This window comes from Pseudomonas sp. A-RE-19 (genome assembly GCF_019956555.1).
Lineage (GTDB): Bacteria > Pseudomonadota > Gammaproteobacteria > Pseudomonadales > Pseudomonadaceae > Aquipseudomonas.
The window spans coordinates 57,111-114,037 of record NZ_JAHBDQ010000001.1 but is presented as its reverse complement, the minus strand read 5'-3'; the positions used below and the strand labels follow the sequence as shown (position 1 = coordinate 114,037).

The 56,927-nt window shown below is 59.2% G+C and carries 49 protein-coding genes and 6 pseudogenes (2 of these 55 cut by a window edge); 28 read left to right on the top strand and 27 right to left on the bottom strand.

Features of this window, described 5'->3' with window-relative positions; genetic code table 11:
• The 3 genes in view from KGB14_RS00535 to KGB14_RS00525 are tightly spaced (at most 56 nt apart) and all read left to right on the top strand, a layout consistent with a single transcriptional unit that may run on beyond the window.
• Window positions 1–963, top strand: partial view of a phage late control D family protein gene (locus KGB14_RS00535; RefSeq protein WP_223483628.1) — the 3' portion only. 87 nt of this gene lie to the left of the window's left edge; the window shows 963 of its 1,050 coding nt (coding positions 88–1,050); its start codon lies off the left edge, out of view; the stop codon is at window positions 961–963.
• A gap of 56 nt (window positions 964–1,019) precedes the next feature.
• Window positions 1,020–1,553 carry a glycoside hydrolase family 19 protein gene (locus KGB14_RS00530; RefSeq protein ID WP_223483627.1) on the top strand — a complete coding sequence of 178 codons (534 nt, stop codon included), beginning with the start codon at window positions 1,020–1,022 and terminating at the stop codon, window positions 1,551–1,553.
• Between the two features lie 29 nt (window positions 1,554–1,582).
• Complete coding sequence (locus KGB14_RS00525; RefSeq protein WP_263294481.1) at window positions 1,583–2,056, top strand: lysis protein; 474 nt, start codon at window positions 1,583–1,585, stop codon at window positions 2,054–2,056.
• An 88-nt stretch (window positions 2,057–2,144) separates the two neighbouring features.
• Here KGB14_RS00525 and KGB14_RS00520 read toward each other — a convergent pair whose 3' ends face one another.
• The 7 genes and pseudogenes from KGB14_RS00520 to KGB14_RS00490 form a co-directional block, all read right to left on the bottom strand.
• Entirely contained in the window at window positions 2,145–2,531 is a 387-nt protein-coding gene (locus KGB14_RS00520; RefSeq protein WP_223483626.1) for a hypothetical protein, read from the bottom strand.
• 100 nt (window positions 2,532–2,631) lie between these two features.
• Window positions 2,632–2,976: a hypothetical protein gene (locus KGB14_RS00515; RefSeq protein WP_223483625.1), complete on the bottom strand. Its 345-nt coding sequence runs from the start codon at window positions 2,974–2,976 to the stop codon at window positions 2,632–2,634.
• Window positions 2,973–3,596: a hypothetical protein gene (locus tag KGB14_RS00510; RefSeq protein WP_223483624.1), complete on the bottom strand. Its 624-nt coding sequence runs from the start codon at window positions 3,594–3,596 to the stop codon at window positions 2,973–2,975. The genes KGB14_RS00515 and KGB14_RS00510 overlap by 4 nt, the downstream gene beginning before the upstream one ends.
• Window positions 3,597–3,729: 133 nt before the next feature.
• Window positions 3,730–4,227 carry a PAAR domain-containing protein gene (locus KGB14_RS00505; protein WP_223483623.1) on the bottom strand — a complete coding sequence of 166 codons (498 nt, stop codon included), beginning with the start codon at window positions 4,225–4,227 and terminating at the stop codon, window positions 3,730–3,732.
• A gap of 21 nt (window positions 4,228–4,248) precedes the next feature.
• The gene (locus tag KGB14_RS00500; RefSeq protein ID WP_223483622.1) at window positions 4,249–4,935 is read right to left on the bottom strand and encodes a hypothetical protein; all 687 of its coding nucleotides are present in this window, start codon (window positions 4,933–4,935) and stop codon (window positions 4,249–4,251) included.
• A gap of 475 nt (window positions 4,936–5,410) precedes the next feature.
• Window positions 5,411–5,952: pseudogene (locus KGB14_RS00495) on the bottom strand (tyrosine-type recombinase/integrase); the annotation flags it as partial.
• A gap of 134 nt (window positions 5,953–6,086) precedes the next feature.
• Window positions 6,087–6,300, bottom strand: a pseudogene (locus KGB14_RS00490) (hypothetical protein).
• A gap of 180 nt (window positions 6,301–6,480) precedes the next feature.
• Here KGB14_RS00490 and KGB14_RS00485 point away from each other — a divergent pair.
• Window positions 6,481–6,762 carry an excalibur calcium-binding domain-containing protein gene (locus tag KGB14_RS00485; protein WP_223483621.1) on the top strand — a complete coding sequence of 94 codons (282 nt, stop codon included), beginning with the start codon at window positions 6,481–6,483 and terminating at the stop codon, window positions 6,760–6,762.
• A 185-nt stretch (window positions 6,763–6,947) separates the two neighbouring features.
• Here KGB14_RS00485 and KGB14_RS00480 read toward each other — a convergent pair whose 3' ends face one another.
• Both KGB14_RS00480 and KGB14_RS00475 read right to left on the bottom strand, forming a co-directional pair.
• The gene (locus KGB14_RS00480) at window positions 6,948–7,148 is read right to left on the bottom strand and encodes a hypothetical protein (protein WP_223483620.1); all 201 of its coding nucleotides are present in this window, start codon (window positions 7,146–7,148) and stop codon (window positions 6,948–6,950) included.
• A gap of 157 nt (window positions 7,149–7,305) precedes the next feature.
• A complete protein-coding gene (locus KGB14_RS00475; protein ID WP_223483619.1) occupies window positions 7,306–7,539 on the bottom strand; it encodes a hypothetical protein in 234 nt (77 codons plus the stop codon).
• Window positions 7,540–7,558: 19 nt separating this feature from the next.
• On the opposite strand from KGB14_RS00475, the pseudogene KGB14_RS00470 reads away from it, so the two are divergent.
• Window positions 7,559–7,870 (top strand): annotated as a pseudogene (locus KGB14_RS00470) (lysis protein); the annotation flags it as partial.
• A 39-nt stretch (window positions 7,871–7,909) separates the two neighbouring features.
• Here the strand turns inward: KGB14_RS00470 and KGB14_RS00465 are convergent.
• Window positions 7,910–8,173, bottom strand: coding sequence for a hypothetical protein (locus KGB14_RS00465; protein ID WP_223483618.1), 264 nt, complete (start codon window positions 8,171–8,173; stop codon window positions 7,910–7,912).
• Window positions 8,174–8,454: 281 nt separating this feature from the next.
• Here KGB14_RS00465 and KGB14_RS00460 point away from each other — a divergent pair, with 281 nt between their 5' ends.
• The gene (locus KGB14_RS00460; RefSeq protein ID WP_223483617.1) at window positions 8,455–8,754 is read left to right on the top strand and encodes a hypothetical protein; all 300 of its coding nucleotides are present in this window, start codon (window positions 8,455–8,457) and stop codon (window positions 8,752–8,754) included.
• A 78-nt stretch (window positions 8,755–8,832) separates the two neighbouring features.
• On the opposite strand, the pseudogene KGB14_RS00455 reads toward KGB14_RS00460, so the two are convergent.
• Window positions 8,833–9,196 (bottom strand): annotated as a pseudogene (locus tag KGB14_RS00455) (LysR substrate-binding domain-containing protein); the annotation flags it as partial.
• Window positions 9,197–9,198: 2 nt separating this feature from the next.
• Here KGB14_RS00455 and KGB14_RS00450 point away from each other — a divergent pair.
• Together KGB14_RS00450 and KGB14_RS28590 are read left to right on the top strand one after the other, a co-directional pair.
• Window positions 9,199–9,366 (top strand): annotated as a pseudogene (locus KGB14_RS00450) (glycine betaine ABC transporter substrate-binding protein); the annotation flags it as partial.
• Window positions 9,367–9,426: 60 nt separating this feature from the next.
• Window positions 9,427–9,681: a transcriptional regulator gene (locus KGB14_RS28590; RefSeq protein ID WP_411740765.1), complete on the top strand. Its 255-nt coding sequence runs from the start codon at window positions 9,427–9,429 to the stop codon at window positions 9,679–9,681.
• 1,192 nt (window positions 9,682–10,873) lie between these two features.
• Here the strand turns inward: KGB14_RS28590 and KGB14_RS00445 are convergent.
• The 4 genes and pseudogenes from KGB14_RS00445 to KGB14_RS00430 all read right to left on the bottom strand — a co-directional run.
• Window positions 10,874–11,275: pseudogene (locus tag KGB14_RS00445) on the bottom strand (c-type cytochrome); the annotation flags it as partial.
• Window positions 11,276–11,409: 134 nt separating this feature from the next.
• On the bottom strand, window positions 11,410–12,675 hold the full coding sequence (locus KGB14_RS00440) for an MFS transporter (protein WP_223483616.1): 1,266 nt from the start codon (window positions 12,673–12,675) through the stop codon (window positions 11,410–11,412).
• Between the two features lie 47 nt (window positions 12,676–12,722).
• A complete protein-coding gene (locus tag KGB14_RS00435) occupies window positions 12,723–13,793 on the bottom strand; it encodes a sugar phosphate isomerase/epimerase family protein (protein ID WP_223483615.1) in 1,071 nt (356 codons plus the stop codon).
• Window positions 13,794–13,905: 112 nt separating this feature from the next.
• A complete protein-coding gene (locus KGB14_RS00430; RefSeq protein ID WP_223483614.1) occupies window positions 13,906–15,411 on the bottom strand; it encodes a PLP-dependent aminotransferase family protein in 1,506 nt (501 codons plus the stop codon).
• A 236-nt stretch (window positions 15,412–15,647) separates the two neighbouring features.
• On the opposite strand from KGB14_RS00430, the gene KGB14_RS00425 reads away from it, so the two are divergent.
• The 7 genes from KGB14_RS00425 (at window position 15,648) to KGB14_RS00395 (ending at window position 22,044) form a co-directional block, all read left to right on the top strand.
• A complete protein-coding gene (locus KGB14_RS00425) occupies window positions 15,648–16,628 on the top strand; it encodes a quinone oxidoreductase family protein (RefSeq protein ID WP_223483613.1) in 981 nt (326 codons plus the stop codon).
• Between the two features lie 14 nt (window positions 16,629–16,642).
• A complete protein-coding gene (locus KGB14_RS00420) occupies window positions 16,643–17,491 on the top strand; it encodes a TauD/TfdA dioxygenase family protein (RefSeq protein ID WP_223483612.1) in 849 nt (282 codons plus the stop codon).
• 87 nt (window positions 17,492–17,578) lie between these two features.
• The gene (locus KGB14_RS00415) at window positions 17,579–18,631 is read left to right on the top strand and encodes a 3-keto-5-aminohexanoate cleavage protein (RefSeq protein WP_223483611.1); all 1,053 of its coding nucleotides are present in this window, start codon (window positions 17,579–17,581) and stop codon (window positions 18,629–18,631) included.
• A gap of 92 nt (window positions 18,632–18,723) precedes the next feature.
• Window positions 18,724–20,055, top strand: a complete 1,332-nt coding sequence (locus tag KGB14_RS00410; protein ID WP_223483610.1) for an MFS transporter — start codon at window positions 18,724–18,726, stop codon at window positions 20,053–20,055.
• Window positions 20,052–20,714: a DsbA family oxidoreductase gene (locus tag KGB14_RS00405; protein ID WP_223483609.1), complete on the top strand. Its 663-nt coding sequence runs from the start codon at window positions 20,052–20,054 to the stop codon at window positions 20,712–20,714. Before KGB14_RS00410 ends, KGB14_RS00405 begins: the two co-directional genes overlap by 4 nt.
• Window positions 20,711–21,037, top strand: coding sequence for a Rieske (2Fe-2S) protein (locus KGB14_RS00400; protein WP_223483608.1), 327 nt, complete (start codon window positions 20,711–20,713; stop codon window positions 21,035–21,037). The genes KGB14_RS00405 and KGB14_RS00400 overlap by 4 nt, the downstream gene beginning before the upstream one ends.
• Complete coding sequence (locus tag KGB14_RS00395; RefSeq protein WP_223483607.1) at window positions 21,034–22,044, top strand: YeiH family protein; 1,011 nt, start codon at window positions 21,034–21,036, stop codon at window positions 22,042–22,044. The genes KGB14_RS00400 and KGB14_RS00395 overlap by 4 nt, the downstream gene beginning before the upstream one ends.
• Window positions 22,045–22,174: 130 nt before the next feature.
• Here the strand turns inward: KGB14_RS00395 and KGB14_RS00390 are convergent, their stop codons facing one another.
• The 3 genes from KGB14_RS00390 to KGB14_RS00380 all read right to left on the bottom strand — a co-directional run bounded on the left by KGB14_RS00390 (window position 22,175) and on the right by KGB14_RS00380 (window position 25,754).
• Window positions 22,175–22,828 (bottom strand): DUF2931 family protein, encoded by a 654-nt coding sequence (locus KGB14_RS00390; protein WP_223483606.1) that lies wholly within the window; start codon window positions 22,826–22,828, stop codon window positions 22,175–22,177.
• Window positions 22,829–22,830: 2 nt separating this feature from the next.
• Window positions 22,831–24,444, bottom strand: coding sequence for a phospholipase effector Tle1 domain-containing protein (locus KGB14_RS00385; RefSeq protein WP_411740764.1), 1,614 nt, complete (start codon window positions 24,442–24,444; stop codon window positions 22,831–22,833).
• Window positions 24,445–24,716: 272 nt separating this feature from the next.
• Window positions 24,717–25,754, bottom strand: coding sequence for an AraC family transcriptional regulator (locus KGB14_RS00380; RefSeq protein ID WP_223483604.1), 1,038 nt, complete (start codon window positions 25,752–25,754; stop codon window positions 24,717–24,719).
• Window positions 25,755–26,109: 355 nt separating this feature from the next.
• Here KGB14_RS00380 and KGB14_RS00375 point away from each other — a divergent pair, with 355 nt between their 5' ends.
• The 7 genes from KGB14_RS00375 to KGB14_RS00345 all read left to right on the top strand — a co-directional run bounded on the left by KGB14_RS00375 (window position 26,110) and on the right by KGB14_RS00345 (window position 37,450).
• Window positions 26,110–26,676: an RBBP9/YdeN family alpha/beta hydrolase gene (locus KGB14_RS00375; protein WP_223483603.1), complete on the top strand. Its 567-nt coding sequence runs from the start codon at window positions 26,110–26,112 to the stop codon at window positions 26,674–26,676.
• A 128-nt stretch (window positions 26,677–26,804) separates the two neighbouring features.
• Window positions 26,805–28,817, top strand: a complete 2,013-nt coding sequence (locus tag KGB14_RS00370; protein ID WP_223483602.1) for a DUF1302 domain-containing protein — start codon at window positions 26,805–26,807, stop codon at window positions 28,815–28,817.
• 41 nt (window positions 28,818–28,858) lie between these two features.
• Window positions 28,859–30,217 (top strand): DUF1329 domain-containing protein, encoded by a 1,359-nt coding sequence (locus KGB14_RS00365; protein WP_223483601.1) that lies wholly within the window; start codon window positions 28,859–28,861, stop codon window positions 30,215–30,217.
• 150 nt (window positions 30,218–30,367) lie between these two features.
• The gene (locus KGB14_RS00360) at window positions 30,368–31,441 is read left to right on the top strand and encodes a WD40/YVTN/BNR-like repeat-containing protein (RefSeq protein ID WP_223483600.1); all 1,074 of its coding nucleotides are present in this window, start codon (window positions 30,368–30,370) and stop codon (window positions 31,439–31,441) included.
• 31 nt (window positions 31,442–31,472) lie between these two features.
• A complete protein-coding gene (locus KGB14_RS00355) occupies window positions 31,473–33,989 on the top strand; it encodes an efflux RND transporter permease subunit (RefSeq protein WP_223483599.1) in 2,517 nt (838 codons plus the stop codon).
• 7 nt (window positions 33,990–33,996) lie between these two features.
• Window positions 33,997–35,775: an acyl-CoA dehydrogenase C-terminal domain-containing protein gene (locus KGB14_RS00350; RefSeq protein ID WP_223483598.1), complete on the top strand. Its 1,779-nt coding sequence runs from the start codon at window positions 33,997–33,999 to the stop codon at window positions 35,773–35,775.
• 31 nt (window positions 35,776–35,806) lie between these two features.
• Window positions 35,807–37,450: a fatty acid--CoA ligase gene (locus tag KGB14_RS00345; protein WP_223483597.1), complete on the top strand. Its 1,644-nt coding sequence runs from the start codon at window positions 35,807–35,809 to the stop codon at window positions 37,448–37,450.
• A gap of 101 nt (window positions 37,451–37,551) precedes the next feature.
• Here KGB14_RS00345 and bamA read toward each other — a convergent pair whose 3' ends face one another.
• Window positions 37,552–39,918 (bottom strand): outer membrane protein assembly factor BamA, encoded by a 2,367-nt coding sequence (gene bamA / locus KGB14_RS00340; protein ID WP_223483596.1) that lies wholly within the window; start codon window positions 39,916–39,918, stop codon window positions 37,552–37,554.
• A 223-nt stretch (window positions 39,919–40,141) separates the two neighbouring features.
• Here bamA and KGB14_RS00335 point away from each other — a divergent pair, with 223 nt between their 5' ends.
• From KGB14_RS00335 to KGB14_RS00325, 3 genes are all read left to right on the top strand, one after another.
• A complete protein-coding gene (locus KGB14_RS00335; RefSeq protein WP_223483595.1) occupies window positions 40,142–40,825 on the top strand; it encodes a response regulator transcription factor in 684 nt (227 codons plus the stop codon).
• Window positions 40,822–42,084 carry an ATP-binding protein gene (locus KGB14_RS00330; RefSeq protein ID WP_223483594.1) on the top strand — a complete coding sequence of 421 codons (1,263 nt, stop codon included), beginning with the start codon at window positions 40,822–40,824 and terminating at the stop codon, window positions 42,082–42,084. The genes KGB14_RS00335 and KGB14_RS00330 overlap by 4 nt, the downstream gene beginning before the upstream one ends.
• Window positions 42,085–42,191: 107 nt before the next feature.
• Window positions 42,192–42,641, top strand: coding sequence for a hypothetical protein (locus KGB14_RS00325; RefSeq protein ID WP_052965319.1), 450 nt, complete (start codon window positions 42,192–42,194; stop codon window positions 42,639–42,641).
• 18 nt (window positions 42,642–42,659) lie between these two features.
• Here KGB14_RS00325 and KGB14_RS00320 read toward each other — a convergent pair whose 3' ends face one another.
• Window positions 42,660–43,343: a response regulator gene (locus KGB14_RS00320; protein WP_223483593.1), complete on the bottom strand. Its 684-nt coding sequence runs from the start codon at window positions 43,341–43,343 to the stop codon at window positions 42,660–42,662.
• Window positions 43,344–43,346: 3 nt separating this feature from the next.
• Entirely contained in the window at window positions 43,347–44,765 is a 1,419-nt protein-coding gene (gene baeS, locus KGB14_RS00315) for a sensor histidine kinase efflux regulator BaeS (RefSeq protein WP_223483592.1), read from the bottom strand.
• Between the two features lie 113 nt (window positions 44,766–44,878).
• On the opposite strand from baeS, the gene KGB14_RS00310 reads away from it, so the two are divergent.
• Genes KGB14_RS00310 through KGB14_RS00300 form a run of 3 tightly spaced genes read left to right on the top strand, consistent with a single transcriptional unit; the run spans window position 44,879 to window position 50,618 of the window.
• Complete coding sequence (locus KGB14_RS00310; protein WP_223483591.1) at window positions 44,879–46,075, top strand: efflux RND transporter periplasmic adaptor subunit; 1,197 nt, start codon at window positions 44,879–44,881, stop codon at window positions 46,073–46,075.
• A gap of 2 nt (window positions 46,076–46,077) precedes the next feature.
• On the top strand, window positions 46,078–49,224 hold the full coding sequence (locus KGB14_RS00305) for an efflux RND transporter permease subunit (protein WP_223483590.1): 3,147 nt from the start codon (window positions 46,078–46,080) through the stop codon (window positions 49,222–49,224).
• The gene (locus KGB14_RS00300; protein WP_223483589.1) at window positions 49,221–50,618 is read left to right on the top strand and encodes an efflux transporter outer membrane subunit; all 1,398 of its coding nucleotides are present in this window, start codon (window positions 49,221–49,223) and stop codon (window positions 50,616–50,618) included. The genes KGB14_RS00305 and KGB14_RS00300 overlap by 4 nt, the downstream gene beginning before the upstream one ends.
• On the opposite strand, the gene KGB14_RS00295 is transcribed toward KGB14_RS00300, so the two are convergent.
• From KGB14_RS00295 to KGB14_RS00270, 6 genes are all read right to left on the bottom strand, one after another.
• Window positions 50,619–51,617, bottom strand: coding sequence for a helix-turn-helix domain-containing protein (locus KGB14_RS00295; RefSeq protein ID WP_223483588.1), 999 nt, complete (start codon window positions 51,615–51,617; stop codon window positions 50,619–50,621).
• An 86-nt stretch (window positions 51,618–51,703) separates the two neighbouring features.
• Window positions 51,704–53,182: an aldehyde dehydrogenase family protein gene (locus KGB14_RS00290; RefSeq protein WP_223483587.1), complete on the bottom strand. Its 1,479-nt coding sequence runs from the start codon at window positions 53,180–53,182 to the stop codon at window positions 51,704–51,706.
• 74 nt (window positions 53,183–53,256) lie between these two features.
• The gene (locus tag KGB14_RS00285) at window positions 53,257–54,105 is read right to left on the bottom strand and encodes a VOC family protein (RefSeq protein ID WP_223483586.1); all 849 of its coding nucleotides are present in this window, start codon (window positions 54,103–54,105) and stop codon (window positions 53,257–53,259) included.
• A 20-nt stretch (window positions 54,106–54,125) separates the two neighbouring features.
• Window positions 54,126–55,772: a bifunctional 3-(3-hydroxy-phenyl)propionate/3-hydroxycinnamic acid hydroxylase gene (locus KGB14_RS00280; RefSeq protein WP_223483585.1), complete on the bottom strand. Its 1,647-nt coding sequence runs from the start codon at window positions 55,770–55,772 to the stop codon at window positions 54,126–54,128.
• Window positions 55,773–55,793: 21 nt separating this feature from the next.
• The gene (locus KGB14_RS00275) at window positions 55,794–56,615 is read right to left on the bottom strand and encodes an IclR family transcriptional regulator (protein WP_223483584.1); all 822 of its coding nucleotides are present in this window, start codon (window positions 56,613–56,615) and stop codon (window positions 55,794–55,796) included.
• A gap of 3 nt (window positions 56,616–56,618) precedes the next feature.
• On the bottom strand, window positions 56,619–56,927 hold the final stretch of the coding sequence (locus tag KGB14_RS00270; protein ID WP_223483583.1) for a fumarylacetoacetate hydrolase family protein. Its footprint extends 543 nt past the window's final position; 309 of the gene's 852 nt are visible here — the last part of the coding sequence; its start codon lies off the right edge, out of view — the gene reads right to left on this strand; its stop codon occupies window positions 56,619–56,621.

Below are 56,927 nucleotides of genomic sequence, written 5' to 3'. Positions count from 1 at the left end.
AAGACCGGCATGGAGTCCGACGAATTCGAACTGCGCATTGACGATCGCGATGGGCTGGTGACGTTGCCGCGCAAGGGCGTGGGGATTGAGGTCTATCTGGGCTACCTTGAGACGTCGCTGGCGCGGCTGGGCCGCTACGTGGTCGACGAAGTCACGGTGTCCGGCCCGCCGGATACCATCGTGATCAAGGGCAAGGCCAGCGACATGCGCGGTAGTGGCAAGACCACCCGTAGCGGGAGCTGGGAAGACGTGCCGCTGTCGAAGATTGTGGCCGACGTCGCTGCGCGCAATGGCTGGGCGCCAGTGTGCCCGGTCAGCACGAAGGTGGCGCGGGCCGATCAGCTCAATGAATCCGACTTCAATTTCATCACGCGCCTGGCCAAACAGTACGACTGTACGGCGAAGGTCGCCGACGGCAAGTTGCTGGTGATGCCGCGTCAGGGCGGGCAGAGCGCAAGCGGCAAGGCCTTCGCACCGATCGTTATCACGCGCCGCGACGTCAGCCGCTGGCAGTTCCACCTGGGCGATCGCGACTCGCACAAGGCGGTCGGGGCCAAGCATCAGGACAAGAAGACCGGCAAGCTCGCCGTGGTGTCGCTGGAGAACGACGACGCTCCGGCCGGCCTGCCGGCGGTGCATACCGATCGGCACATTCACCCGAACAAGACGGCGGCGGAAGCAGCGGCCAAGGCACGCTTGGCGGCGTTCAACCGTTCCACCGCCGGCGTGCGAATGGAAATGCCCGGCCGTACAGACCTGTTTGCCGAGCGGCCAATCATTGCCCAGGGTTTCAAGGTCGGACTCGATGGCGACTATCTGGCCGAATCGGTGGAGCAGACCTACACCCAAGCCGGCTGGTCGACCACCGTTGAATGCAACGGTGGCAAGAACGGCAAGGCCAACGCCAAGGGCAAGAAGAAGAAAAAGGAGGCCAAGCCGGTCAAGGTCGTCAACCTCAAATAGCGCCCAAGCGCATCCCATCCGCCGCCTTGTGCGGCTTTTTTATGCATGGAGTTTTTATGTCTCTTACACAACAACAGTTATTGCAGATCCTTCCGAAGGCCGGCGCCAAAGCCTGCGTTTTTGTACCCGTCCTAAATACGGCCATGCAGCGCTACCAGATCGTCGGTAGCAAGCGCATCGCCGCATTCATTGCCCAGATCGGCCACGAGTCTGGTCAACTGCGCAACGTTCGCGAAATCTGGGGGCCAACCCCAGCCCAGTCTGGTTACGAAGGCCGGAAAGACTTGGGCAACACCAAGCCCGGTGACGGCTCAAAATACCGAGGGCGTGGCCTGATTCAGGTTACTGGTCGAGCGAATTACGCGGCATGCGGTGAGGCGCTGGGTTTGGACTTGATTGCGCAGCCCGAACTGCTGGAAATGCCACAGAACGCTGCGATGTCCGCGGCGTGGTTCTGGAAACAGAACGGATTGAACGACTTAGCCGACCGGGACCAATTCAACAGCATCACCCGACGCATCAACGGCGGATTGAACGGTTTGCAGGATCGGCTGGAAATCTGGTCGCGGGCTCAGGCGGTGCTGTTGTGATTGCGGTCCCGTGGAAGGCGGTCGGCGCGCTGGTGCTGGTTCTGATTGGAGCCGGAAGTACTTGGCATTTACAAGACTGGCGCTATGGGAAGCAACTGGCCGAGCAGGCGCGGTTGCAAGCCGAAACCCTCAATCAACTGACCCTGATGGCCGCCACCGCGCAGCAGGCCGAGCAGGACAAGCGTCTGGCTCTCGAGGAGCGCCTGTCGGTCAGCGAACAAACCCACTACAGGAAATTGAGCGATGCACAAAAAGACCAGAACCGCCTGCGCGATCGTCTTGCCACTTCTGATCTGCGGCTGTCAGTCCTCCTCGACGCGGATTCAGCCGCTGGCTGTGACGTGCCAAAAGCCACCGGCGCCGGCGGCGTGGATCATGCAACCGTACGAGCCCAACTTGACCCAGCGCATGCTCAAAGAATTATCGCCATCACCGATGAAGGCGACCGGGGAATGATTGCCCTGGCTGCGTGCCAAGCGTATGTGAGGGGGGTATCACACTGAGGTTGAATGACTGCAATTTTCGGCGCGGGGCCAGGTACTGGCAAATGTCGCCCCATTCAAAATGGTCGGTTGCTATCCCGCGCCGCGCTTACTTGGCGTCAGGACACTCATCGGCCCATCGCGTAACCGCCATGTCATTGAATTGCTCCCCAATGGTGTCGACGCGCAGGCAAGTGCCGTTCTTTGAGTAGAACAAGATGCAACGCGAGCTATCAAAAGAGCAGACATCGAGCTCGAAGAACTTGCGTGCAGCCAGCTCCCGCTCCACGCCACTATATTCATAGCCATCGGTGGTATGCATCCGCGTCGGCTTCCATCCTTGTTTGACGAGCTTGGCCCTGGCCGTGACTAGGGGCTCACCGACGGCAATGCCTGCTGGCCCGCGCCTGTCGTTTGTCGTCTGCGAGTCATCCGCAAACGCTACGCTGGTGCCAATGCAATAAAGTGCGACGAGCGCGGGGATCGAAGCCTTCATTTGACAATCCCTCCAGCCGATTTGTAGCTCGCCAAAAACTCTGAATACACAGACTCCACCCTTAGCAAGGCCCGAAAGTGGCGGACTGATATTGATGCCCCTAATCTGTCTCGGGACACTTGAAACCCCAGCCATCAATTATCATGTCTTTTACTTCTTCACCAGTAGTGCTGACGACTAGACAAACTTTGTTTTTTTTGTAATTGAACTCGCAGTATTGAACTCCCTCGGTGCATCTTTCGACTTCACTAACACCCATATTTCTAAGTGTTTTCATAGCTCCGCCAGGCTCCATTTCATTTGTTAAATTTGGTTTCCAGCCATGTTTAATCAATTCTTTTCGTGCACTTAAAAATGACATTCCTTTTTTAATTGGCACATCTGTTGCGTTCGCAAAAAAGCTAACGCAACAAAGCAGAATGCAAGCAATCGAGTGTAGTTTCATTTTGTAGTACCGCCAAATTTCTTGTAGGTGGTTATGACATCGTCATATGGCATATACGGTTGACCGGACGGATGTCCACCCAATGGGCGATTAGCTTGACCGGGGCCCATCGGTAAAGATTCCCATTGTCTAGATGCTTTTTGTACTGCATCTTTAACGTCGCCATTTACGAGTGAATCAATTGCACGCACTCTGCGAAGAATTTCGATTGCGGTCAAATCCTGCGTATGTGGTGTGAAGTCAGATAGCCCCATTGCTGCAATGCAATAGTCTCTCCATGAGCCGATCGTAATTTGATACCTGCCTGATGCCGTAGTTGATCCGCCGTAACCTGCCCCCGGATGGGTGGACTCATCACTGAAAGTCCATTTCCCAGTTTTAAAACCCGGTGCCCAGCCATAACCAAATTTCGCGTGGTAGTTACCGCCTTCGGATTCGGCAATGGTATCCAAAAATGCCTTCACATTCTTATTCTTCAAATACTCCTCATTCTCGGCCCGTCTTACCTGCTGCTTGGCGTCCAGCGATACAGTTTTTGGGGTGGAGTCTTTGACGGGCGTCACCGTTCTTGTGGCTACGGGAGACATTTTTCTGCCATTTTTGCTAACCACTTCAGCCATGATGGAAGTCACCAATATAGATTTTGACGCGCTCTGTCTGCCCCTCTGGGAAAACGGAAATAATGAAATTTGTTCTTTGGCCTTGGGAGTATTGTGTGCGGTCGGTTGTATGAAGGGTATCTGCTGCCATGCCTTAGTCCTCCAGAAACAGTTTGATTGTTTCGGGCAGGTGCGAGCTCACGACATGCGTATACCCCATCGGATCACTTACGCCGTGTTCCATGCTGCCGTCAGCGCGCTGGATGGCGTAATCAAGATTGGGTAGAGGCTCGCCCGAGTCTTGGTCAACTAGTCTGAACTTGTCGCTGAAGTGCACTGGCATTGGCAGCAGGCCGCTGAAGGGGGCTGGTACGAAGGTATCGCCAATAATGACCGTGCCGGATCCAGCCATAACCACGTTGCCGTGGCCACCTGTACTGCCTTGAGTAGCGGCATTTAGCCCATTGATGAGAACCGTAGCGCTAACGGCACCGGTGATCGGGCTACCACATGCGGATTTATCGGTCATACGAGCTGCGGCAAGGCCATCGAAGTTCACATTGGGAGAGCCGCTGGCAATCGGATTCGTACCATGTCCTGGAAGCGGACAATTGGTGGGGTCTGTCACTCGGGCAGCAGGTTTGCCACTCATGGGAAGTTCCTTTTCAAGGTTTCAAATGGAGTAATAGGGGTCGATGGGCGAGTCGGAAAATCGCCAGCACTCATCCATAGGGTTGAACAGTGCTCGGTGGTTTTCGCGCATGGGACGGCAGGCCAACAACGCCTGCCAGGCGATTTCGATGTAGTCGTCCATAGCCTGCGTGGAATAGCCATCAAGCTGGTTGAGCCAGGCGTTGTAATTGGGCATGCCGACGCTGCGGTAGGCACTGAGCAATATCTCGGCGACTTCTTCGCCCCAATGGATAAAGCGCCCCGGACTCCAGGGACCTGTCTGGGCATAAATAAACCAGCCCAAGCTTGGCAAGTCACCATCTGCAAGTCGTAACGTGTCGCGCTGCGAGGAAAAACCACAGGTGATATGGACGGTCAGCCAACCCTGGTGTTGCTGGATAAATCCAGTGGGGTCGAATTGTGCCAGCGGTACGACACGATAGCCTGAGTCAGGCATTGACCTGGCAACCAACTCAGCGTCCAGCCTTGAAACGAAGGCCCTAATCGCCTTGCCTTCGCCGGACGCCGTGCAAAGAATTTCAACCGGCGTGCTCGCAGGTATGTCGCTGAAACCGACGATGCGAACTAGCCCATAAAGGCGTAATGAGGTTTTCAGGCCGCTGGGATGAAGCGAGGTATCAAGTATGCAGGCGCAGGGGATGGGCACATCCATAGGTGCAGGGCGCATCAAATATTACCGTCCATGTAAATGTGCGTCGCGAAGCATGCCCCAGGCGGAAGTTGCGTACAACAATATTTACAATGTTTAGGTTGACAGTTGATTGCGTGGACCGTGCCGCCTTGGTTTTCGCGCCTCGTGCGGAGCGTCTGGTGTGGTTGCCCCATTCGTGACGCAGGTTCATCCGCGGGTGGTGCGGGGAGGTGTGATTGTGTTCGGTCGGCAGGACGCCGGGGGAGGGGTGCGCGCAAAACCACCGCTGGAGGCCACGGTTTCTCGTTTGCATAAGCACAAAACTACGGATATTTTGCCCGACTGAATAAGGCATGTATCCCTTTAAAAACAATAGGTTAGGTGTTTTATGCCCCCAACATGGGGTGCTAGGGGTCGAGTGTTCGAATCACTCCGTCCCGACCATATTTACTGAGTAAAATCAGGCAGTTAAGCCGATCAGATAGATCGGCTTTTTTGTGCCTGCGCAAAACTACCCGGTGATTTCACTAATATTCAGGTCGGGAATTGCCTCCGACCAGACGATTTCTGCGTGGTCTTTCTGGTAGTTTTTGGTCATGCTCTCGCTCGAATGGCCAGCGATTTTCTGTCCGTCCTTTCCGGCTTTTTTTGGTACAGGTGCAGCGATAGCGCTCGCATTTCGTGGAAGCCCGGCATTTCCTCTTCCTTCCATCCGTTGTAACAACCCGCCAACTCCCGAGCCTCCTTGAAGGCCCGCGTCAAATACCGCTCTTCAACCTGCGTCCAGTGATCCTTCGTCTGCGCCTGTTTCTGTTTCAGGCGATCGGGACGGCAATGGACCAGGTAAGGGGAGGCGATATCATCCCGGCATCGGCTGATCACGGCCTGAAGTTCTTCGGTCACTTTGAACCGGATCCACGCCGCGTCACTGGCCTTGGCCGTCTTCTGTTGCATCACATACAAATATCCTTCCCGAACACCATCGAATCGCATGTTGAGGATGTCGGTGTGGCGTTGAGCGGTGATCAGTGCAAGGTCGATTGCGTTCTGCAGTCAGACCGACGATTTCTCCCACTGAAACTACTTACCGTCGGTAGGCCGCCGGTAGCGATAGGTCGAGCGCCGCGAATCGAAGTACAGGTTCTGCGGGAGGCTCTTGTTCGCCTTGTTGCGCGTCCGTGGGACCATCATGCAGCTCCTTTGAATACCATCGCTACTAGATCATTTCCGTCCGAGCGGTTGAATGCAGTCCAGTCAACGTACCAGAGTTTGCCGATCTGCTCGCCGGGTACCACGCCGTTGCGGATGTGATTGCGGATCGCCTGGGGGCATTGCGGGGTGCCGTTTTCGCCCCAGCGCCCGACGCTGGAACTCACTGATCTTGATCAGCTCTCGTTTCATTGGATGCTCCATGCCGCTCGTGGCAGTGAACCAGAGGGCTGATTTGGTCGTACACATTTTCTTTGGTCATGGGGATTCCTCGCCCGCCGTTCACCGGCACGCTGTGTGTGGATTTATGGGTTACGCTGGAATGCAAGCAACGTGAGAACGCAAACGGTCTCTCATCACGGATGGATCAAAATGAAACTGATTTTGGTTGTGCTTGTTGTTGGTCTGTTGGTTTGGAAGCTTTTTCCTGAATTACATCCTTGGGCTGAGGTTCAGCTCTCGAATCCACAAGGAATTTCTGCAGTCGCGACTGCGCCAAAGCCTGTTTCGGCTCCTTTCAAATGTGATGGACGCAAATATTGTTCGCAGATGACCTCGTGCGCAGAGGCCAAAAACTTTCTGCAAAATTGTCCAGGAATGGCAATGGACGGCGACAACGACGGAATACCCTGTGAGGCGCAGTGGTGCCGGTGACTATCCGCCGTTCACCGGCAGGCTGGTGCGGTTATCAAATTCATATAAGCGGGAGGTATCTTTGCACGCACAATCTTTGGAGGTGCGATGTGGTCGTACACGGAGTTGAATATCGATTTTGCTGTTCTTCAAGCGTTGTCGAAGGTCAGATGGTGCCGTATCCATGACCAAGTGAAGATACAGGGTTAGCGCCAGTTGACTTCGAACTCTGAGATTTCGTACTCCAACTGTTCTAGGGTTTCAAACCAAGCATCGAAGCCGTGAAGTTGGTCACGTATCAAGTAAAGGAAATATCCCCCTGTTTCACCCGAGCGATCATCCCTTATTCTGATTGTCCAGCCAGCATGGTCACCAGTTAAAATTGTTCCTGTGCGAATAACTGTCATGTGCGGGCTCGTATCGAAGGTCGGCACATCTTATACCGACTGCATCTTCTGTTGGGACGGTTGGGTGTCTAGTAGTGGAGGTCCTGCTGCGGCGTACGGCTCTACTTCGCTCATTCTGCAATCTCCATCGAGACCAGATCATGGGCATTTACCACCGTCATGTCGGCGCCTGTTCGGGCTGACGGAAAACTGGAAGGGTGCCAGCCTGTTCGCGTACAGCCTGCATCCCTGCTTGGTCGTAACCCCAGATGTTGCTTTTGTCGAACGACCGCTCAGGGCCCAAATAGAAAGGGCTCAATGGCGTGCCGGTGCGGATGTAATCACGGAACTCCTCGACCAGACGGCGCAGCGTCCCGCCATGAGTGAAGCCGCGCCACCGATGATGATGCACACCGAGCCGTCTTCGAGGGCGGCGCCTGTCTGCCAGCGATCAAACCCATTACAAGGAGCTGAGCGATGCTCAAACCAATCAGGCTCGCCTGCGCGATCGCCTTGCCACTTCTGATTTGCGGCTGTCAGTCCTCCTTGCCGAGGATCCAGCCAGTGGCTGCTCAGTGTCAGCCGGTACCGAAACCGGCGGCGTGGTTCATGGAGGAGCGCGTGCCCGATTTGACCCGGCGCATGTTCAACGAATTGTCGCCATCACCGACACCGGTGACCAAGGATTGATTGCGCTGGCTGCTTGTCAGGCGTACGTCCGGGAGGTCACCGCTGGAAGATAAGTTGATAGTTCTGCGATTGAGCAGAAATCGGATGGCGGGTCAATGAACTGCCGAGGATCTAGGAACTGGAACGTGATCAAATTTGGAAATCTCTTTGATCCAGAAGCGACGATATTTAGTTTGGTCTGGCGGCAGCGGTTTGTGATTTGACCAAGGGTGCTCAGTTTTCAAGCTGGCGCGGTATACCTCCCACTCCTTCTCCTCAGCCACTTCCTTGGCCCTTTTCTCATCATCGAACCAGCCAAGCACATAAACTTCGCCCTGATCCGTACCATGTTCGATCAGTAGATAGATATCTTTCATAAGCTTGAGCCCGCTACTCCACGTTCTAAAATCCCCTAATGCTGGGGCATCATTTTGACTATCGGCAGACACTTTCGATTATTGAGTTTTATTGTTCAAAGGAGAGATTAGCTTCTGCCCCTTGATTGCGCACGTTATCCAGGGTCAGGTCCTCCCTACCGTGCTTTCAGCGTAGAGCAGCCTCCACTGCATCAAGGCGAAACGTTACCGATCGTCAGCGACCAATTGAGCAATCAGCATATCGCTTGGATGCTGTATCTTTGTCCAGTATTGGGTAAGCAATGCAGTTCCTGATCGTACCCATGAGAGAGCGCGGCGTCGCCAGATCCAAAAGGGATATCGCCAGCGCTGAGCCAGTGAAGGGCGATATCATTTTCTCCAGCGCGCCGTCTGACATCCTCAAAAGAACGTCCAGCACCGCATCTCTGCGGTACGGTGCGTGGCCGGGTGATGCGCTACTGCTTCGCCCTCTTCTTGATGCTCGCCTGACCAGCATGGCAACGCTCGGCTTCACGCTGAGTGGTCTGGAAGAAGTCGACGGTGTTCTGTACGCGCAGTCTTGGTATTGCAGGGAGGTTTGAGTTTTTTTGGTCGACAGGACGCCGGAGGAGGGAAATGCTTTGACGCAGCTAATCAGAGCATCTACTCAAGACTGTTACTCAGGTGTAGATCGTCTTGGCCAGATGCGCCATCAGCCACTGGCGGAAGCGGTTGACGCTTTGTCTGTTCGGGGCCCGGCCTTGGGGTTCCAGCAGGCAGAACTGCACGTCGGCGCGCAGGATGGTTTGCGTCGGCCGCACCAGATTGCCGGTTTGCAAATGATTGCTGAGCAGGCCCGACCAGGCCAGGGCGTTGGAACCATGCCCTCCAGCCAATCCAGTCCCGGTGCTGGTCTTCCAGACACAACCAGGTGCATCCACCCAACAGCTCCAGCGTCTCAATCCCTGGGGGCTGCGCCAGATAGGCGGGGCTGCATACCGGGAAAATCTCTTCGTTGAACAACGGTGTGACCTTCATGTTTTTCGAAGCAGCCGGTCAAATTGGTGCTCGCCGATATTGGCATTCAGTTCCAGGCCTTGGCTAACGGCAATATCGACCTGATCCCGATGGTCTGGCTGTCGAGCACTCACAAGTCGTTCTATGACAAACACAAAGACAAAGACAAACTCGAAGACCTCGGTGTGCTGTATGAGCTGACCAGGACAGCGCCTTCGTGGAGCGGCATCGCCGACGCACGCTCCACTTCTTGCGTTATGGGGCTTGATTCATTCGGAGGCAGCGATATGTCGGTAACAACACTGGGTATCAAATTGGATGAGGAAACGCGCGCCAGGCTGAAGGCTGTGTCGGCAAAGTTGGATCGCACCGCACACTGGTTCATGAAAAAGGCAATTTTGAATTTCATTGAAAAAGTAGAAGCAGGGGCCGGTGTTGAAGCGCTTGTGGCGGTCGAGGCGCTGGAAAGAGATACGTTGCGCCATAGCATCGCACGACGGCGCCAAAGATAACGGCCCGTTTTAAGATACAGCCCCGATGGCATGCCAAGGTTGATGACTATCCGCCGTTCAGGCTGGTAGGTGGGAGAGGGGTTATGCGCGCTTGAACGGGACGACGTTTTCGAGTGCTTGCTTGGGCATTTTAGGGTTCGAAAGGTTGGTCGCCTGAAGCGATGCAGTTCCTGATTGTGTCCATATGGTTGGCCCGATGGTTTTCCATTGATTGGCCGATTCGCCAAGCCCAGGGTGCCTAAGCACCCTGGATCCAGTCGATTCCGGAAATGGTGCAGGCTGCGGCACCGCTCTCGAGTTTGGCCTGCGACGCCTTTGTTTTGCCTGCATTGATCTTTGAGTTGCCCACAACGTTGGAGATGGCACAACTCTTACACGGTAGACAGCAGCAGGCTCTGATCTTCTTGCCAGTATCGGCTAAATGGTCAGTTGATTTGATCCGGACGCTGAGGGGGAACAGATAATCGCACGGCTTGAACCTTCTCAGTTGAGGCGCTATCAAACGAATACAGCGTCAGGTTTTGCCTGTCTGGAGATAATCAAATGAAACGCACATCTGCATTAATTCTGGTGGTAATAGCAACCCTGCTGCTCGGTGGCTGCTGGCCGTATTGGCATGACCGTGATGGTCGACATGATTATGGTCGCCACCATGGTGACCGCGGAGGTCAGGAATATCACCGGTATTAGCGTGCAGTAAAGAAAGTGGATTCGATCGAGGTGAAGGGCTACTACGGAGGGTGGCGACGCGTTACCGGGGACTCATCCAGGAAATAAAAAGCCCGGGCGTCACCGGGCTCCTCGATCGAGACATTCAACACGCAGGTGTATCAGTCGCAGATTCGCTTGCTCTGTATGAACGACTGCGAGATTGATCACGCATGCCCTTTTGGCGGTATTGCCAGTGAGTATGAACAACATGAGCGATCACAATTAAAGCGATCAATGCCATGACGATGTAAAGGGTAATCAGGCCAGCACCTTCGTGTGAGAACATTGTGGGTTACTCCTGTATTCACTATGTCGGAAACTTGAGGGTAGACATCTGCGGCTGCGCTTGTATGAAGGTATGTTCATCTTTCCAGGCTTGTATTGCTCTAGGTCAGCTGTTAGCCCACAACTCGTTGCCAAGTGTGGAGCAAGCAATCGCGCCGTAGATTTCAGGCTCTGCCCGGTCGAGCCGGGAGCGGGCTTACTGGTCCAGTATGAATGTCGTCAGGGTGTGCAGATCGTCGGGGTTTAACTGCGCGAAAGGCGGCATTGGGATATCCCCCCATTTGCCGGTACCGCCATGCTGAATGCTGGCCGTCACCTTGGCCTGTGCCTGCGGGTCATTGGCGTACCGAGTGGCCACATCGTGATAGGCCGGGCCTACGACTTTATGATCGATCGCGTGGCAGGACAGGCAAGAGTTGCTCTGGAGCAACGCCATGACGTCGACTTTTGCGACAGGTGTCGCCGAGGGCTGGCCCGCCGACGGGTTCGAGGCCGCCTGCACATCGGCATCGCTCGCCTGGGCACTGCCGTAGGTCACCGCAAGGTAGGCGCCGATGATGCTCACATCCTGATCGCTGATTGGAGCGCCCGCAACGTGATCGATAGGGGTGCTGCGCTAGCCATGGCCGTCAATGAAAAAGGCCAATGCTCACCGCATTGGCCTTTTTCATGAGCGTGACTTTTCCAGAAAGAAAGCACTACGCAGTGCTGCTCCTGATTGCAGGACAATGCTCAGGCGTTCGCAGCGCTGATCCCGCTGGTTGCCGTGGATTTATTCCGAACAGTCTTGTACAGCAGGCTGGACACCATGAAGCCAAGCATGGCCAACACGCTCATCAGGCTGAAGACGTAGTTGTAGCCTTGCTGACCCGGGAAATGGTCGAGGATTGCGCCGTAGATGACGTAAGCGAACATGCCCGGTGCGTAGCCGATCAGGCAGCCGATACCGAAGGCTGAACCGGTGATGTGTTGAGGGATGCCGACTTCACCCATGGGCGCCCAGAACACGCCGCGCATGGAAAACACAATCAGGGCGAAGGACAGCGTGGCTGCCATGCCCGCATAGATAAAACCCGGGCTTTTCGGGATCAGCAGAATGACGCCCATCAGCGGCAGCAAGGCCAGGAATGCCCACTTCAAATAGCGGCTGGTGCTCTTGAACTGCTTGTCGGCAATGAAGCCACCGGCAGGGCCGCCCAGGATCTTGAGGAAGTACTGATTGATGATGCCGTAGGCGCCCACCAATGCCACGGGCAGCCCGTACATTTCCTTGAGGTAGGGAATGAAATAGGTCAGACCACAGTAGACGATGTAGACCATGAATACGTTGAGGCTGACCAGCCAGATCCCCGGCACCTTGATGGCTTCGAGCAGATTCGCCAAACCGTTCTTCGGCTTGGCGATCGACTGTGTGGTGCCGCCCTTGAGCAGGAACCAGGTCAGGGTTCCGGCAAGAATGTCGATCACCGAGTAGAAGAGGATTGCCGACTTCAGCCCGGCCTCGCCGGAGCCCATGGCCACGAAGACGCCCAGCGCCGAAAAGGCGACCAGGGTGTCAATGACGCCACGCCCACCTTCCAACAGTCCAAACAACCGCCCCTGTTCCTGATCGTCACCCAGATTGCGGATGGCTTTGAGCAGCGAGGGCCAGAAGATGCAATCGGCGCAGACGGCCAGCAGGCTGAACACGATCAGCAGATTGCTGAACGGTGGAAAGGTCGCCAGATACAGCCCCAGGCCACCGGTACCGATCAGGCCGACGGGGATCAGTTTGCGCGTGTCGTAGCGGTCCGCCAGAAGACCGCCGACGACAAACAGTGCGGTGGCGATGATGGCGTTGGCGCTCAGCAGCATGCCGATTTCAGTGTGGCTCAAGCCCATGAATTCTTGCATGGGGATATAGAAGGCGTCCTTGAGGTTCGCCAGCTTGTAGATGGTGCCACCGCCGAGGATGAGAATCAGGAATCTGAGCCATTTGGCCTTGTCACGAGTTGTCATTATTGTTCTCCAGGCTTGGATAAGCAGTGCCGGTTGTCACGTCAGGTTCAGTCGTTTTCGCGGTTGTCCAGGGTCAACTCGGCCAGGGTTCGGAACTCGGCCAGCAGGCCTCGCACATACGCGACCTGGTTGTTCGCCCAGCGGTGTTCGTCGGCGAGCATTCGTTCGAGCGAGTAGCCGTGCGGGAGTGGCGTGTCACTCATTTCCCGGTACGCAATGAACGGATCGGCAGCCTCAAAGGTCTGGCGGAACGCCGGGGCCACGTAGTGATTTTCCTGCTCAAGGATGAAGGCGATTACTTGCGCGGTTGAGTCGCCGAGCATCAACAGTTCGAACAGCATGCGGGCGCTTGGCAGGTCATCATCGTCGCTGCCCTGCAGCACGCCGTAATGGCCGAATCCGTTTTGCTCGGGGACGATGCGCACACCTTTGAGATGGGTTTGGCGTATGTGCGGCGCCAGAGTGCGCAGCGCCTGCAGAGGTTGTTCGCAGGCGTTGATCATGTTGCCAAAGTCGAACAAGGCGTGCAGGCGAGGGTGATTCAGCCGGTTCAGCAGTTGCGCGATCTCGGCGCTCTTGAGTTCTTCATGCTGCTCGAAGTCGAAGTACAGGTCGTGCTCGTCTGCCTGCTGCGCGAGGTAATGCAGGTCGGATTCGATGACGTCCATGACCTGTGACAGTGTTCCCTCGTAGCGTGAGTAAACGCGAATGTTGCGAACCCTAAGCGCCTTGGCGATGGCAATCACGTGATCGACATCTTTTTTCAGCGTGCTGCTGATTTCCAGGTGCACATCCAGTTCGAGCGCAGTGGCCTTGTCGGCAAACGCTTGCAACTGCGCGGGCGTCATTTGGCTCAGGCTGTTTTCTTCGCCATCGAGCAAGTGCAGGCTCAGACCCTGCAGCTCGTGGCGATAGGCGAAATCCAGCAGGTCGGCAGGCGTGACACGGCCATGGGTGAGGTTGGTCAGCAAGGGATAAGCGTGGGCAAACAAGCGCATCTGCCCAAGACGGTCGAGCAGCTGGCGGGCCAGTGCTTCAGTCAGCAGGGGAGGTGTTCCGGCCTCGGCCGCCTTGCGGTTGAGCAAGGCATTGAATCGCTCTTGGATCTTATTGTTCATTCGAGTCGTTCCTGGTTCAGACGCCGGGTCTACCGGCGCAGCCTTTATCGCGCCAGTCAGGAACTCTCGATAGATCCACTTTCAGTTAAATCATAAGACCACTTGTCTTGCTTCAAGTGGCCGGCTGCAGGTACCCCATTTTGCTCAAGGCCCGGGCCAGTGCTTCGACGCGCTCCTGCGCCAGGCCCTCAGGCGTACCGGCGAAACCGATGAGCAGGGCAGGTGGCAGGACATGCTCAAGGCAGTAGTCGCTCAGGGCATAGGTGTGGATGTTGTGCCGGGCCAGTTCCCTGGCGATGGCATCGTCATCAAGCGTGGGCGGCAGCCACGCGATCAGGTGCATGCCGGCTTCCACCGGGGTGATGTTGAAGAAGCCGCCCAGCTGTTGCTGAAGTTGCTCAACCAGTGCTTGCTGGCGAGCCTGGTACAGCGCACGCATGCGACGAATATGGCCGAGGAAGTGGCCTTCGCGCATGAAGTCCGCCGTCGTCGCCTGGAGAAGCGTGGGTGGGCTGCGATCCATCACCGCGCGCAGGGTGCAGAAGGGTTCGACCAACGCTTGCGGCAATATCACATAGCCCAGTCTTAGCGAAGGGAAGAGGACTTTGCTGAAGGTGCCGACGTAGATCACACGTGCCATCTGGTCCATGGCATAGAGCGCGGGGAGGAGGCGGCCGCTGTAGCGAAATTCACTGTCGCAATCGTCCTCGATGATCCAGCTCTGATACTGTGCAGCCCAGTCGATGAGTGCCTGGCGCCGCGCATAACTCATGGTCACGCCCAAGGGGTGCTGGCGAGAAGGTGTGGTAAACACCAGGCGGGCGTCCGGGCACTCGGCCAGGCCTTGCTGAATATCAATCCCTTGTTCGTCGATCCGCAACGGCACCACCTGAGCCCCCTGGGCCTGCAACGCAATGCGCGCCGCGATGTGTCCCGGGTCCTCCATCCATACGCTGTCCTGCGGATTGAGCAACAGCATGCCCAACAGGTTGAAGGCTTGCTGGGCGCCGGACACGATCACTACCTGTTCGGCACTGCAGTCGATGCCACGGGCATCAAAGACGTACTCGGCAATCGCCGCGCGCAAGGCCTGTAACCCTTGCAGTTCGCCATAGCCGAGCATGGCCTTGGTCGGCTTGAGCAGGTGGCGGTTCATCAAGCGCCGCCACACCGCGAGCGGAAATGCGTCGTAGGTACTGTGGCTGGGCAGGAATGAGGTGGGGGTCGCGGGGTCCCAATCGGTATAGGAAACCCCGCGAAAGTGACTGCTGCGCAACGACAGCATGGACTGGCTCAGGTCGGACAGGCGCGGTGGCTGGCGCTGTTCTTCGTCGGCCGTCCCTCGACCCTCCCACTCATCGCCGACATAGGTGCCCGCCCCGGTGCGCGAGGCCAGGAAACCCTCGGCAATCAGCTGATCGAATGCGTTGAGGATGGTGATCCGCGACAGCGCCAATTCTTTGCTCAGAGTCCGCGTCGACGGCAGGCGCACGCCTCCTTGCATTTTTCCGCTGAGAATCTGTTTGCGAATCTGCAAATAGAGTTGGCGGTACAGGGGGATGGCGCTGGCACGGTCCAGCTCAATAGCCGACAGCAGCAAACCTGCAGGGGATTTCATTACATGCTCGTCTGGAGAAGGTGGTTTGACCTGGAACACCATCAGGTACCGAGGTGCGCAGGGTATCGAGAGGCACTGGATAAGTCATCCACCGCCGGCGTTGAGGCAAAGCGCACTGTCATGAAATGAAAAGCCATTGTCGTCTGATGAGAAGCGACTCGCCAGACGGCGTCCTACAGTCCAATCAGCGCAATTCGACGCAGCACGTCCAACTTGAGACTGGAGAATAAGAAAAAATGGCCAAAGCCGTACGCTTCTACGAAACCGGTGGTCCCGAAGTCCTTCGTTATGAAGAGGTCGAAGTCGGCGATCCCGGTCCAGGCCAGGTTCGTCTTCGTCATGTGGCGGTGGGTCTGAATTATGCCGACACCTACTTTCGCAATGGCACTTACCCGATCCCGATGCCCAACGGCATGGGGGTTGAAGCCTCCGGTGTGGTCCAGGCCATCGGCGAAGGGGTGACCAACGTACACGTCGGTGATCGCGTCACCTACACCGGTTTTCTCAATACCCTGGGTGCCTACAGCACCGAGCGTCTGATCCCGGCTGCACCGCTGATCAAACTGCCGGAAACCATCAGTTTCGAGACCGCCGCGGCCATGACCATGCGCGGCTTGACGTCCTCTTACCTGATGCGGCGCATTTACGACTTCAAGGCCGGCGACAGTATTCTGCTGCATGCCGCTGCCGGTGGTGTGGGCCTGATCGTTTCGCAGTGGGCCAAGTTGCTTGGTCTGAACGTCATTGGCACCGTGTCCACCGAGGCAAAGGGTGAAATTGCCCGGGCCCATGGTTGCGAACATGTCATCAACTACAGCCATGAAGACGTCGCCCAACGCGTTCGCGAGCTGACGGACGGCGTGGGGGTCAACGTGGTGTTCGACAGTGTTGGCAAGAATACTTTCATGGGCTCCCTGGATTCGCTCAAGCGCCGCGGCCTGATGGTGTGCGTGGGCACGGCATCCGGTCCGATCCCGGCCTTCGATCCGGTATTGCTGGCGATGAAAGGCTCGCTGTTCCTGACCCGTCCGGCCCTGGCCGATTACATCGCCGACCCGGCGGAAAAAGCCGCGTTGGCGGGCGAGTTGTTCGATCATGTTGGCAGCGGTCGGATCAAGATCGAGATCAACCAGCACTATGCCTTGCAGGATGCCGTCCAGGCCCATCGCGACCTGGAATCACGCAAGACCACGGGCTCATCGATTTTCGTCATTTAAGGGAGTCGTCTGCCATGAAAGTCGAACAATTGACCTGCAGCATTGGCGCGGAGCTGGTGGGCGTCAACCTCGCCGACGCGGTGCATGACGACGGTCTTTTTGCCGAGATTCGTGCTCAGTTGCTCAAGCACCGGGTGGTGTTCCTGCGTGATCAGGACATCACACGCGCCGAGCATGTGGCCTTCGCCCGGCGCTTTGGCGAACTGGAGGATCATCCGGTGGCCGACAGTGATCCGGATCATCCTGGGCTGGTGCGCATCTACAAGCGGCCGGACCAGCCGGCTGACCGCTATGAAAACTCCTGGCACAGCGACGCGACCTGGCGCGAGGCGCCGCCGATGGGCTGCGTGCTGCGCTGCGTAGAGTGCCCGCCGGTGGGCGGTGACACCATGTGGGGCAACATGGTCGAGGCCTATGCACGCTTGCCGGAAGACGTGAAAGTGAAGATCGCCGACCTGCGCGCGCGCCACAGCATCGAAGCGAGTTTCGGCGCCGCCATGCCGATCGAAAAGCGTCTGGCGCTCAGGGCGATGTACCCGGATGCCGAGCACCCGGTGGTGCGCACCCACCCGGAAACCGGCGAAAAGGTGCTGTTCGTCAACGCCTTCACCACGCACTTGAGCAACTACCACACCCCCGAGCGGGTGCGCTTCGGCCAGGACGCCAACCCGGGCGCGAGTGAGCTGCTGCGCTACCTGATCAGCCAGGCGTACATCCCCGAGTATCAAGTGCGCTGGCGCTGGAAACCCAACAGCATCGCCATCTGGGACAACCGCAGTACCCAGCACTACGCCGTCATGGATTACCCGCCGTGTCATCGCAAGATGGAACGTGCCGGCATCATCGGCGACAAGACGTACTGATCGACCCTTTTTGCATTCGCACTCGTAAACACGTCTGCCCGGCACGATCCCGGGTGGGCGGGACAATCATAAAAACAGGAGTAACTCATGCAATTCTTCGACGATTCCCTGCACCCGGAAAACATGGATAAGGTGGTCATCACCGTGGCCCCGTATGGCCCCGAGTGGATGCCGGAAGACTTTCCCGAGGACATCCCGCTGACCATGGCCGAGCAGGTGCAGAAGGCGGTGGATTGTTATGAGGCGGGTGCAACGGTATTGCACCTGCACGTGCGTGAGTTGGACGGCAAGGGTTCCAAGCGTCTGTCCAAGTTCAACGAACTGATCGCCGGTGTGCGTGAAGCCGTGCCGGACATGATCATCCAGGTCGGTGGTTCGATTTCCTTCGCCCCCGAAAGCGATGGTGAAGCCGCCAAGTGGCTGTCTGACGATACTCGCCACATGTTGGCCGAGCTGACGCCAAAACCGGATCAGGTCACGGTGGCCATCAACACCACCCAGATGAACATCATGGAACTGCTGTATCCGGAATACCTGGAGGGCACGTCCCTGGCCAATCCTGCCTATCAGGCAGCCTACAGCGAAATGACCGTGCCGGCCGGTCCGGCCTGGGTCGCCGAGCACCTCAAGCGTCTGATGGACAACGGCATCCAGCCGCACTTCCAGCTGACCGGCATGCATGCCATGGAAACCCTTGAGCGGCTGGTGCGCAAGGGCGTCTACAAGGGTCCGTTGAACCTGACCTGGATCGGTATCGGTGGCGGTTTCGATGGCCCCAATCCATTCAACTTCTTCAACTTCATCCACCGCGCGCCGGACGGGTGCACCCTGACCTCCGAGTCGCTGCTCAAGAACGTCATGCCGTTCAACACCATGTCGATGGCCATGGGTATGCACCCGCGTGTGGGCAATGAAGACACTATCATTGATCACAAGGGCGATCGTTTCGGTTCAGTTGCGCAGATCAAGCAGACCGTGCGCATCGCTCATGAACTGGGTCGCGAAATCGCCACGGGCAAAGAAGCCCGCGAGATCTATCGCATCGGTGTGCAGTACCCAAGCATCGAAGAAACCCTGTTGGCCAACGGCATGGCCCCCAACCGCAAGGCTGGGCAGAAAGGTGTGCCGCAACGCGGCTGATCGGCAGACGATGCGGGCGGTCAATGGCCACCCGCTCGCTACACTGCAACACGCTTGATAACAACAATAAAACAAAGCTTTGAGGAGGCTGCATGGCCTTTCACCCAATCGCCGCAGACGATGATGACTGCAGTGGCGTCGGCGTTGCGCGCAAGTATGCCTGGATCGTCTTTGCACTGACGTTCGGCCTGTTGATTTCCGATTACATGTCGCGTCAGGTATTGAACGCGGTGTTCCCGATGCTCAAGGGCGAATGGGCCCTGAGCGACGGCCAGCTCGGCCTGCTCAGTGGCATTGTCGCCCTGATGGTGGGGCTGCTGACCTTTCCCCTGTCGTTGCTGGCGGATCGCTTCGGCCGGGTCAAGAGCCTGGCGCTGATGGCTTTGCTGTGGAGCCTGGCAACGCTGGGTTGTGCGTTGGCGCAGGACTATCAGCAGATGTTCATTGCACGGTTCATGGTCGGCGTCGGCGAAGCGGCGTACGGCAGCGTCGGCATCGCGGTGGTAATTTCGGTGTTTCCCAAACACATGCGTGCAACCCTGACCAGTGCGTTCATGGCGGGCGGCATGTTCGGTTCGGTATTGGGTATGGCGTTGGGCGGAGCAATCGCCGCCAAACTGGGCTGGCGCTGGTCGTTCGCCGGCATGTCGCTGTTCGGCCTGCTGCTGGCGGTGCTTTACCCGATCATCGTCAAGGAAGCACGCATTGCGCCGCAACGTGCCGCCCAGGTGGCGAACAAGACGGCTGCCGCGGTCAAGCGCCCCTTGCGTACGCTGTTTTCCAGCCGCTCGGTGATCGCTGCCTACATCGGCAGTGGCTTGCAACTGTTCGTCGGCGGCACCGTCATTGTGTGGATGCCCAGTTACCTCAATCGCTATTACGACATGGCCACGGACAAGGCGGGCGGCGTCGCGGCGATCATCGTGCTGTGCAGCGGTGCGGGGATGATCCTGTGCGGCATGCTCAGCGATCGACTGTGTCGCCATTCGCCGGAGCGCAAAGTCGCTTTGGCTATCGCCTATTGCCTGGGCAGTTGCCTGCTGTTGTCGGCGGCGTTCGCCCTGCCGGCAGGGCCTGTGCAACTGGTGCTGATCTGCCTGGGCATGTTGATTGCCGCCGGCACGACCGGCCCTTGCGGAGCCATGGTTGCCAACCTGACCCATTACTCGGTCCACGGCACGGCGTTCGCCACGCTGACCCTGGCCAACAACATGCTGGGGCTGGCGCCTGGGCCGTTCATCACCGGCAGGGTGTCCGACCTCATCGGCTTGCATGCAGCTTTTCAAATGGTGCCACTGGTCAGCATCGCGGCAGCGGCCGTGTTGTTTTATGCCAAGTGTCATTACCACAAGGACATTGCCCGTCTTCGAGGCGAGCACGTTCACGATTCGATTAGCAAAGCGGTGTTAGAGGTGAAGGTGTGAGTGGTCGTTTACGTATTGATGTGTTCTTCGATTTCATCTGCCCGTGGTGCCTGATCGGCAAGCGTCAACTGGAGCGCGCGCAAGCGCTGCTGCGTGTCCGGCAACCCGGCGTGGAAATCACTACGGTGTGGCACGGGGTGCAATTGCTGCCGCAGCTGCCGGCACAGGGTGAACCCTTCGCCGAGTTTTATCGCAAGCGTCTGGGCAGCCCTGAAGTTGTAGCGATGCGTCAGGCCCAGGTGCAGCAGGCTGCGATGGACGTCGGGCTGGCCATCGACTTGAGCCGCATCACGACGATGCCCAACACTGCGGACGCCCATCGTCTGCTGGAGCGTGTCAGCGTGTTGGGCAATGTTGAACTGCGTGATGACGTGCTTGAGCGTTTGTTCGCGGCGTATTTCCAGAACGGCGAAGACCTGGGTTGCCGTGAGACCTTGATCGCCATCGCCCGGTCGTGCGGCGTTGAGGCGGACACCGTGTCTGACTGCTTGCTGGGCGACGCCAGTCCCTTTGATGGATTCCCCGGGGCCACCAACGGCGTGCCCAGTTTTCGGTTCGACAATCGCCTGACGGTGGTGGGCGCAGAGCCTGCCGAAGCGTTGCTTGACGCCATGTGCGAAGCCTTGCTCAAAAGTGCTCATGAGCGGCAGCCAGTATGAGTCTACGTATCCCCGTGCCTGCCGGAAAACTCCCGCAGGCGGGTGGTCGTGCGCTGTTCGAATTCGATGGCAAAAGCCTGGCGTTATTCAACGTCGGAGGTGACCTGTTCGCCATCGACGACAGTTGCCCGCACCAGGGCGCGTCGCTGTGTGGCGGGCGCCTTGATGGGCGGGTGATTCAGTGCTGCGCCCATGGTCTGCGCTTCGATCTGCAAAGCGGCTACTTGCTCAACTCAACCCAGCTCAAAGTCGCCAACTACCCGGTCGAGATCATTGACGGCCAGGCATTCATCGTCATCGTTCCCGAGGAGTCCGTGCCATGAGCACTATCGCTCTTACCCGTATCCACAGCCGAACGCGCGAACTGGCGCCAGGTTTTGTCGTCAGTCTGATCGTCGCGGCCGCCGCGTCCTTTTTATCCGAGCACTACAGTGCACCGGTGATGTTGTTTGCCTTGCTGTTGGGCATGGCGCTCAACTTTCTGGCCGGTGACAGCGCCTGCAAGGCCGGCATCGAGTTCACGGCGCGCACGGTGTTACGCATTGGCGTGGCCTTGCTGGGCATGCGCATCACCCTCGAACAGATAGCCGCGCTGGGCTGGAAGCCTGTGGCCCTGGTGGTGATTCTGGTGGTGGTGACGATCGGCGTTTCGGTGATCGCGGCCAAGGCCATGGGGTTTCAGCGCTTGTTTGGCATGCTCACCGGCGGAGCCACCGCGATTTGTGGCGCGTCCGCCGCGCTGGCGCTGGCGGCGGCGTTGCCGAACCATCCGCAGAAAGAACGTGCGACGTTATTCACGGTGATCGGGGTGTCGGCGCTGTCGACCCTGGCGATGATCGTGTACCCGATGATCGCCAACTGGTTGTCATTGTCGCCGCAAGTGGCGGGCGTGTTTCTCGGCGCCACCATCCACGATGTGGCCCAGGTGGTCGGTGCCGGTTACAGCATGTCGACCGAGACCGGCGATACGGCCACGGTGATCAAGTTGATGCGGGTTGCCATGCTGCTGCCGGTGATCGTCACCGCGGCCATGATCACTCGGATGCAGGGTGCCGACCCGACCGGCAAACGACCGCCGCTGCTGCCATGGTTCGCCGTCGGGTTTCTGATTCTGGCCTGTATCAACAGCACCGGCTGGGTGGCCCCGGTGGTGCAGGGATCGGTCAACGAGCTATCGCGCTGGTGCCTGGTGGTTTCCATCAGTGCCCTGGGTATGAAGACCCAGCTCAAGGAGTTGGCTGCTGTCGGCATCAAGCCCATTTTGCTGATGGTGGGGGAGACGGTGTTCCTTGTCGTGCTGGTGTTGTTGTTGCTGCGCTGGGGACTGTAGGCGCACAAAACAGTGGCGAGGGAGCAAGCTCCCTCGCCACAGGACTCCTCGGCCGGTGTCATAGACACCGGTTTTTTTGCGGCGACTGTACCAGCAGTCGCCGCTTTTTTATTAGCTCGAAGCTGCATCATCACCAACTGCCATAGGGAATGCCAAAACGTTCGATGTAGCGCTTTGAAGAGTCTTTGATCTTGCCGTAGAAACCGTTGTACTTGCCTTGATCGGGGCCTAACGGCTCGATGCCGACTTGCCCTCGGTCGACTTTGTGGGCGCGGAAACAGTCGTCGCGGGTCCATACCTGGATGATCCCTCCCGGTGCCAACCCCAGGTTGAGTGAAGCAGCGGAATTGGCGGAGTACTCAGGTGTTTTATAGCAACGTCGGGCTGTCGAATTGCGCATGATGTCGCGGGTGGATTCGGAAATATCAATCCAGCCCGCGTAGGTCTTGCGCTCGACAATCGATTGCCAGCGCACAAAGAGGCGTTTCGGTAAGTCGGCACCGGTGACTGGCATGCCTTCACCACCGATGCCCACCCAGCCCCGTGCGTTTTCAGTTCCATTCTCATAATCGCTACGGGCTGCTGCTCCTGCTGCGACATGGTGAATTATCCGCCCCTTTACATCCTCGACGGCGGAGGTCTCGACCCAAACCGTCATGTGAGCGGGTTCGGTAAAACCGATGTACCACCAGCGTGTTTTAAAATCATTTTTGGCGGAAAGCGGATCGACGGCCTGACACGCGCTTATCGAAAATATGGCTAAAAGTGCGATCAGGTTTTTCATGGTTACAGCATCCATTCCGGTACATGTGGGTGATGTACCCGTACGGCATCCGCCGTCGGGACATGGGCATAGGCCAGTTCGAATCGGGTGGTACGAGGGCCCGAAAGAAAGGTCGGGTTCCAGTGTGCTGACTGGTGGATGTAGTGCAGCTTCAGCAGTTGGTCTTCAGCCGGTGAAATGCTGTAGTCGCCTGCGACAAACCGCTCGCACATTGGCTGAAGATCGGTAGGTGGTGCAAATGCGGCGCGTTGCTGAATATCGTCAAACTCAACCCCATGCTTCTTGGCTGCCTCATACATCACCCGCAGATACACTCGCGACAGCCCGGCACCGATCTTACGTCGTAGCTGCAAGCCGACAAATACCCGCTTTTGTTTCGGCGCATTTTGCTCCCTGGGTTCAGGCCGCAGCTTTATCGGGTCAGGGGTGACCAGTTCCAGCATCTCCAGTGGCCAGCCCTTGGCGTGCCATTTCGCCCGTTCCCGTTGGGCGTCGCGGTAGATCGAGGTGGTTTTTACGTCGGTGAGCTCGCCAACATCCAAGGCTTGCAGGGGGCTGAGTATTACGCGCTCTTCGATTTCATCGCGGTAACCGCCGCCGATATCCGAGTGAGCCCCCGGCAGACTGATTTCCGGATGATCCGGGCCGACGCGATTGAGAGCGAAATTGGCCCGGTATTCGTCCCGTGCCACCAGTTGCAAAACATTGGGGAAGAAGCGCGGCATCAAATACAACTTGACCCCAGGGGTTGCCGGACTGCGCACATACCCCAGGTTACTCAGGCCGCCCACGGAAGCAACGGTGTCGAGCAGGCCGATAAACCCAATGTTGACCCCTTCACCAAACACCTTGCTGAAGTCCCGGGTGAATAGTCTATCCGGCAGGGCCAGGGTTTCCCGGAGCGGGCTGTTGGTTCTGTTCAGGCACAAGCAGGCGAAATGTCGGGCGGCGGCCGCGCCACGACTGAAACCGAAGACATCCAGGGTTAGGGACTGAATCTGGATGTCCGGATAGTCATTGTGAAAGCTGCGTAACCGGCGTTTGGTCAGATCGAACGCGAGATGTACCCGCGCTTCGATGCCTGTCTCACCTCGACCCAACGCCGTGCCCAACAGACTGTCTCGCTCGCCCGCCGATGTTCCAATGCCATCAACGTAGACCTTGTCGTATGCCAGTTTCCTCTGAACGATTTCTTCCGAGCCGGTCGACTCCATGTACAACTCATACAACCGCTTAACATTCGTCACTTCCCCCCCATAACTACTATCAGGATCCTGCATGTACGGCTCGCAACTCCCATCCATATCCTCCGCCGACACCGGATGATGAGCCCCGCACTTTCGCCCCATATCCACATTGAACGGGTTATTGCCGGTGCCATCAAAAAACACCCCAATACGCAGAGTGATCTTCACTTGGTTGGCTTCTTCGCGCGTTTCCTTGGCTTCCCGGGCAGCGTTACGTTGGTCTTCCAGTGCCCGTTGTCTGGCCAACATTTCGTTGTATTTGCGTTGCTCTTCCGCCGGGTCTGGTCGAAGCCCGGGTTTTCGCGCCCGTTCTGCCAGAGCGCGGTCGCGGCAGACGGCGCAGTGGTGACCCCCAAAGTCCTTTTCCATGAATGCATCCCTTTTGCGCAAAGCCCGTCCCTGGGCGCCAAATCAGTGATTGGTTTCTGGGGATAACGGTGCGCGTTGGGGGATAGGTGACGCTGCCAGTCGCGACTTAATCGCTTGTAGGATCGGGATGGGATGCTTGAAGCCTGAGGCTGTCAGAAAAGCCTTCAGGTAATGAATGCGGGGAAGAAGGGGGGCAACGTGGAGACGCATCGGCTAATCCGCTGCGGACTTTTTGCCCGTGCCAGCGACAGATTATTCAGAGGTCGGCTGGCTCAGGACTCTTTGGGGCCAGAGAGAGATTTAGAGGTGGTTTGCTTTTGTGCGCTGCGCCATGCGGCGGGCGGCATGCCGAACTGGGTGATGAACCAGCGTGTGAAGGAACTCGCCATGGAGTAGCCGAGCATGTCGGCAATGCGCCCCAACGAATAATTCGGGTTGTCCAGGTAGCGCAACACCAGGTCGCGACGCACGTCGTTGATCAGGTCGTTGAAGGCGCAGCCGTCGTCTTTCAGGCGGCGCTGCAGAGTCCGAACGTTCATGCCCTGGGTCTGGGCGATCTGCTCGATGGTGGCGCGTCCCATTGGCAGCAGCAGGTAGATGGCTTTGCGCACCTCGAACAGCATCGAGGGTCCTTCGTGGCTCAGCAGCGAGTCGAGGTAGCTCTGGGCGTAGCGCGCCATGGCCGGGTCGGCATGGGGGTTGGTCATGTCGAGGCTGGCGTCGGAACAGACAATGCCGTTGAACTCACTGCCGAATTCCAGCGTGCAGCCAAACAGGCGGCGATGCAGTTGCAGGTTGTCGGGAGGCTGGTGCGTGAAGTTGACACTGTAGGGATGCCAGTGAGAGCCGAGCAGGGCGGCGCACAGGCGGAACATCACCCCGATGGCCAGTTCATTGGCTTGTCGGCAGGGCATCGGCGATTCGGTGACCACCTCCTCGCGAATGATCACCATCTTGCCAGCCTCCTCAATGAAGAGGGCCAGCGAGTCGTTCATCAGATGCCGGTAATGCACCAACACATGCAACGCATCTCGCAGCGTTCGCTGATGGCTGAGCAGCAGGCTGACCACACCGAAGTCCGAGAGATGGCGCGACTCGGCCATGCTCAGGCCGAAGCTCTGACAGCCACTGGCGACGGCCGAATCTTCCAGCAGGCGTACGGCGGCATCAATGGGGATGCGGTGCTCGGGCGCTTGCAGCAGCGCTTTGCTCAAGCCGACGCCGGCCAGCACATCGCGCGGGTTGAACCCCAGGTACTGGGTGACCTCCAGGTAGTTGGTCAAAACAGCGGCGCGAACAAGCTTGGGCATGCGAAGGTCTTTCCTGGGCCGGTTGCGATTCAAATGAGCGTGGCGACTATATCCAGCACATCAGCAATTGAACAGTTGTGGTGTCGTCGATGGCGCTCGGCCAATGCTGTCCAGAATCACCTCCGTTGTCGTCGAGCAATCGAGGCTCACCCATTGATTACAGTGACCCACAGAGAAGCTGCGGTGTTTTTCGACCAATGGTCGGGGCACGCCAACACCTGGAAATTTGTCATGAAAAGAAAAGTGCCTGACGTCCAATGAAAAGCGCCTCGGGTGGGTGCTCTTTAATGTCAGTCCTACAAAAAGCCCCTGGCGATAGAGCCAGTCGAGTCATCGAGAAAGCGAAGGTGTTGAAGTGGACAAACTGCAAACTGTCGCAACCGTTCTGATCGTACCGGGCCTGCGCGAGCACGTTGCCGAGCATTGGCAAACGCTGCTTGAGGCAAGGCTGTGCAAGGTGCGCAGTGTGCCACCGCTGGAAACCGACAAGCTCGATTGCGTCAAGCGGGTCGAAGCGATCCAGCACGCGCTGGAGCAGATCGACGGGCCGGTGATTCTGGTCGCTCACAGCGCTGGCGTGTTGATGGTCGCGCACTGGGCTGCGCAGCACAGTCGACCGATCAAGGGTGCGCTGCTGGCCACTCCTCCGGATCTCGATGCTCATTGGCCACAAGGCTACCCATCCGCTGAAACCCTGCGCACCCAGGGTTGGAATCCGCTACCAAAAGGACCACTGCCGTTCCGCAGCCTGGTGGCCGCCAGTACCAACGACCACCTGGCCAGCCTGGACGCCGTCACCTGCCTGGCTGATGGCTGGGGCAGCGAACTGCTGAACGTGGGCGAGGTGGGTCATCTCAATCCGGCTGCAGGTTTCGGCCACTGGCCTCAAGCCGAAGCACTCATCCTGGCGCTGGATAGCTAGTTCAGGCGCCGGTTGGCCCCGGCCATCCGGCATTTGCCCTCACTCCTGAAAAACGCAAACCCCTGGAACAAGGGGTTGCGCGAGGGCGGCTGCGCTTAAAACAAATACAAAAAGGCGGAGACAACGCAATGCATAACAATAAGAGTCACGGGTTCGCACCCTCGCGATACACCTTGTTGGCCTCGGCCATTCTGGCTGCCGCCGTGCCGGTCGCGCAGGCGGTCGAACTCGATACAGGTAACCCGGACTGGACCGCGCGGCTGGATAACACCGTGAAGTACAACTACGGCGTACGCACCGAAAGCGCCGACAAGCGCATGTTGGCGACACCGAACAACAACGATGGCGACTACAACTTCCGCAAGGCCGGAACCAACATCACCAACCGCGTTGACCTGTTGACCGAGATGGATGTGGTTTACCAAAACCACATGGGCTTTCGCGTCAGCGCCGCCAGTTGGTACGACAAGGCCTACGAGAACACCGGCTCCAATTCCAACCCGTTCGTCAACGGCAATGACGCAAGGTCGGGTCTGGTCGCCAACGATCCGCGCCTGGCCGGGGTCACCAATGACAACGTCGGCAATGGCAGCCCGCACCTGAGCAACTACGCCCAGCGTTACTACACCGGTCCTTCCGGCGAAATCCTCGATGCCTTCGTGTTCTACAGCACCGACGTGGGCGAGGAGTCGCTGTTGAGCATCAAGGCCGGTCAGCACAACGTGTTCTGGGGTGAAACCATCCTCAACCCGGTGCACTCGATCAGCTACGGCCAGTCCGGCCTGGACCTGGCCAAACTGGCCGCCTCGCCGGGAACTGAAGCCAAGGAGCTTTTCGTTCCGCGTAACCAGTTGTCGATGTCGTTCACCGTCAACCCGGAATTGACCGTGGGTGCCCAGTACTTCCTCGATTGGGATGCGGCGCGTCTGTCGGAAGCGGGCACCTACTACGGCGGTTCCGACCTGGTCGGCTTCGGTGCGCAGTCATTCCTGCTGGGCAACACCAATGGCGTGGTGCCGGGCAGCCCGCTGGGCTGTGGCCTGGCGCCGTGCAACGGCTTGACCAACGTACGTCGCGGCCATGACCTGACGCCGGACAAGCGCGGCGACTGGGGCATCATGGCCAAGTGGTCGCCGGCCTGGCTGGATGGCACCCTCGGCGTTTACTACCGCGAAACCTCGGAGATCCTGCCGCAAGCCTGGCTGGATGCCCGTGGCCTGACCTCGGCCAACCCCAACGGCACCCGGCCGGCAGGGCAAGTGCCTGCGGTGGTCAACACCCTCAACTCGCTGAGTACCAGCACCTATCAACTGGCCTATGCCGACAACATCAAGATCGTCGGCCTGAGCCTGTCCAAGGATGTGGGCGGTATCAGTGTGGGTTCGGACCTGAACATTCGACACAACATGCCGCTGGCCAGTATTCCGGCGATTGTCAGCTCGACCAGCCCTCTGGGTTTGGGCGCCGGCCTCGGTCTGTTGCCGGCCCGCACGGCGGCCACCGGTGTGATCTACGACACGCCGGAAAAGGGCGACAGCATGAGTGCCACCGGTGACACGTTGCACTGGACGCTCAACGGCCTGATGACCTTCCCGAAAACACCGGTGTTCGATTCGGCCAGCCTGCTCGCCGAGTTGTACTACAGCAACTTGCTCAAGCTCGATAGCAAGAACGAAGCGCTCTACAAGGGCAAGGACACCTATCGCTGCATCGACCAGCCGACCCGGGACAACTGGGGCGTCGCGGTCAACTTCACCCCGACCTGGTACCAGGTATTCCCGGGGGTCGATCTCAATGCACCGATGTCCGTCAACGTGGGCCTCGCCGGCGTGTCGCCAGTGTCCGGTGGCGGCGCCAAAGACACCGGCAACTATGCCGTGGGCGTGGGCGCCGTTGTGTACAACAAATACTTCGTCGACCTGAAGTACGTGGACTCCTTCGGCAAGACCGACAAGTGCGACACCAGCGGTCTGAGCACCGGCGCGGCCAATGCCGGCAGCGGCGACGGCTCCACCCCCAATGCCTTTAGCGGCAATGAAAACTACGCGTGCTACGGCGGTGGCTACTCGGCCTTCTCCGGTGGGGGGGCCACGACTGAGGACCGTGGCGCCGTTTACCTGACGATGAAAACCACTTTTTGATTCACCACTGATTTGCTCAATGCAAGCAGGAGAATAACAAGATGAAATTCGCAAAAACCGTGTTGGCCGCTTCGCTGGCGATGGTCCTTACTGCTCAGGCACAGGCTGCTGTTTCAACTCAGGACGCTGCCAGGTTGGGCAGCAGCCTGACCCTGGTGGGCGCCGAAAAGGCCGGGAACGCTGATGGTTCCATCCCCGCTTATGACGGTGGCCTGACCACGCCACCGGCCAGTTTCAAATCCGGTGACAGCATGCGTCCGGATCCCTTCGTCAACGAAAAACCGTTGCTGGTGATCGACGGCAAAAACGTCGATCAGTACAAGGGCTTGCTCAGTGCAACCACGACGGAACTGGCCAAGCGTTTCCCAAGCTTTCACATCAATGTCTACCCGACCCACCGCACCGTCACACTGCCCAAGGCCGTGCTGGACAACGGCGTGAAAAATGCCACCGGCGCCAAGTCCCTCGAAGGCGGCCTGGCCATCGACAACGTACTGCCGGGCGTACCGTTCCCGATTCCGCAATCGGGTAACGAGGCGATGTGGAATTTCCTGCTGCGCTATCAGGGGGTCAACATCAGTTCCAAGTACGACTCCTGGAACGTCGATTCCGCAGGCGTGCCGAGCCTGGCGATCACCGGGCAGGCGTTCATTTCCTACCCGATCTACGAGAACCTGACGCAGCCGATCAGCAGCGCCGACGTGTACTACCAGATGAAGCTGTCCTACACCGGCCCTGCGCGCCGGGCCGGTGAAGCAGTGATGCTCAAGGACGCCGCCAATCCGTTGCAGCAACCGCGCCGCGCCTGGCAATACTTGCCTGGCCAGCGTCGGGTCAAGCTGGCACCGAACCTGGCCTACGACACGCCAAACCCCGGCACTGCCGGCGCGGGCACCTATGACGATGTCTTCGTGTTCAACGGTGCACTGGACCGCTACGACTGGAAGCTTACGGGCAAGCAGGAAATGATCGTGCCCTACAACACTTACAAGCTGACCTACGCCCAAGACCCCAAGGCGCTGACCATGGCCAATCACCTGGCACCGGATTACGTGCGTTGGGAAAAACACCGGGTCTGGGTGGTGGAGGGCAACCTCAAGGCCGGCGCCCGTCACATCTACCAGAAGCGTCGCTTCTACCTCGACGAAGACAGCTGGACCGCTCTGGCCTCTGACCAGTACGACGCCCGTGGTCAGCTGTACCGTGGCTCCTTCGCGTTCCTCAGCCAGAGCTATGACAAGCAGATCCCGGACTCCACGCCCTTCATGATCTACGACCTGGTGGGTGGTTCCTACAACATCAACGGTGTGGTGGGCCCTTACGGCGGCATCAAGTACATCGATCCGCTCTCCAAGGCGCAGTGGTCGCCGGAGTCGCTGGCAGGTAGCGGGATTCGCTAAGCAAACCGTGACAAAGCGTCCGTTCGGTCCACTGCCCGCCAGGCAGGGGACCCCACGACGGTCGGTGCATGCCGATCGTTTCGGGCGCCAGGTTTGAACGTCAGGCACACGGACGTGTGCCCCGGCGCGGTTTTCCGAAGAGGACGCGGTATGTGTTCGAACAAAAATTACCTGCAGCTGGCGCTCGGCGCTCTGCTTGCACTGTTGCAAGGCCTCAGCCAGGCCTCCGGTTATGTCGACGTGCTGGATCTGCCGGCCAGGGTCAGCGCTCTGGCCGTCAACAGCCCGTTATCCGGCATGGCCCGCGCTGGCGAGCGTCTGGTCGCCGTCGGGCAGCGTGGCCACATTCTGTATTCCGATGATGCCGGCAAACACTGGCAGCAGGCCGCTGTGCCGGTCAGTGCCGACCTCAACGCCGTGAGTTTTCCTTCCGCCACCCAGGGCTGGGCAGTGGGCGGCGACGGTGTGGTGTTGCACAGCAGTGACGCGGGTGCGACCTGGCGTAAACAACTGGACGGCCGCGAGATCGGTGCCTTGCTGGTCAAGCATTACCAGGCGTTGGCCAGTGCAGAACCTGGCAATGAACAATGGCCACTGCTGGTCGCCGAAGGTGAGCGCCTGGTGGCGCAGGGCGCCGACAAACCCTTGCTCGATGTCTGGTTCGCCAACGACCACCTCGGCTATGTGGTCGGAGTGTTCAACCTGATCCTGCGCACCGAGGATGGCGGCCAGAGCTGGACACCGTTCCAGGACCGCACCGACAACCCGCAGGGCTTTCACCTCAACGCTATCGCCTTCACCGGCGACGCGCTGTACATCGCCGGAGAGCAAGGCCTGTTGCTCAAGTGGGATGACACCCAACAGCGGTTCGCCGCCGTGCAGACACCCTATCAGGGCAGTTTTTTCGGTGTGCTCGGCAAGCCCGGCGAAGCGCTCGTCTATGGCTTGCGCGGCAATGTGCTGCGCAGCACCGATGGCGGTCTCAGCTGGACCCCGCTGGACAGTGGCCTGCACGTCAGCATCACCGCCGGCATCGTCGATGCCCACGGTCATTACCGCTTGTTTACCCAGGGCGGGCAGATGCTGGTGAGCCAGGACATCGGTGCGCAAATGCACTGGGTGCAGCAAGCCGAGCCGGTCCCGGTGACGGGCGTCACGCGCGCCGCCGACGGTGCGTTGGTGGTGGTCGGCAGCCGTGGTGCACGGACGCTGTCCGTTGAATAAGCCCTCGAACCCTTAGAGCGAGAACCCAGACATGGGCCATACCAAACAAGAAACCATGCCGGTGATCCGCGATTTGCGGGATTTCGACCGCCAGTCCGGCAATCGGCTGGAGCGGCTGGTGTTCAACTACCGTCCACTGTTCATGCTGCTGATGGCGCTGGCCACCGTGGTGTTGGGCTACATGGCCGCGACTCGCCTGGAGCTGCGTCCAAGCTTCGAAAAAATGATTCCGCAGAGCCAGCCGTACATCCAGAATTTCCTGGAAAACCGCCAGTCGCTGCGCGGTCTGGGTAACTCGGTGCGGGTGGTGGTGGAGAACACTCAGGGCGATATCTTCGACCCCGCTTATCTTGATGTACTCAAACAGGTCAACGATCAGCTGTTCGTCACCGAAGGCGTCGACCGCGCCTGGATGAAGTCGTTGTGGAGCCCGGCGGTGCGCTGGACCGAAGTCACCGAGCAAGGTTTCCAGGGCGGCCCGGTGATGCCCGATACCTACCAGGGCAAGCCTGCAGAAATAGAACAGTTGCGCCAGAACATTTCCCGCGCCGGTATCGTCGGCAGTCTGGTGGCCAGCGACTACAAATCGAGCATGTTGATCGTGCCGCTGCTGGACAAGGCCACGGCCAGCGGTCAGCGCATCGACTACCACGTTTTTTCGCAGATGCTCGAGGAGCAGTTGCGCGACAAGATCGAATTTGCAGGTGACAGCGCTGCGCGCAAAGCCGGGGAGGAGGGCAAGGGCCAGTACAAAGTCCGGGTGATCGGTTTCGCCAAACTGATGGGCGACCTGATCGACGGGCTGATTCAGGTGATGATGTTCTTCGGCCTGGCCGTCGTCACGTCGCTGATCATCATTTACGCCTACACCCGTTGCGTGCGCAGCACCTTGCTGGTGGTCGGCTGCTCGCTGATCGCAGTGGTCTGGCAACTGGGCATCGTCGCCTGGCTCGGTTATGCCATCGACCCGTACTCGGTGCTCGTGCCTTTTCTGATCTTCGCCATCGGTGTGTCCCACGCGGCGCAGAAAATGAACGGCATCATGCAAGACATTGCCCGTGGCACCCACAGACTGATCGCCGCACGCTACACCTTCCGCCGCCTGTTCATTGCTGGCGTCACCGCGTTGCTGGCCGACGCCGTCGGGTTTGCGGTGCTGATGCTGATCGATATTCCTGTGATCCGGGATTTGGCGATCACCGCCAGTATCGGTGTGGCGGTGCTGATCTTCACCTCGCTGTTGCTGATGCCGGTGGCGCTGTCTTATGTCGGCGTCGGCACCAAGGCTGCCGAGCGAGCACTGAAAATCGACACGCGCGCAGAAGGGCACAAAGGCTTCGGCAAGCTGTGGGACTTGCTCGACCGTTTCACCACGGCCAGATGGGCCGCGGGGGCGGTATTGGTCGCAGTACTGATGGGCATCGGCGGCTTCATGGTCAGCCTGCATTTGAAGATCGGCGATCTGGAAAGTGGCGCACCGGAGCTGCGCGCCGACTCTCGCTATAACCGTGACAACGCCTACATCACCAGCCACTACGCGCTGTCCAGCGACCTGTTCGCGGTGATGATCAAGACCGCGCCGGAAGGCTGCCTGAACTACAAGACGCTGATTCTCGCCGACCGTCTGGCCTGGGAGCTGCAGCAATATCCGGGGGTGCAGGCGACAGCCTCGCTGGTCAATGCCGTGCGCCAGATCACCGCCGGGTCCTACGAGGGCAACCCCAAGCTCAACAGCATCCAGCGCAATCAGGACGTGCTGAACTACGCCGCGCAGCAAGCCTCGGTCAACTCCCCGGAGTTGTTCAACACCGATTGTTCGCTGATGCCGGTGATTACCTTCCTCAAGGATCACAAGGCCGAGACCCTGGATGCCGTGGTGGGCATTGCCGAAAAATTCGCCCGGGAGAACAACAGCGATGATCGCCAGTTCCTGCTGGCGGCCGGGTCGGCCGGGATTGAAGCGGCGACCAATATTGTGGTGCGCGAAGCCAATCGCACCATGCTGCTTTACGTCTATGCGGCGGTGACGCTGTTCTGTCTGATCACCTTCCGCAGCTGGCGCGCGACCCTGGTCGCGCTGTTGCCACTGGTCCTGACCTCGATCCTTTGCGAGGCGTTGATGGTGGCCATGGGCATTGGCGTGAAGGTCGCGACCCTGCCGGTGATCGCCCTCGGCGTGGGCATCGGCGTCGATTACGCCTTGTACCTGCTCAGCGTGCAACTGCACTTCCAGCGCCAGGGCCTGCCGCTGTCCCAGGCCTACCGCAACGCCGTGTCGTTCACCGGCCGGGTAGTCGGCCTGGTGGGCATCACCCTGGCGGCGGGCGTGGTGTGCTGGGTGTGGTCGCCGATCAAGTTCCAGGCCGACATGGGCATCCTGCTGACCTTCATGTTCCTGTGGAACATGCTCGGCGCGCTGATCCTGATTCCAGCCCTGTCGTACTTCCTGCTGCGTCACCCCGTTGCGCAAGCCCACGTGGCGCAAACCAGTGAAACCGGTACATCCCAACGTCAGGACATGCCCCATGCCCTGACCACTTCCGAGTAAGCCAACGATGTCTGATTACAAAGCTCCTTTGCGCGACATGCGCTTCGTACTCAACGAGGTTTTCCAGGTGTCCCGGCTATGGGCCAAATTGCCTGGCCTGGCCGAGGTGATCGATGAAGAAACCGCCGCCGCCATTCTTGAAGAGGCCGGCAAGATCAGCGGCGAAGTCGTCGCGCCATTGAACCGCGCCAGCGACGAACAGGGCTGCACCTGGAACAACGGCGCGGTCCAGGCTCCGGACGGTTTTGTTGCGGCCTACCAGGCATTCGCCGAAGGCGGTTGGGTGGGTGTTGGCGGCGATCCGCAGTTCGGTGGCATGGGCATGCCCAAGGCGATTTCGGCTCAGGTCGAAGAGATGGTCAACTCGGCGAGTCTGTCGTTCGGCCTGTACCCGATGCTGACCGCCGGGGCGTGCCTGTCGATCAATGCCCACGCCAGTCAGGAGCTCAAGGAACGCTATCTGCCGAACATGTACGCCGGCACCTGGACCGGTTCGATGTGCCTGACCGAGGCGCATGCCGGCACTGACCTGGGCCTGATTCGCACCCGAGCCGAACCCCAGGCTGACGGCAGTTTCAAGATCAGCGGCAGCAAGATTTTCATCACCGGCGGCGAGCACGACCTGACCGAAAACATCATTCATCTGGTACTGGCGCGGTTACCCGATGCACCGGCCGGCCCCAAAGGCATTTCGCTGTTTCTGGTGCCCAAGGTGCTGGTCAATGCCGATGGCTCGCTGGGCGATCACAACGCGCTGTCCTGCGGTTCCATCGAGCACAAGATGGGCATCAAGGCTTCTGCCACCTGTGTGATGAACTTCGACGGGGCGACCGGCTGGATCGTCGATGCGCCGAACAAGGGCCTGGCGGCCATGTTCACCATGATGAATTACGAACGCCTTGGCGTGGGCATCCAGGGCCTGGCGTTGGGTGAGCGCTCGTATCAGAACGCAGTCGAATACGCCCGTGACCGTCTGCAAAGTCGTTCGCCGACGGGCGCGCAGAACAAGGACAAGGCCGCCGACCCGATCATCGTGCACCCGGATGTACGACGCATGCTGTTGACCATGAAAGCCTTGAACGAGGGCGGGCGTGCGTTCTCCAGCTACGTGGCGCTGCAACTGGATACCGCCAAGTACAGCGATGACGTGGCAAGCCGCACCCGCGCCGAGGAACTGGTGTCGCTGCTGACCCCGGTGGCCAAGGCGTTTCTCACCGACATGGGGCTGGAAACCACGGTGCATGGCCAGCAGATATTCGGCGGCCACGGCTATATCCGCGAGTGGGGTCAGGAGCAACTGGTTCGCGATGTGCGTATCACCCAGATCTACGAAGGCACCAACGGTATCCAGTCACTGGACCTGGCCGGGCGCAAGATCGTCGGCAGCGGCGGGGCGCTGTACCGGCTGTTCGCTTCGGAAATCCGCAAATTTACCGCCAATGCCTGCGCTGACCTTGGTGAGTTCACCAAACCGTTGAACGCCGCTGTCGACACCCTCGACGAACTGACCGCATGGCTGCTGGACCGAGCCCAGAGCAACCCGAATGAAATCGGCGCGGCTTCGGTCGAGTACCTGCACGTGTTCGGCTACACCGCGTACGCCTACATGTGGGCGCGAATGGCCAAAACCGCCATGAGCACCCATTCCAAGGATGCTTTCTATGCCAGCAAACTGGCCACCGCGCGCTTCTACTTCGCCCGTCTGCTGCCACGCATCCACTCGTTGAGCGCGTCGGCCAAGGCTGGCAGCGAATGCCTCTATCAACTGGATGCAGAGCAGTTCTGAGCCCACGTAAAAAGGACCGGGAACCCCAACCATGATGGCGACAAAAATAATTCCGCCCGCCGATGGCGCCTACGCCTATCCCTTGCTGATCAAGCAATTATTGCTGTCTGGCGTGCGCTACGAACCGGGCCGGGAAATCGTCTACGCCGACAAACTGCGCTACAGCTACCAGACCCTCAACCAGCGGATCCGCAAACTGGCCAACGCCTTGACCGCCGCCGGCGTCAAGGCCGGTGATACCGTGGCCCTGCTCGACTGGGACAGCCATCGCTACCTGGAATGCTTCTTTGCGGTACCGATGATCGGCGCGGTGCTGCATACCGTGAACATTCGTCTTTCGCCGGAGCAGGTGCTCTTCACCATGAACCACGCCGAGGACGACCTGGTGCTGGTGCATGATGATTTCCTGCCTCTGATTGAACAGATTCAGGGGCGGCTTGAAACCGTCAAAGGTTACCTGCAGCTCACGGACGACACAGCAATCGATACGTCGTTACCGGTGCTGGGGGAGTATGAAAACCTGTTGTCCAGGGCCGCGGACCAGTACAACTTTCCCGACTTCGATGAACACTCGGTGGCGACACTTTTCTACACCACGGGCACCACTGGCGACCCTAAAGGCGTGTATTTCACCCACCGCCAATTGGTCCTGCACACCTTGAATGCCGTGGGCACTTTGGGCGTCTATCAAGGCCTGCCGTTGCTGCGCTCCGATGATGTGTACATGCCGATCACCCCGATGTTTCACGTGCATGCCTGGGGGGTGCCTTATGTCGCCACCCTGATGGGGCTCAAACAGGTGTACCCCGGCCGCTACGAACCCAACAGCCTGGTCAGGCTGTATCGTGAGGAGAAGGTCACTTTTTCTCACTGCGTGCCGACCATTCTGCAAATGATCCTGAGCTGCGAGGAAGCGGCACAGACCCGTTTCGATGGCTGGAAAATGCTTCTGGGCGGCAGCGCGCTGACACTGGGCATTGCCAGCGAAGCGAGCGCCAAAGGTATTCAGGTGCACAGCGGTTACGGCATGTCGGAAACCTGCCCATTGCTGTGCCTGACGTATCTGCGTGATGAAGACCTCGAACAATCCACGCAAGCCCAACTGGCCACCCGCATCAAGACTGGCACGCCGGTGCCGATGGTCGACCTGAAAATCATTGATGCCAGTGGCAATGACGTTGCCCATGATGGCGAGTCTCTGGGCGAGATCGTGGTGCGCGCACCCTGGCTGACCCAAGGCTATTTGAAGGAACCCGAAAAGGGCGCCGAGTTGTGGCACAACGGTTGGATGCACACCGGCGACATGGCCTCCATCGACGCCCTGGGCGGGGTGGAAATCAAGGACCGGATCAAGGATGTCATCAAGACGGGCGGGGAGTGGATCAGCTCCCTGGAACTGGAAAGCCTGATCAGCGAACACTCAGCCGTTATGTCGGTCGCGGTCGTGGGCATTGCGGACGAGCAATGGGGCGAACGGCCGATGGCGCTGGTGGTGTGCGAGCCTGGGCAGTATCTCGACCGCAAGATGCTGGAGGTGCATCTGCAAGGGTTTGTCGAGCGTGGCCGCATCAATAAATGGGCGATCCCCAAGCAGTTCAAATTCGTCGCGGAGATCCCTAAAACCAGTGTCGGGAAGATTGACAAGAAGCTGATCCGGGAAAGCGAATCGGGCTGAAAGGCGCGGCGGATGCTACGTCAACCCTGACCACTTGTACTATCGATTCGATCAGTAAAGCTCGCCAGGGTTGGCGCTTTCTCATACCTTCACTTACCTGATCAAAACGTCTGCCCCATAGAGAACTGAAACACTTGCGTGTCCGCGTTATCAGGCGTTCGAACCGGAAAGGCCAGGTTGGCGCTCAAGGGGCCCAGTGGGCTGTACCAAGTGACGCCAACACCCACGGAACTGGCCATCTGGTTGAGGTCGACACCGTCGCAAGCCTGGGTGGTGCTCAGGTAGCACTTGTTTGAGTAGACGCTGCCGACGTCCCAGAAAATTGAGGTGCGCAGGGATTTATTGTCTTTGATAAAGGGCAGCGGAAACAGGTATTCCACGCCGCCGGTGATGAGGATATTGCCGCCCAGTGCATCGGTGCCCCGATCGGAATAATACGACTGTCCGGCACTGGCATACGTGCCAGTGGCCGGAGTGTTCTGCGGGCCGAGGGTGCCGCTTTCAAAGCCGCGCACCGAACCCTCGCCACCCGCGGTGTAGTTTTCATAGAACGGCAGGCCGTCTGTTGAGCCGTAGCTATTGCCATAGCCGAGCTTGGTATGGAACCGCAACGAGGTGGCGTCGCTGACCGGCAGGAAGGCCTGCCCGGTGTAATCGATCTTGTAGAAACTCAAGTCACTGCCGGGCACTGTCACCGTCAGGTTCAGGTTTTGTGAATGTCCGCGGCTGGCCAGCACGCTGCGGTTCAGGGTCGATTCCGACCAGCCGAGATTGGCCTTGAAGTTGGTGAACGCCTTGCCCTCACGTTCGATAAAGTCGTAGATCTCATCGGCGCTGTAGGTGCCTGGATCGATGTTGTCATGTTGCACCGTCAGGCCGAACGTCAGCCGTGAGGTTTCATTGATCGGGTAACCGATGCTGGTGCCGGCGCCATAGCTATTGATGGAATAGTACGAAACACCGTCATCGTAATAATCGTTGTAGTCGGTGGCGTTGTAGAACAGGTTGTAGCCCAGGCTCACGCCGTCCGGCGTGAAGTAGGGGTTGGTAAAACCGAAATTGTACTTGCTTTGATATCCCGAGCGGGTAAGGCCCAGACTGGCGTAATTACCCGTGCCCAGGAAGTTGTTCTGGGTGATCGAACCACCGAGGATAAGACCGGAGCTCTGGGAGAAACCGACGCTGGCGGTGATCGAGCCGGACGCCTGCTCTTCAACGCTGTAGTTCACGTCTACCTGGTCATCCAGACCCGCTACCGCCGGGGTTTCGACGTTGACTTCCTTGAAGAAACCCAGACGTTCCAGGCGAGTCTTGGACTGGTCGATCAGGTAGGTCGAAGCCCAGCCACCTTCCATCTGACGCATCTCACGGCGCAGTACCTTGTCGTCGGTCTTGGTGTTGCCCCGGAAGTTGATGCGGTTCACGTAGGCACGCTTGCCCGGATCCACGGCGAACGTGATGTCGACGGTGTTGTCATCATTGTGCGGGGTCGGCACGCCGTTGACGTTGGCGAAGGTGTAACCCTCGTTACCCAGACGACGGGTGATCAGTTCGGACGTGGTGGTCATCAGCTTGCGCGAGAACACCTGGCCCTTCTGAACCAGCAGCAGGGATTTGATCTGGTCTTCAGGCACTTTCAGGTCACCGCTGAGCTTGACGTCACGAACGGTGTACTTCTCGCCTTCATTGATGTTGACGGTGATATAGACGTGTTTCTTGTCCGGGGTGATGGACACCTGGGTCGACGTGATATCCATACTTATATAGCCGCGATCCAGATAGTAGGAACGCAGACGCTCCAGGTCGCCGGAGAGTTTTTCTCGGGCGTACTTGTCATCGTTCTTGAAGAACGACAGCCAGTTGCTGGTCTTGAGGGTGAATTGGTCGGTCAATTGCCCTTCGGTGAAAACGGTATTGCCCACCACGTTGATGTGCTGGATGGCCGCAACGGTGCCTTCGTCTATCTTGATTTTCAGGCCTACACGATTGCGCGGTTGCGCGATCACCTCGGCATCGACCGACGCCGAGTAGCGACCCTGGGCGACGTATTGCCGCTGCAGCTCATTGCGCACACCTTCGAGGGTGGCGCGCTGGAAGATCTCGCCTTCGGCCAGGCCGGATTGCTTGAGGCCCTTCATCAGGTCTTCAGTGGAGATCGCCTTGTTGCCTTCGATCTCGATACTGGCGACCGAGGGACGCTCGACTACAGTGATGACCAGGACATCACCCTCATGCCCCAGTTGGATATCTTGAAAGAAACCGGTCTTGAACAGCGCACGGGTGGACTCCACCAAGCGGCGCTCATCCGCATCATCACCGACGTTCAACGGCAAGGCTCCGAACACACTCCCGGCGGAAACCCGCTGAAGGCCATTGATGCGAATATCGGAAATTTTGAAGCCTTGGGCATGCACAAATGTGGCATTGAGCAGCAGTGCAGCCGAGCAGAGCAGGCGCGAAAAATTCATCAAGATCTTATCCAGAACACATCGACAAGCAGCGTAGGCGGGCGCGGATATCTCACAGCAAGACGAGTCCGCGGAGCGAGCAGGCTGGTGGAGGTGAAGCATAAAAGCTCGGTGCGTTTGGTGCGGTTAACCAAGTGTCAAGTTAGGTAAAGGTTGGCCCCGGGGCGATGACGGTATGCAGTGCAAGGGCGATAATGCGCGGACACACACTCAAGAGCTCCCCATGATCTCCGTATTGCTAGTCGACGATGACCAGGAACTGACTGGAATGCTCAGCCAATACCTGGAGCGTGAAGGCTTTGAGGTGACAGCAGTGCACACGGGCGAGGAGGGTGAGGTCCAGGCGCTGTCCGGTCGCTACAGCATCGTGGTGCTGGACGTGATGCTGCCGCGGCTGTCGGGTATCGAGGTGCTCAGGCGCATTCGGGCCGTGAGCCAGGTGCCGGTCGTGTTGCTCACCGCCCGAGGCGACAACATAGACAAGATCACCGGCCTGGAACTGGGCGCCGATGATTATGTGCCCAAACCCAGCTCTCCGGGGGAATTGGTGGCGCGTTTGCGGGCAATCATGCGCCGGACACAGCCGGTGGATCAGCCAACCACCGAAGTGATCAGGACCGGCCCGCTGGTGTTGTGGCCCGGCAAGCGCCAGGCCCTCTGGCAGGGGCGCGAGCTGGGGGTGACCAGTACCGAGTTCAGCTTGCTCGAAGAACTGGCCCGTTGTGCCGGGCAGGTGGTGAGCAAACAGGATCTGTCGCTCAATGCCTTGGGGTGTCCCTTGACTCGCTACGACCGGCGTATTGACGTGCACATCAGCAGCATTCGCCAGAAGCTGGGTCCGCGCCCCGACGCCAAAGCCTGGATTCAGAGCGTGCGTGGCCTCGGTTACCTGTTGATCGCCGAATGACCAGGCCCAGCCGGCTGTTCTGGAAGCTGTTCCTGGCGTTTTGGCTGGCCACCAGCCTGACGTTTCTGGTAGGGCTGGGCTTTCTGGTGCTGGGCAGTTCCAGGCCCGGAGACCCTCATCTGGCAACGATCCTTGCCAGCGAAGAACAGTTGCTGCGACAGTTTGGTGTCGAGTCGGGCCGTCAGCTACTGACCGTGTGGGAGCATCCCGATGACCAGGCCATTGGCGTGTATGACAGTGCCGGCCAACTGCTGGCGGGGGCGCCGGTTCCGCAACCGGCCTATGAGCTGTCAATCACCAGCAAGGAGGGTGTTGCGCTGTCGCTCAGGTCTACACATTCCCTTGGTAAAAAAGGTGACAGAGGGCCGAGCCACTGGACGCCGTTGATCATCGGCACGGTGATGAGTGCGCTGTTCAGCGGGTATCTGGCGTACTACCTGGCATGGCCGTTGGCCTATCTTCGGCGGGCAATGAGCGACGTGGCTCAAGGGCGCTTCGAAACCCGGGTCAAGCCGATGATGGGGGGGCGCCGCGATGAAATCGTCGATCTGGCCGAGGACTGCGACCGAATGGCCAACCAGCTGAAACTGCTGGTGGAGGCTCAGCAGCATCTGTTGCACGACATCTCTCACGAACTGCGTTCACCGTTGACGCGCATGCAAGCGGCCATCGGGCTGTTGCAGCAGGATCCTGCGCGCCTGGAAATGGTGGAGCGCATCGATCGCGAGTCGGTGCGCATGGACACGCTGATCGAGGTGTTGCTGACCCTGGCGCGCATGCAGGGTCGACCCGAGAGTATCGAGCGCGAGCCAATCGATATCGTCGAGTTGCTGTCGGTGATCGTCGAGGACGCTCAATTCGAGGCGCAAATGAAAGGTTGCCGGGTGAGCCTGCAGGCGTGTCCGGCCTTTGTCAGTCGTGCCAGCGGCGAACTGCTGTATCGGTGTTTCGAGAACGTCATTCGAAACGCGGTGCGCTATACCAGGCCGAACACGGCTGTTGTTGTCGTGGCGCAGGTCAATCTCGGCGCAGACTGCCTGACGGTGCAGATTACCGATCGGGGGCCGGGTGTTGAAAATGAGCGACTGCAGGACATTTTCCACCCGTTCGAGCGCGGCCTGAACGAGACCAGTGCCGGTTTCGGGCTGGGCCTGGCGATCGCTTCAAGGGCTGTGGAAATACACGGCGGCACGATTATGGCGCGCAACGAGTCGGCCGGTGGGTTGACCGTGGAAATCGGCTTGCCCCGTCGGGCGTGATCTTTACACGATATTACATTGGCTTGACGGCCCTGTACGCCCCGCCTCAGTAGACTTTCCGCTCAAATTTACTCAGCGTTTGCTGATGTTTTAGCGTGGAGGTGGTCATGTTTCTGGTTCATAAAAAGGGTTTCGTTCCCGGCAAGAAAATGGTCGACGGGCTTGTGCCCTATGACTTCTTTTGCGAAGACAATCCGGCCATCAATCTGTTTGTATTCACGGGTTCCACCGCCCAAGGCAAAGCGGTCGAGGAACAGACACTCTGGGGCTTTACCCGTCTGGAGCGCTTTGAGGCGCTGACCGGCACCCTCGTGTCGAACAAAAAGAATGAAGGCTGGTTTCAAACGGTCAATGTACTGACGGGGCCGGCCCATAACGGTACTCAGAGCGTGAAGTTTCAGCGGGTGCTGAAAATCATCAAGCATGCCGATGCATCGGGCCGTGTCGCCAGCAAGGTCGACTACGAGATCCAGACAGATGAAGGCGACACCTACTTCACTCGCCGCCTTGCTGCATCCGACAGCGCGCAAACCGTCATCTATGCGGCGGATCAATAACGGCCATCTCGACGACGCTCAGGCGTCGGCGAGCTGAAACCGATAGCCTACGCCATACAACGACTCGATCGGATGCTCGCCCGGGCAGGCCTGTTCGAGCTTGCGTCGCAGATTACGGATATGGCTGTCGACCGTGCGGTCGGTGACCACCCGGTGATCAGAATAGATCCTGTCGAGCAACTGATCCCGGGAAAACACGCGTCCCGGAGAGCGGGCGAGGGTGCTGAGCAGGCGCAGTTCCAAGGGGGTCAGGTCCAGTGCGACACCGTCGAGGGACGCCAGGTACTGCTCTTCGTCAATGTGCAGACGCGCAGCTGCAGACGACAGAAGATGCGGGCTGCGCCGCAGGATGGCTTTGACCCTGGCCACCACTTCGCGGGGGCTGAAGGGTTTGCAGATATAGTCGTCGGCGCCCAGATCCAGCCCAAGCAGGCGATCCACTTCCTCGACGCGTGCGGTAATCATGATGATGGGCACCGCACTGAAGCTGCGCAGTTCCTTGCACACTTGCAGGCCATCACACCCAGGCAGCATAAGGTCGAGAAGGATCAGTCGCGGCTCACTGGCCCGTACTGCCGGCACCACCGCCAGCCCGTTGTCCAGGCACTGGGTCGTAAAGCCCGCGGCGATCAAGTAGTCGCGCATCAACGCGGCCAGTTTGGGTTCGTCTTCGACGATCAGAATCGGGCTGTCGTTGACCATGGTTCAGGCGTTCCGTGGCAGGCGCAGGGTCAGCCAAAGGCCACCCAAAGGAGAGTGATCGGCACTGAGGCTGCCGCCGTGGGCCAGGGCGATGCTGTGACAGATGGCCAACCCCAGGCCAGCGCCACCACTGGCGCGATTGCGTGAAGTTTCGCCGCGGTAAAAACGCTCGAACAGCCGCGGCAACTGATCCGCGTTGACCCCGGGGCCGGAATCCTGGAAATCGATGCGTACGACGTCGCCATCGCTGGCCACACGAATGCGCAGCATGCCGCCTTCATCGGTATAGCGCACGGCGTTTTCCAGCAGATTGGCGAACAGTTGCTGCAAGCGTTTGGGGTCGGCCTCCACCCTTGGCGGCGGGGTGGGCAGCTCCAGCTCCAGGCGCAGATGCCGCGCATTGCAGCGTTCGTGGAACATCGCCACGCAACCGTCCAGCAGCTCGTTGAGATCGCATTCGCTCTTGCGGTAAGTCAGTGCGCCCACATCGGCCAGGGACAGTTCATACAGATCATCCACCAGTTTGCTGAGCATGCTGACTTCGCCTTGCAGCGATTTCATTGAGGATTGGTCGAGGGTGCGCACGCCGTCCTCGATGGCCTCCAGTTCACCCCGCAACACCGACAGCGGGGTGCGTAGTTCATGGGAAACATCGGCCATGAACTCCCGGCGCATTTTTTCGTTTCGTTCCAGCGTATACGCCAGCTGATTGAAGTCACGGGCCAGTTGACCGACTTCGTCATTGGAGGACACCGACACCCGGTTGCTGTATTCCCCTGCGGCCAATCGGTGCGTGGCGGCGGCCACCCGCTTGACCGGGTCAAGCAGGGTGCGGGCGATCCACCAGGCGATCAGCATCGCCAGCAGCAACGAGAGCACGCCCACGGCCAGACTGGTGCGCAACAGGTACAGACGAAAGCGTTCGCCACCGGCTTCGGTCACGTTCTGGAACGGCGTCACCGCCAGCCAGCCGACGGTTTTACCGGCGACCTCGACAGGGCGCATCAGGGCGTCGTCGGCAATCGCCGAGTAGCCCATGACCAACTGCTTTTGCCGGTCCAGCAGGGCGATGCGAAACACCGCGCCGGTCAGGTCGGACATGGGCAGGGTAGGCGGCTGTGAGCCGGTAGGGTTTTCGCCTGGCTCCGGACGCATGAGCTCGAACCAGCGATCCGGCTGGTTGCGCAGGAATTCCCAGCTGCCTTCGCGTTCGTAGGCGCTGGCCAGGCGCGGCAGCACCGGCGTCATGCGCACCAGGGCCTGTTCGTTGAGGTAGTCGAGAAAACCTTTGCCAAAGCTCCAGCCGTTGGCCACCCCCATGCTCAAAATGACAAACAGCACGCTGGCCAGTACGGCAATAAACAGCTTGGTGGAAATGCTTAGTTTCATGGGCTCGGGCAGGTCGGTGAATGGCCCGCCCATTTAGGCCCTGACGCGACGAAGATTCAAGCTCGCGGGGCAATCTTCAATTTTCCTGCACATTTGCCTCGCAGTATGGCGCCTGACTTGCTCCATCCCGTCTTGCAGAGGCATTTATGTCGACCAAAATTTTCGCCAAATCCCTGGTGACCGCCGCGGTTCTATTTTCCGTGATCGTGCTGTTCGTGTTGAGCGGGTGCTCCCCGGGCCAATCCGCGCCAGTGATCGAACCGCCCAAGGTGTCAGTGATTACGGTGCAGCCTAAAAGCCAGGCGCTGACCACGGAGCTGGCCGGGCGCACTCAAGCGTTCATGGTCGCCGAGATCCGCCCGCAGGTCGGCGGTATCGTCCAGCAGCGGCTGTTTGTCGAAGGTGCCGAGGTCAAGGCCGGGCAGGCGCTGTATCAGCTCGACGCGTCCTCTTACAAGGCCGCGTTGGCTGAAGCACAGGCGACCCTGGCCAAGGCGCGCGCCACGTTGAAGTCGGCCCAGGCCACGGCCAAGCGCGATGCTCAGTTGGCGAAGATCGATGCCATCAGCCAGCAGGATAACGAGGATGCTCAGGCCAGTCTGCTGACCGCCGAAGCCGAACTGCAAGTGGCGCAGGCCGGCGTGGATACCGCGCGCATCAACCTGGCGTACACCCGCATCAGCTCACCCGTCAGCGGTCGCATCGAAACCTCGACGGTCACCCCCGGTGCACTGGTGGTGGCCAATCAGGACAGCGCGTTGACCACGGTGCAGCAGTTGGACCCGATCTACGTTGACGTCACCCAATCGACCACCGAGCTGTTGCGCCTCAAGCGTGACCTGGCCAGCGGCGTGCTGCAAAGCAACGGCGAGGGTGAAGCGCGGATCAGCCTCAAGCTCGATGACGGCAGCACTTACGCCCATGAAGGGCGTTTGAAGTTCAGCGGGGTCAGCGTCAACGAGGGCACCGGTACCGTGACCCTGCGGGCACAAATCGCCAACCCGGACCGGCTATTGCTGCCGGGCATGTATGTGCGGGCGGTGCTGGAACAGGCTCGGGACGATCAGGCGATATTGATTCCGCAACAGGCGGTGAACCGCAGTGCCAGTGGCGTGACCTCGGTGCTGGTGGTGGTCAATGGCAAGGTCGAGCAGCGCGTGCTGACCATTGACCGCGCCGTGGACAATCAGTGGTGGGTCACGGCGGGCCTGCAGGCGGGTGACCAGGTGATTGTCGAGGGCGGGCAGAAAGTCCGAGTCGGTGAATCAGTGGTGGCACAGAACCCCGGCACTCGCAGCCGCACGCCGAAATCGGCGCCTGTCGCCATTGCGCAGGAGGGCTGAGCATGGCGCGTTTCTTTATCGATCGGCCGATTTTTGCCTGGGTCATCGCCATTGTCATCATGCTCGCCGGGGCCTTGTCGATCAGTCAGTTGCCGCTGGAACAGTACCCGGACATCGCGCCGCCGACGGTTCGTATTTCCGCCACCTACACCGGCGCCTCGGCCAAGACCGTGGAAGACTCGGTGACCCAGGTCATCGAACAGCAGATGAAAGGCCTGGATAACCTCACCTACATGTCGGCCTCCAGCAGCTCGGCGGGCAGTGCCAGCATCAACCTGACCTTCACCGCCGGCACAAACCCGGATGTGGCGCAGATGCAGGTGCAGAACAAGCTGCAACAGGCCGAGTCGCGACTGCCTCAATCGGTACAGAGCGAAGGCTTGACGGTGACCAAGGGCGGTTCGGACTTCCTGATGATTGTCGCCCTGGCTTCCGACAACCCGAGCGTCACCGGCACCCAGATCGGTGACTACATTTCCAGCACCTTGCTCGACGCCATCAGCCGTATCGACGGTGTAGGCGATGTGCAGACATTGGGCTCAGGCTATGCCATGCGCATCTGGCTGGACCCGGCCCTGCTGGAAAAATACGCGTTGATGCCCTCGGACATCAGCAGCGCCCTGGAAGCACAAAACACCGAAGTCTCCGCCGGCCAGCTCGGTGCATTGCCAGCGGTGGCCGGGCAGCAACTGAATGCCACCATCAGTGCCCGCAGCAAACTGCAAACCGCCGAAGAGTTTCGCAATGTCGTGGTCAAGTCCACGAGTGATGGCGCCGTGGTGCTGTTGGGGGATGTGGCGCGAGTCGAGCTGGGCAGTGAAAGCTACGACGTCAGTTCAGCCCTCAACGGCAAGCCCGCCGCCGCCATGGGCGTGCAGTTGGCCGCTGGCGCCAATGCCCTGGAAGTCGGCGAAGCGGTGAAGGCCAAACTCAAGGCGTTGGAGCCGTTCTATCCGACGCAAATGCAGCTGAAGAATGTGATTGCCTACGACACCACGCCCTTTGTCAGCCTGTCCATCGAGGAGGTGGTCAAGTCCTTGGGCGAAGCCATCGTCCTGGTGGTGCTGATCATGTTCCTCTTCTTGCAGAACCTGCGGGCCACGCTGATCCCGGCGATCACCGTGCCGGTGGTGCTGCTCGGTACGTTCGGCGTACTGGCGCTGTTTGGCTACTCGATCAACACCCTGACCATGTTCGCCATGGTCCTGGCCATCGGCCTGCTGGTGGACGACGCGATTGTGGTGGTGGAGAACGTCGAGCGGGTGATGGGCGAACAGGGGCTGTCGGCCCTGGCCGCCACGCGTCAGTCGATGGATGAGATCACCAGCGCCCTGGTCGGCATTGCCCTGGTGCTCAGTGCCGTGTTCATTCCCATGGCGTTTTTTGGCGGCTCTACGGGGATCATCTACCGGCAATTTTCGGTGACCATCGTTTCGGCCATGGTGCTCTCGGTGCTGGTGGCCATGACGCTGACGCCGGCGTTATGCGCGACCCTGCTCAAGCCGTCCGATGCGCTGGGTCACGGTGCTCAAGGCGGGTTCTTCGGTGGGTTCAACCGCACCTTCGAACGCGGCGCCGAGGCCTATAAAGGATGGGTGGGGGCCATTTTTCAGCATGGACGCACAAGTCTGCTGGTCTATGGGCTGGTGGTGCTGGCAATGGCGGCCGGCTATTTCAGCCTGCCGACTTCGTTCCTGCCTGATGAAGACCAGGGCATTCTCATGGCTCAGGTGCAGTTGCCGGTGGGGGCCACGGACAGCCGCACTCAAGCAGTGGTGAAGCAGTTCGAAAGCTACATCCTCGAACAACCGGAAGTCGAGGCGCTGATCAGCATCTCTGGCTTGGGCATGAACGGCAACAGCCAGAACACCGCCCGCGCCTTTATCCGGCTCAAGGACTGGAGCGAGCGGTCGGGGGCAGGGCAGGATTCGGCGTCCATCGCCCAGAGGGCGACCATGGCGCTGTCGAGCATTGGCGATGCCAATGTGTTCGTCATGCAACCCCCGGCTGTGCGGGGCCTGGGACAGTCTTCCGGCTTCGACCTGCAACTCAAGGATCTCGGTGGCCTGGGGCATGATGCGCTGGTGGCGGCGCGGGAGAAGTTTATCGAACTGGCCAACAAAGACCCTCGACTGCTGGGGGTACGCAGCAATGGCCTGGACGACTCACCGCAGCTCAAGGTCAGCATCGACGATCGCAAGGCCGGGGCCTTGAACCTGAGCACCAGCGACATCAATGCCACTTTGTCCACGGCGTTGGGCGGCACTTACGTCAATGACTTCCTCAACCAGGGCCGGGTGAAGAAGGTCTACGTTCAGGGCCAGGCTTCGTCGCGGATGCAGGCGGTCGACCTGGAGCACTGGTTCGTGCGCAACAGCAACAATGAGATGGTGCCTTTTTCCTCATTCGCCAGCAGTTCGTGGAGCTATGGCTCGCCGTTGCTGGAACGCTACAACGGCAACGCGTCGCTGGAGGTGGTCGGCGATCCTGCTCCGGGGGTAAGTTCCGGGGTCGCCATGGATGCGGTGGAAGCGATTATCAAGCAATTGCCGGAAGGCATCGGTTACGAGTGGACCGGGCAGTCCTATCAGTTGCGCCTTTCCGGTTCGCAAGCGCCGTTGCTTTACGGGATATCAGTGCTGTTTGTCTTCCTCTGCCTGGCCGCGCTTTATGAGAGTTGGTCGGTGCCATTCTCGGTGATGCTGGTGGTGCCGTTGGGTGTGGTCGGCGCGGTGCTGGCGACCCGTTTCAGTGGTTTGAGCAACGATGTGTACTTCCAGGTCGGGCTGTTGACCACCGTGGGGTTGGCGGCCAAAAACGCGATTCTGATCGTCGAGTTCGCCAAGCATCTGCAAGAGCAGGGCAACAGCTTGCGGGAGGCGACTCTGATCGCCGTGCGGCAACGCCTGCGGCCCATTCTCATGACGTCCCTGGCGTTCATGTTCGGCGTGCTGCCACTGGCATTGAGTTCCGGTGCCGGCTCCGCCGGTCGCCAGGCCATCGGTACCGGCGTACTGGGCGGCATGTTCAGCGCCACGGTGCTGGGGATCTTCTTCGTACCGCTGTTCTTCGTGCAGATCCGTCGCCGGTTTGGCCGCGTTTCCACGACTTCGACCTCCATCCAATCCACCCAGTCAGGTGATGCATGATCAAGTTTCGCTGGCCACTGCTGGCCGTCTTCGCGCTGCTCGGTGGCTGTATCAATCTGGCGCCGCAGTATGAGCGCCCGCAAGCGCCAGTCTCTGAACAATGGCTGCCGCCCGCCAGCACGCCCAAGGGGGAAGTAAGCGCCGATATCGAGTGGAAGCAGTTCTTCACTGACAGCCGTCTGGCGCGCTTGCAGTCCCTGGCCCTGGCCAACAATCGCGACCTGCGTCTGGCCAGCCTCAACATCGAAAAGGCGCAGGCTCAGTACCGCATCCAGCGAGCCGAGTCTTTGCCTTCGATCGATGCCAGCGTCAGCGGCACTCACAGCCGCACGCCCGGCTCGTTGTCCAACACTGGCTCGGCGGCCACCACTCATGACTACAGTGCGCAACTGGGCCTGAGCAGTTATGAAGTGGATGTGTTCGGGCGGGTACAGAACCTTCAGGACGAAGCGCTGGAAGACTATCTGGCACTGACCGAAACCCGGCGTAGCACGCAGATCAGCCTGGTGGCCGAAGTGGCCACGGCGTGGTTGACCCTGGCGGCTGACAATGAACGCCTGCACCTGGCCCAGGAGACCTTGCGCAGTCAGCAGGCGACCTACGAACTAACCCAGCGCAGCCACGCACTGGGTGGTTCTTCCGGTCTGTCTGTGGCGCAGGCGCAAACCACCGTGGAGTCGGCCCGGGGTGACGCGGCGGTCTATGAAAGCCAGATTCTTCAGGACCGCAATGCCTTGCGCCTGCTGGTCGGCAGCGATATTCCCGAGGAGCTGTTGCCAGGCGCGAACCTGGAATCGGCTGCGGCGCTGGTTCAGGTGCCGGCCGAGCTTCCGTCCAGCCTGTTGCAACGGCGTCCGGATGTGCTGGCCGCCGAACACACGCTCAAGTCGGCCAATATCGACATCGGTGCGGCCCGTGCGGCGTTCTTTCCGAGCATCAGTCTGACGGCCAATGCCGGTTCCTCAAGCTCGGCCTTGTCCGGTCTGTTCAAGTCCGGCAGCGGCGCCTGGACATTCGCCCCGAGCGTCAGCCTGCCGATCTTCGATGGCGGCAGTAACCGCGCGACGCTGGACTCGGCCAAGACCGAGCGCGAGATCCAGGTGCAGACCTACCAGCAAACGCTGCAAAGCGCCTTCAAGGAAGTGGCCGATGCCTTGGCGGTGCGCAGCACACTGGATCGACGCATCGCGGCCCAGCAAGCGTTGACCGACGCCAGCTGCAAAAGCTTCGAACTGTCCGACGCCCTGTACCGTGGCGGTTCGCAAAGTTATCTCGAAGCCCTGGACGCCCAGCGTTCACTCTACAGCGCGCAGCAGGACCTGATCACCCTGCGTCTGACCGAGCAGAGCAACCGGGTGACGTTGTACAAGGTGATGGGCGGCGGGTGGAATTGATTATGCGGCAGTCGATTTCACTCTGATGTCGTTCGCGGTATCACGGAATAGCCGAGGTGACATGCCGAACGTCGATTTGAAGTGCCTGCTGAAATGGGAACTGCTGCCGTAGCCCCAGGCATAGGCAATTTCGGTGAGCGAGCGATGGGCATGTTCCCGGTTGCGCAGATCTTCGGCGCAGCGCGACAAACGCCGTTGCCAGATGTATTCGCTGACGCTGCAACCCAGTTCATCCTGGAACGCTCGATGCAAGCTGCGCACCGAGCACTGTTCGGCGTTGGCGATGCGTTCGATGGTCAGGTCGCGGTCGGCCAGGTGACGCTCGATATAGGCCTTGAGGCGGTTCTGCTTGAAGAAGCGGAAGTCGTGTTCGAGTTGCTTTTCTTCCTGTTTGTTCTTCAGAACGTTATCCAGAAGCCCGGCGATGCTGTCGCCGATCAGCCCGGCCGAGTTGCTGTTGAGCAAGGGGTATTGGTTGTAGGCATCGCTGATCAAATGCATCAGCATGCGGCCCAGTCCATTACGACCGTTAAGGTGCACATCGCCTGTTCGCGCGGGCTGTCCGGGCGTCCCCTGGAACAGCAGGATGAAGTGTTCGCAGCCTTGAGTGCTGGTAACGCTGAAAGGTTTGCCACAGTCGACCAATAGCATTTCGTCAGGTGCCAATACGCTGCTTTGTTGACTTTGCTCGAAATGACTGACGCCAGCAATCTGCAGTATCAACATGCGTGGGGTGTCGAGCGAGTCGACCGCTTTGCTCAGATGGCGTGAATATCGATGGGCACTGGCGGTCATTCGACAGAAGCGCAACTGACCCAAATCTCCATACTCCAGTCGTCCCTGAAAGTTGCTGTCATGCAACGGGTCGATGACCGTCGACTCCAGGCGTTTTATATACTCCGGCGTGCGGCCCAGGTGATCACTCATGAACTCTTTCCACTTCATCAGTCGGTCGGAGCGAACGATCTGATCGGTAGACACACAGGCTAAGTTGTTCATTTTTCGCCTCTTTTTTATTGTTATTTGCTGACTGGGCAAAGGGTCAAAACTTGCCCAATCCTGGCAGGGTCAATGTTGGCAAATGATCAGAAAGGGTAGTGATGGCCTCCAGGCTGCCAGGTGACCCAATGGGCACGGGTGAACTCATCCAGGGCGTAATGACCATTGAAGCGTCCGAGGCCGGAGTTCTTTTCACCACCGAAGGGTGCATTGGGCTGATCATCGACGGTGATGTCGTTGATATGAGTCATTCCCGCCACAATGCCACGGGCAAAGTTCAAGCCGCGGGCCATGTCCCGGGTGAACACTGCGCTGGACAGGCCGTACTCGCTGGCGTTAGCCAACGCCAGGGCATGGGTTTCGTTTTCTGCGATCAGCAGCGGCAGCAATGGCCCGAACGTTTCATCGCGCGCCAATTCCTGATCGGCTCCCACTTCACCGAATACATGGGCGGGCAGCACCAGCCCGGATGCCTGACCGCCACAAAGCCGTTTCAGGCCAGCGCTCTGGGCCGTATCGATCTTACGCAGCAAGCCATCGAGCTGGTTCTGATTGACCACCGGCCCGATCACGGTATCTGCCTTGGCGGGGTCGCCAGTCTTGAGGTTGCGCACGCGCTCCACCACCAGCGCCGAAAAGTCTGCATAAAGCGAGCGGTCGACGATCACTCGGTTGACGCTCATGCAGATCTGGCCTTGGTGCAGGAAGCGCCCGACCACTGCGGCGTGGGCCGCTATCTCAATGTCCGCATCATCCAGGACCACCAGGGGAGCGTTGCCGCCCAGTTCCAGCGCCACGCGTTTGATGTGTTTGCCACCGGTTGCAATGCGGCCGACATTGCGACCGACATCGGTTGAGCCGGTAAACGAGATCAGGCTCGGCACTGGATGTCCGACGAAAGCGTCGCCAATCTCCGAACCCGCGCCGACCACGACATTGAGCGAACCATTCGGGAAGCCTGCTTCTTCGAACAGATGGGCAATCAGCAGGCCGCCGGTCACCGCCGTGTCGCTGGCGGGTTTGAGCACGATCGTATTGCCCAGCGCGAGTGCAGGCACCACCGAACGCATACTCAGGTACAAGGGAAAGTTCCACGGGCTGATCACACCGACCACACCCAGGGGTTCACGAAAGACAAAGCTCTGTTCGCCGGGCTTGTAGCTCGTCAGGATCCGTCCTTCAACCTGCATCGGCAACGCTGCGCACTCACGAACAAGGTTCAGCGTGAACTGCCATTCCATGCTCGCCTTGATACGGGTGCTACCGGACTCACGAATGAGCCAGTCGATGATTTCTTCGCTGCGGTTCTGGATGACGTGCGCCAGTTTTTCAAGTTGTGCGCTGCGCTGTGTCGGGTGCAGCTGTGCCCACGCCGTTTGCGCACGATGTGCAGCCTGATAGGCATCATCGAGATCGGCAATCGATGCCAGCGGCATCTCCAGCAGCTGTTCGCCATTGAAGGGGTTACGGTCATCCAGGCGTCGAGAGGAGCGACCTGCGCACCAGGTGCCGTTGATGTATTGGTCGCCATTGATGGCGTAGGGGGCGAGCTGTTGAGTCGTCATAGTCTTACCTTCGCAGGCAGGTGGCCGCGTCGTTCAAGGAAGTTGAGGGTGCAAACGCTGTAGGTGAAAAGTGCTCAACTCCTGATCCAGGCGCGTCCCCAGGAGTTGAGCGTGTATTCCTCCTGTGGCCAGACACCGGGTTGGCGGGAGGCATCGGTTACTTCGAGCTCGGCCGAGAACTCCAGGCGGTTGCGATCGGCATCGACCACCATGAAAAAAAGATTGTTGCCCGGCCCATGTCGGCCAGGGCCGAAGAAGAGGGTGATACGTTCCTTGGCGAAGCGATCACCCCAGTCACGGATGTCATTCCATTCGTTGGTTTCGTAACAATGGTGATCCCATTCGTTTTTCGAGCCGCGGAAAAACGCCAACGTATGATGCTCATCGTCCGAGCGCAGGAAACACGTCATGAGCTGGCCGGTCTGCTCATCGACGACATTGTCCGAGACGGTAAACCCCACCGTATTGACGTAGAAATCGATCATGGCTTCCAGTTCAGTGGTCTGGAATACCACGTGCTGCAGGCGGCCGGGCATGCCTGATCGATCGGCCCGGGTATCGTCGCGAGCCACGCCAAATAGTGTTTCCCGGCCCTGAGGGTCACGAATCAGAAAGGCCCCCGGATCGAGCAACGGCGAGTCAATGTCTTCGACAGCACAGCCGTTCTCGATCAGGCGAACGCGCAGCTCTCCCAGTCGAGCCTGATTACCCAGGTCAAAAGCTGCCGCGAGCAGACCACAGTGGTCGGCAGGAGACACGAGCATGGCGCGTTGCGGGCCGCTGAGTATCCAGCTGCCGTCGGCCTGCGCCAGGCTGTCCATATCCAGCATCCGCCGATAGAAATCGATTTGCCGTTGCGGCTCTTTGCTCGCCAGGTGCAGGTAGCACAGGCGTGCGGGTGTGGAAGTCTGGAGTGTTTGCATAAACACCTCTGTGGCTGGGTTCAATGAAAGACGGGGGCGATGCCCGGCTCGATTTCGCTGCTTCTCGCCATGGCGATGCCCAACAGCGACTGCAACGATTCGGCCGCCGTTGTTTCCGTGGCCCTGTCGAAGATGGCGGCGATATAGCGATCAGGGCGCAGCAGTAAAAACTTGTTTGAATCGCCCAGTATTCCTTTGAGCAAACCCTCACGGTCCTGGAGCACCGTGCAGCCAGGAATCGAAGGCATGGTGTTGACGTGCTCGGGAAGGATCAGGATGCGTTTGGCTTCAAGATGGTCCCAGAGGTCATGCTTGAGTTCATCGATACGTTGGCCGGTAGGCTCACCGTATTGAATCAAGGCGAAGCCGGCGCCGATGGCTTCGTCGAGAAGACGTTCGTGGCCATGGGAATCGGTGAGCATCGGTTGAGGGAACATCTGCCCGCAAGACAGTTTCCCAGCTTCACCTTTGGTGAGTACCAACCCTTTGGTGAACCGGGGTTTAGGCTTGAAGCGCATTTGCAGGAAATAGTCCCGCAACGGTGGCAGCAAGCCGATCAGGGCGAATGCAGCGCTTATCAGACGAGCGCGCAGGATGGTCGCCGGTGCCATGACCACACCGAGGTTCAAGGCCAGTTTGATCAGCGCCCACGCATGATCGCGACGCTCGCTTTCATAAGACAGCAGGGCGGTTTCAGCCATTTTTCCCTTCAGCACGCCGATCAGCTTCCAGCCCAGATTGTGCGCATCGCGAACACCGCTGTTCATGCCCTGTCCGGCATAGGGCGGGGTCAGATGCGCGGCATCGCCGGCGAGAAACACGCGGTCGACCTGCCACCGCTCGGCGACCCGGGCGTGAAAGGTGTAAACAGTCTTGCGCACGATGGAAACCGGGGCATCACCCTTGAATGGGCGAAGTAACGCCTGCAGGCGAGTATCGCTGAGCACCTGCTCATCCGTTTCATCCGGCTTGAGCAGGAACTCGAATCGGCGAGTACGGTGGGGGCCTGGCACTTCGACGACGGGACGTCTTGCATCGCAATACACGCGTGTTTGCCAGAACGGGTCGTCATCCTGATCGGTATCGACCACCAGCCAGCGCGAGGAGAAGCTCGACCCGACCATCTCAATCCCGAGTTGCTTGCGCACCGGGCTACGGCCGCCGTCGCAGGCAACCAGATAGGCAGCGCTGACGTCTATCATCTCGCCATCGGCGTTACGGATCAGTGCGCGTACGCCGTGCTGGTCTTGACTGAATTCCAGCAGCTCATGGCCGAACCATGCCTTCAGACTGGCAAAGCGTTCGAGGCCTGTCTTGAGAGTCCGCTCGAACAGCGGTTGGCGAAATGCATTGCGCTTGGGGAACCCATACAACTTGCCGGTAGGCTCGACTTTGCCGAAGCAGCGGCCGCCGGGGCGAGTGAAATAATGCACGCCGTAGCCAGGAACCACATCACGCAACACGGCTTCATCCAGCCCGATGGCCTGCATGGTGCGCAAGGACTCGTCATCGATCGAAACGGCCCGGGGCTCGGTCACGGTGCCGGGCTTGCGATCAATGATCAGGGTGTCCACAGCGGCCTGGCCAAGCAGGTTAGCGAGGGTCAGTCCGGTAGGACCGGCACCGATGATCAGTACCTGGGTGGTGAAACTTTTGAGGGTTGTCATTGTTATTCCCTTCCAGATGGCTCAGTCCAGTTGCCTGGGACGGTTGGCGAGCGCAGCCATGCGCTGCGACAGGTCCTGCGCCAGGGCGAGAATCTGCTGTCCTTGTCCCTCTTCCTGAGCACTGTCACGTTCTTGAATCGGGCGAACGCAGCTGATGCTGCCGACGACCTTGCCATCGCCGTCGAAGATCGGTGCCGCGAGGCCATAGACCCCAGCGTCGACCTCGCCTGCACTGGCGACATAACCCTGACGACGCAATTGCTGCAGCGAACGGCGAAACTGTTCCCAGGTCTGGCCAAGGTTGCTGGCGCGCACCTCGTCGGGTTTCTCCAGAAATAGCTGACTGTGTTGACGCGAGGTCATGTTGGCGAGGATCGCCTTGGAGGTCGCACCCAGAAGCAAGGGTCTGGGTGAACCGCGGGAATAGCTGACCTCACTGAACAAGTCGCCGTGCTGATGAATACAGACGACCTGGTCCTTGAACAGCCGGCAGATCAGCCAGACTTGTTGCTCGCTCCACCGTGGGAAGCTCGGCTCCAGTGACTGTGCGGCGCGCACCAAAGGGTCGCTTAGCCGCAATTGACGGTCCCAGGTAATGATCCGGGCACCGAGCGCGTAACGCCCGGCTTCGACCTGGAACAACAAGTTCGCCTCGGCCAGTTCGCGCACGTAGCGGTAAATAGTCGAACGGGTGAATCCCAATGCACCGCCCATGTCGTCGACAGCCCAGATAGGGCTCTCTTCGGTGAACAGGTCGAGTACCCGCAGCATGCGCTCCAGGCTTGAACCTTTGGTGTCGGCATCCTGTTCTGGCAGTTGTTCCGATGGGTGTAGTTTGGCCATGGTTTACTGCTCGTCACATATGCTGTTGCGCAGGATGCCGATTCGAGAGATTTCGATCTCGACTTCATCGCCTGGCTTCATCCACACCGGCGGCTCACGGAACGCGCCGACGCCACCGGTGGTGCCACTGACAATGACGTCGCCGGGGGCCAGCTCGGTGAAGGTGGAGCAGTATTCAATCAGCTTGCGTACATCGAAAATCATGTCGCTGGTGCTGGTGTGCTGCATCACTTCGCCATTCAGGCGAGTGGTCAATTCCAGGTCCTGTGGGTCACCGATCTCATCGCTGGTGACTAACCAAGGGCCGAAACC

Coding starts and splice junctions, on each gene's coding strand:
- KGB14_RS00380 (WP_223483604.1), bottom strand. CDS start 25,754: ATGCCCAAGCTTGTTCGCGCCGCTGTTTTGACCAACTACCTGGAGGTC.
- KGB14_RS00510 (WP_223483624.1), bottom strand. CDS start 3,596: ATGGCTGAAGTGGTTAGCAAAAATGGCAGAAAAATGTCTCCCGTAGCC.
- KGB14_RS00350 (WP_223483598.1), top strand. CDS start 33,997: ATGTCTGATTACAAAGCTCCTTTGCGCGACATGCGCTTCGTACTCAAC.
- KGB14_RS00485 (WP_223483621.1), top strand. CDS start 6,481: ATGAAACTGATTTTGGTTGTGCTTGTTGTTGGTCTGTTGGTTTGGAAG.
- bamA (WP_223483596.1), bottom strand. CDS start 39,918: ATGAATTTTTCGCGCCTGCTCTGCTCGGCTGCACTGCTGCTCAATGCC.
- KGB14_RS00320 (WP_223483593.1), bottom strand. CDS start 43,343: ATGGTCAACGACAGCCCGATTCTGATCGTCGAAGACGAACCCAAACTG.
- KGB14_RS00530 (WP_223483627.1), top strand. CDS start 1,020: ATGTCTCTTACACAACAACAGTTATTGCAGATCCTTCCGAAGGCCGGC.
- KGB14_RS00480 (WP_223483620.1), bottom strand. CDS start 7,148: ATGACAGTTATTCGCACAGGAACAATTTTAACTGGTGACCATGCTGGC.
- KGB14_RS00520 (WP_223483626.1), bottom strand. CDS start 2,531: ATGAAGGCTTCGATCCCCGCGCTCGTCGCACTTTATTGCATTGGCACC.
- KGB14_RS00410 (WP_223483610.1), top strand. CDS start 18,724: ATGGCCTTTCACCCAATCGCCGCAGACGATGATGACTGCAGTGGCGTC.
- KGB14_RS00325 (WP_052965319.1), top strand. CDS start 42,192: ATGTTTCTGGTTCATAAAAAGGGTTTCGTTCCCGGCAAGAAAATGGTC.
- KGB14_RS00395 (WP_223483607.1), top strand. CDS start 21,034: ATGAGCACTATCGCTCTTACCCGTATCCACAGCCGAACGCGCGAACTG.
- KGB14_RS00330 (WP_223483594.1), top strand. CDS start 40,822: ATGACCAGGCCCAGCCGGCTGTTCTGGAAGCTGTTCCTGGCGTTTTGG.
- KGB14_RS00460 (WP_223483617.1), top strand. CDS start 8,455: ATGCAGTTCCTGATCGTACCCATGAGAGAGCGCGGCGTCGCCAGATCC.
- KGB14_RS00400 (WP_223483608.1), top strand. CDS start 20,711: ATGAGTCTACGTATCCCCGTGCCTGCCGGAAAACTCCCGCAGGCGGGT.
- KGB14_RS00280 (WP_223483585.1), bottom strand. CDS start 55,772: ATGACAACCCTCAAAAGTTTCACCACCCAGGTACTGATCATCGGTGCC.
- KGB14_RS00440 (WP_223483616.1), bottom strand. CDS start 12,675: ATGACAACTCGTGACAAGGCCAAATGGCTCAGATTCCTGATTCTCATC.
- KGB14_RS00285 (WP_223483586.1), bottom strand. CDS start 54,105: ATGCAAACACTCCAGACTTCCACACCCGCACGCCTGTGCTACCTGCAC.
- KGB14_RS00365 (WP_223483601.1), top strand. CDS start 28,859: ATGAAATTCGCAAAAACCGTGTTGGCCGCTTCGCTGGCGATGGTCCTT.
- KGB14_RS00430 (WP_223483614.1), bottom strand. CDS start 15,411: ATGAAATCCCCTGCAGGTTTGCTGCTGTCGGCTATTGAGCTGGACCGT.
- KGB14_RS00305 (WP_223483590.1), top strand. CDS start 46,078: ATGGCGCGTTTCTTTATCGATCGGCCGATTTTTGCCTGGGTCATCGCC.
- KGB14_RS00505 (WP_223483623.1), bottom strand. CDS start 4,227: ATGAGTGGCAAACCTGCTGCCCGAGTGACAGACCCCACCAATTGTCCG.
- KGB14_RS00355 (WP_223483599.1), top strand. CDS start 31,473: ATGGGCCATACCAAACAAGAAACCATGCCGGTGATCCGCGATTTGCGG.
- KGB14_RS00295 (WP_223483588.1), bottom strand. CDS start 51,617: ATGAACAACTTAGCCTGTGTGTCTACCGATCAGATCGTTCGCTCCGAC.
- KGB14_RS00415 (WP_223483611.1), top strand. CDS start 17,579: ATGCAATTCTTCGACGATTCCCTGCACCCGGAAAACATGGATAAGGTG.
- KGB14_RS00370 (WP_223483602.1), top strand. CDS start 26,805: ATGCATAACAATAAGAGTCACGGGTTCGCACCCTCGCGATACACCTTG.
- KGB14_RS00435 (WP_223483615.1), bottom strand. CDS start 13,793: ATGAACAATAAGATCCAAGAGCGATTCAATGCCTTGCTCAACCGCAAG.
- KGB14_RS00345 (WP_223483597.1), top strand. CDS start 35,807: ATGATGGCGACAAAAATAATTCCGCCCGCCGATGGCGCCTACGCCTAT.
- KGB14_RS00420 (WP_223483612.1), top strand. CDS start 16,643: ATGAAAGTCGAACAATTGACCTGCAGCATTGGCGCGGAGCTGGTGGGC.
- KGB14_RS00515 (WP_223483625.1), bottom strand. CDS start 2,976: ATGAAACTACACTCGATTGCTTGCATTCTGCTTTGTTGCGTTAGCTTT.
- KGB14_RS00500 (WP_223483622.1), bottom strand. CDS start 4,935: ATGCGCCCTGCACCTATGGATGTGCCCATCCCCTGCGCCTGCATACTT.
- KGB14_RS00275 (WP_223483584.1), bottom strand. CDS start 56,615: ATGGCCAAACTACACCCATCGGAACAACTGCCAGAACAGGATGCCGAC.
- KGB14_RS00300 (WP_223483589.1), top strand. CDS start 49,221: ATGATCAAGTTTCGCTGGCCACTGCTGGCCGTCTTCGCGCTGCTCGGT.
- KGB14_RS00465 (WP_223483618.1), bottom strand. CDS start 8,173: ATGAAAGATATCTATCTACTGATCGAACATGGTACGGATCAGGGCGAA.
- KGB14_RS00310 (WP_223483591.1), top strand. CDS start 44,879: ATGTCGACCAAAATTTTCGCCAAATCCCTGGTGACCGCCGCGGTTCTA.
- baeS (WP_223483592.1), bottom strand. CDS start 44,765: ATGGGCGGGCCATTCACCGACCTGCCCGAGCCCATGAAACTAAGCATT.
- KGB14_RS00425 (WP_223483613.1), top strand. CDS start 15,648: ATGGCCAAAGCCGTACGCTTCTACGAAACCGGTGGTCCCGAAGTCCTT.
- KGB14_RS00385 (WP_411740764.1), bottom strand. CDS start 24,444: ATGGAAAAGGACTTTGGGGGTCACCACTGCGCCGTCTGCCGCGACCGC.
- KGB14_RS00390 (WP_223483606.1), bottom strand. CDS start 22,828: ATGAAAAACCTGATCGCACTTTTAGCCATATTTTCGATAAGCGCGTGT.
- KGB14_RS00360 (WP_223483600.1), top strand. CDS start 30,368: ATGTGTTCGAACAAAAATTACCTGCAGCTGGCGCTCGGCGCTCTGCTT.
- KGB14_RS00335 (WP_223483595.1), top strand. CDS start 40,142: ATGATCTCCGTATTGCTAGTCGACGATGACCAGGAACTGACTGGAATG.
- KGB14_RS28590 (WP_411740765.1), top strand. CDS start 9,427: ATGGGGCTTGATTCATTCGGAGGCAGCGATATGTCGGTAACAACACTG.
- KGB14_RS00290 (WP_223483587.1), bottom strand. CDS start 53,182: ATGACGACTCAACAGCTCGCCCCCTACGCCATCAATGGCGACCAATAC.